The organism is Mycolicibacillus koreensis (genome assembly GCF_002104795.1).
GTDB lineage: Bacteria > Actinomycetota > Actinomycetes > Mycobacteriales > Mycobacteriaceae > Mycobacterium > Mycobacterium koreense.
In genome coordinates, this window is the sequence record NZ_NCXO01000006.1 from 1 (window position 1) to 57,433 (window position 57,433).

The 57,433-nt window shown below is 71.1% G+C and carries 53 protein-coding genes, 1 tRNA gene and 1 riboswitch (1 of these 55 cut by a window edge); of the genes, 37 read left to right on the forward strand and 17 right to left on the reverse strand.

The window, feature by feature from the left end:
• The 9 genes from B8W67_RS04040 to B8W67_RS04080 all read left to right on the forward strand — a co-directional run.
• On the forward strand, positions 1-572 hold a 572-nt coding region (locus B8W67_RS04040; RefSeq protein WP_207567695.1), incomplete at its 5' end, for a P1 family peptidase.
• Between the two features lie 14 nt (positions 573-586).
• Positions 587-1,000, forward strand: a complete 414-nt coding sequence (locus B8W67_RS04045; protein WP_069390978.1) for a M67 family metallopeptidase — start codon at positions 587-589, stop codon at positions 998-1,000.
• Between the two features lie 27 nt (positions 1,001-1,027).
• Positions 1,028-1,318, forward strand: a complete 291-nt coding sequence (locus tag B8W67_RS04050; protein ID WP_069390977.1) for a MoaD/ThiS family protein — start codon at positions 1,028-1,030, stop codon at positions 1,316-1,318.
• A gap of 8 nt (positions 1,319-1,326) precedes the next feature.
• The gene (locus B8W67_RS04055) at positions 1,327-2,298 is read left to right on the forward strand and encodes a PLP-dependent cysteine synthase family protein (protein ID WP_085302364.1); all 972 of its coding nucleotides are present in this window, start codon (positions 1,327-1,329) and stop codon (positions 2,296-2,298) included.
• The gene (locus B8W67_RS04060; RefSeq protein WP_069391046.1) at positions 2,295-2,963 is read left to right on the forward strand and encodes a rhomboid family intramembrane serine protease; all 669 of its coding nucleotides are present in this window, start codon (positions 2,295-2,297) and stop codon (positions 2,961-2,963) included. Before B8W67_RS04055 ends, B8W67_RS04060 begins: the two co-directional genes overlap by 4 nt.
• Entirely contained in the window at positions 2,960-3,805 is an 846-nt protein-coding gene (gene murI, locus B8W67_RS04065) for a glutamate racemase (protein ID WP_085302366.1), read from the forward strand. The genes B8W67_RS04060 and murI overlap by 4 nt, the downstream gene beginning before the upstream one ends.
• 63 nt (positions 3,806-3,868) lie before the next feature.
• A complete protein-coding gene (locus B8W67_RS04070) occupies positions 3,869-4,657 on the forward strand; it encodes a cyclic nucleotide-degrading phosphodiesterase (RefSeq protein ID WP_197747599.1) in 789 nt (262 codons plus the stop codon).
• A gap of 22 nt (positions 4,658-4,679) precedes the next feature.
• Positions 4,680-5,459 (forward strand): ribonuclease PH, encoded by a 780-nt coding sequence (gene rph / locus B8W67_RS04075; protein ID WP_069390974.1) that lies wholly within the window; start codon positions 4,680-4,682, stop codon positions 5,457-5,459.
• The gene (locus tag B8W67_RS04080; protein ID WP_085302368.1) at positions 5,456-6,064 is read left to right on the forward strand and encodes a non-canonical purine NTP pyrophosphatase; all 609 of its coding nucleotides are present in this window, start codon (positions 5,456-5,458) and stop codon (positions 6,062-6,064) included. The genes rph and B8W67_RS04080 overlap by 4 nt, the downstream gene beginning before the upstream one ends.
• A gap of 107 nt (positions 6,065-6,171) precedes the next feature.
• On the opposite strand, the gene B8W67_RS04085 is transcribed toward B8W67_RS04080, so the two are convergent.
• Positions 6,172-6,519 (reverse strand): DUF3817 domain-containing protein, encoded by a 348-nt coding sequence (locus B8W67_RS04085; RefSeq protein ID WP_069390972.1) that lies wholly within the window; start codon positions 6,517-6,519, stop codon positions 6,172-6,174.
• The gene (locus tag B8W67_RS04090) at positions 6,516-6,947 is read right to left on the reverse strand and encodes a hypothetical protein (protein WP_085302370.1); all 432 of its coding nucleotides are present in this window, start codon (positions 6,945-6,947) and stop codon (positions 6,516-6,518) included. The genes B8W67_RS04085 and B8W67_RS04090 overlap by 4 nt, the downstream gene beginning before the upstream one ends.
• Positions 6,948-7,032: 85 nt before the next feature.
• Between B8W67_RS04090 and B8W67_RS04095 the strand changes: the two genes are divergently transcribed.
• From B8W67_RS04095 to B8W67_RS04105, 3 genes are all read left to right on the forward strand, one after another.
• Positions 7,033-7,116 (forward strand) — tRNA-Leu (locus B8W67_RS04095).
• A 132-nt stretch (positions 7,117-7,248) separates the two neighbouring features.
• Entirely contained in the window at positions 7,249-9,861 is a 2,613-nt protein-coding gene (locus B8W67_RS04100) for an ABC transporter ATP-binding protein/permease (RefSeq protein WP_085302384.1), read from the forward strand.
• Positions 9,858-11,633: an ABC transporter ATP-binding protein gene (locus B8W67_RS04105; RefSeq protein WP_085302386.1), complete on the forward strand. Its 1,776-nt coding sequence runs from the start codon at positions 9,858-9,860 to the stop codon at positions 11,631-11,633. The genes B8W67_RS04100 and B8W67_RS04105 overlap by 4 nt, the downstream gene beginning before the upstream one ends.
• A gap of 16 nt (positions 11,634-11,649) precedes the next feature.
• Here B8W67_RS04105 and B8W67_RS04110 read toward each other — a convergent pair whose 3' ends face one another.
• A complete protein-coding gene (locus tag B8W67_RS04110; protein ID WP_069390968.1) occupies positions 11,650-12,090 on the reverse strand; it encodes a nuclear transport factor 2 family protein in 441 nt (146 codons plus the stop codon).
• Positions 12,091-12,185: 95 nt separating this feature from the next.
• Between B8W67_RS04110 and B8W67_RS04115 the strand changes: the two genes are divergently transcribed.
• The 5 genes from B8W67_RS04115 (at position 12,186) to B8W67_RS04135 (ending at position 16,933) form a co-directional block, all read left to right on the forward strand.
• Positions 12,186-12,920: an MgtC/SapB family protein gene (locus tag B8W67_RS04115; protein ID WP_069391044.1), complete on the forward strand. Its 735-nt coding sequence runs from the start codon at positions 12,186-12,188 to the stop codon at positions 12,918-12,920.
• A gap of 97 nt (positions 12,921-13,017) precedes the next feature.
• The gene (locus B8W67_RS04120) at positions 13,018-13,908 is read left to right on the forward strand and encodes a sterol desaturase family protein (protein WP_069391043.1); all 891 of its coding nucleotides are present in this window, start codon (positions 13,018-13,020) and stop codon (positions 13,906-13,908) included.
• 49 nt (positions 13,909-13,957) lie between these two features.
• Positions 13,958-14,542 (forward strand): LysM peptidoglycan-binding domain-containing protein, encoded by a 585-nt coding sequence (locus tag B8W67_RS04125; RefSeq protein ID WP_069390967.1) that lies wholly within the window; start codon positions 13,958-13,960, stop codon positions 14,540-14,542.
• Between the two features lie 113 nt (positions 14,543-14,655).
• Entirely contained in the window at positions 14,656-15,309 is a 654-nt protein-coding gene (locus B8W67_RS04130) for an Rv1815 family serine proteinase (RefSeq protein ID WP_069390966.1), read from the forward strand.
• 160 nt (positions 15,310-15,469) lie between these two features.
• Positions 15,470-16,933 (forward strand): FAD-binding protein, encoded by a 1,464-nt coding sequence (locus B8W67_RS04135; RefSeq protein WP_069390965.1) that lies wholly within the window; start codon positions 15,470-15,472, stop codon positions 16,931-16,933.
• Between the two features lie 28 nt (positions 16,934-16,961).
• Here the strand turns inward: B8W67_RS04135 and B8W67_RS04140 are convergent, their stop codons facing one another.
• Positions 16,962-18,875, reverse strand: coding sequence for an ABC transporter ATP-binding protein/permease (locus B8W67_RS04140; protein ID WP_234793804.1), 1,914 nt, complete (start codon positions 18,873-18,875; stop codon positions 16,962-16,964).
• Positions 18,876-19,084: 209 nt separating this feature from the next.
• Here B8W67_RS04140 and secA2 point away from each other — a divergent pair, with 209 nt between their 5' ends.
• The 11 genes from secA2 to gcvP all read left to right on the forward strand — a co-directional run bounded on the left by secA2 (position 19,085) and on the right by gcvP (position 30,505).
• Positions 19,085-21,406, forward strand: a complete 2,322-nt coding sequence (gene secA2 / locus B8W67_RS04145; protein ID WP_069390964.1) for an accessory Sec system translocase SecA2 — start codon at positions 19,085-19,087, stop codon at positions 21,404-21,406.
• Between the two features lie 11 nt (positions 21,407-21,417).
• The gene (locus B8W67_RS04150) at positions 21,418-22,017 is read left to right on the forward strand and encodes a CDP-alcohol phosphatidyltransferase family protein (protein WP_069390963.1); all 600 of its coding nucleotides are present in this window, start codon (positions 21,418-21,420) and stop codon (positions 22,015-22,017) included.
• Complete coding sequence (locus B8W67_RS04155) at positions 22,010-22,894, forward strand: DUF881 domain-containing protein (RefSeq protein ID WP_234793803.1); 885 nt, start codon at positions 22,010-22,012, stop codon at positions 22,892-22,894. The genes B8W67_RS04150 and B8W67_RS04155 overlap by 8 nt, the downstream gene beginning before the upstream one ends.
• A gap of 52 nt (positions 22,895-22,946) precedes the next feature.
• On the forward strand, positions 22,947-23,279 hold the full coding sequence (locus B8W67_RS04160; protein WP_069390961.1) for a small basic family protein: 333 nt from the start codon (positions 22,947-22,949) through the stop codon (positions 23,277-23,279).
• A 5-nt stretch (positions 23,280-23,284) separates the two neighbouring features.
• Positions 23,285-24,094 (forward strand): DUF881 domain-containing protein, encoded by an 810-nt coding sequence (locus tag B8W67_RS04165; protein WP_069390960.1) that lies wholly within the window; start codon positions 23,285-23,287, stop codon positions 24,092-24,094.
• 30 nt (positions 24,095-24,124) lie between these two features.
• Positions 24,125-24,541 carry a glycine cleavage system protein GcvH gene (gene gcvH, locus B8W67_RS04170; RefSeq protein ID WP_069390959.1) on the forward strand — a complete coding sequence of 139 codons (417 nt, stop codon included), beginning with the start codon at positions 24,125-24,127 and terminating at the stop codon, positions 24,539-24,541.
• A 160-nt stretch (positions 24,542-24,701) separates the two neighbouring features.
• A complete protein-coding gene (garA, locus tag B8W67_RS04175; RefSeq protein WP_069390958.1) occupies positions 24,702-25,172 on the forward strand; it encodes a glycogen accumulation regulator GarA in 471 nt (156 codons plus the stop codon).
• Positions 25,169-25,891, forward strand: a complete 723-nt coding sequence (gene ftsR / locus B8W67_RS04180) for a transcriptional regulator FtsR (protein WP_069390957.1) — start codon at positions 25,169-25,171, stop codon at positions 25,889-25,891. The genes garA and ftsR overlap by 4 nt, the downstream gene beginning before the upstream one ends.
• A 61-nt stretch (positions 25,892-25,952) precedes the next feature.
• Entirely contained in the window at positions 25,953-26,447 is a 495-nt protein-coding gene (locus B8W67_RS04185) for a bifunctional nuclease family protein (RefSeq protein WP_069390956.1), read from the forward strand.
• Between the two features lie 257 nt (positions 26,448-26,704).
• The gene (locus B8W67_RS04190; protein WP_069390955.1) at positions 26,705-27,319 is read left to right on the forward strand and encodes a MerR family transcriptional regulator; all 615 of its coding nucleotides are present in this window, start codon (positions 26,705-26,707) and stop codon (positions 27,317-27,319) included.
• 49 nt (positions 27,320-27,368) lie between these two features.
• Positions 27,369-27,466, forward strand: a riboswitch (glycine riboswitch).
• A 213-nt stretch (positions 27,467-27,679) separates the two neighbouring features.
• The gene (gene gcvP, locus B8W67_RS04195) at positions 27,680-30,505 is read left to right on the forward strand and encodes an aminomethyl-transferring glycine dehydrogenase (protein ID WP_218959025.1); all 2,826 of its coding nucleotides are present in this window, start codon (positions 27,680-27,682) and stop codon (positions 30,503-30,505) included.
• 19 nt (positions 30,506-30,524) lie between these two features.
• Here the strand turns inward: gcvP and B8W67_RS04200 are convergent, their stop codons facing one another.
• From B8W67_RS04200 to B8W67_RS04240, 9 genes are all read right to left on the reverse strand, one after another.
• A complete protein-coding gene (locus tag B8W67_RS04200) occupies positions 30,525-32,444 on the reverse strand; it encodes a vWA domain-containing protein (protein ID WP_085302390.1) in 1,920 nt (639 codons plus the stop codon).
• Between the two features lie 35 nt (positions 32,445-32,479).
• Entirely contained in the window at positions 32,480-34,666 is a 2,187-nt protein-coding gene (locus tag B8W67_RS04205) for a malate synthase G (RefSeq protein WP_069390953.1), read from the reverse strand.
• Positions 34,667-34,765: 99 nt separating this feature from the next.
• Positions 34,766-35,656, reverse strand: coding sequence for a 3-methyladenine DNA glycosylase (locus B8W67_RS04210; RefSeq protein ID WP_085302392.1), 891 nt, complete (start codon positions 35,654-35,656; stop codon positions 34,766-34,768).
• 19 nt (positions 35,657-35,675) lie between these two features.
• Positions 35,676-36,725, reverse strand: a complete 1,050-nt coding sequence (locus B8W67_RS04215; protein ID WP_069390951.1) for a hemolysin family protein — start codon at positions 36,723-36,725, stop codon at positions 35,676-35,678.
• The gene (locus B8W67_RS04220; protein ID WP_069390950.1) at positions 36,726-38,069 is read right to left on the reverse strand and encodes a hemolysin family protein; all 1,344 of its coding nucleotides are present in this window, start codon (positions 38,067-38,069) and stop codon (positions 36,726-36,728) included.
• A gap of 10 nt (positions 38,070-38,079) precedes the next feature.
• Complete coding sequence (locus B8W67_RS04225; protein WP_085302394.1) at positions 38,080-39,516, reverse strand: GuaB1 family IMP dehydrogenase-related protein; 1,437 nt, start codon at positions 39,514-39,516, stop codon at positions 38,080-38,082.
• A gap of 20 nt (positions 39,517-39,536) precedes the next feature.
• Positions 39,537-40,985 (reverse strand): NADP-dependent phosphogluconate dehydrogenase, encoded by a 1,449-nt coding sequence (gndA, locus tag B8W67_RS04230; RefSeq protein ID WP_085302396.1) that lies wholly within the window; start codon positions 40,983-40,985, stop codon positions 39,537-39,539.
• A gap of 55 nt (positions 40,986-41,040) precedes the next feature.
• Positions 41,041-41,976, reverse strand: coding sequence for a M56 family metallopeptidase (locus B8W67_RS04235; RefSeq protein ID WP_085302397.1), 936 nt, complete (start codon positions 41,974-41,976; stop codon positions 41,041-41,043).
• Between the two features lie 14 nt (positions 41,977-41,990).
• The gene (locus B8W67_RS04240; protein ID WP_069390946.1) at positions 41,991-42,407 is read right to left on the reverse strand and encodes a BlaI/MecI/CopY family transcriptional regulator; all 417 of its coding nucleotides are present in this window, start codon (positions 42,405-42,407) and stop codon (positions 41,991-41,993) included.
• 263 nt (positions 42,408-42,670) lie between these two features.
• Here B8W67_RS04240 and B8W67_RS04245 point away from each other — a divergent pair, with 263 nt between their 5' ends.
• Positions 42,671-43,114: a PaaI family thioesterase gene (locus B8W67_RS04245; protein WP_234806654.1), complete on the forward strand. Its 444-nt coding sequence runs from the start codon at positions 42,671-42,673 to the stop codon at positions 43,112-43,114.
• Between the two features lie 11 nt (positions 43,115-43,125).
• On the opposite strand, the gene B8W67_RS04250 is transcribed toward B8W67_RS04245, so the two are convergent.
• A complete protein-coding gene (locus B8W67_RS04250; protein WP_085302400.1) occupies positions 43,126-44,511 on the reverse strand; it encodes a type II NADH:quinone oxidoreductase Ndh in 1,386 nt (461 codons plus the stop codon).
• Positions 44,512-44,625: 114 nt separating this feature from the next.
• Positions 44,626-45,297, reverse strand: a complete 672-nt coding sequence (locus B8W67_RS04255) for an SDR family oxidoreductase (RefSeq protein ID WP_069391040.1) — start codon at positions 45,295-45,297, stop codon at positions 44,626-44,628.
• Positions 45,298-45,495: 198 nt separating this feature from the next.
• On the opposite strand from B8W67_RS04255, the gene modA reads away from it, so the two are divergent.
• The 6 genes from modA (at position 45,496) to B8W67_RS04285 (ending at position 50,562) form a co-directional block, all read left to right on the forward strand.
• Positions 45,496-46,245, forward strand: coding sequence for a molybdate ABC transporter substrate-binding protein (gene modA / locus B8W67_RS04260; RefSeq protein WP_197747598.1), 750 nt, complete (start codon positions 45,496-45,498; stop codon positions 46,243-46,245).
• Between the two features lie 22 nt (positions 46,246-46,267).
• Positions 46,268-47,056 carry an ABC transporter permease gene (locus B8W67_RS04265; protein ID WP_197747581.1) on the forward strand — a complete coding sequence of 263 codons (789 nt, stop codon included), beginning with the start codon at positions 46,268-46,270 and terminating at the stop codon, positions 47,054-47,056.
• A 19-nt stretch (positions 47,057-47,075) separates the two neighbouring features.
• Complete coding sequence (locus B8W67_RS04270; RefSeq protein WP_085302455.1) at positions 47,076-48,167, forward strand: sulfate/molybdate ABC transporter ATP-binding protein; 1,092 nt, start codon at positions 47,076-47,078, stop codon at positions 48,165-48,167.
• A 66-nt stretch (positions 48,168-48,233) separates the two neighbouring features.
• Complete coding sequence (locus B8W67_RS04275) at positions 48,234-49,145, forward strand: APA family fibronectin-binding glycoprotein (protein WP_085302404.1); 912 nt, start codon at positions 48,234-48,236, stop codon at positions 49,143-49,145.
• Positions 49,146-49,186: 41 nt separating this feature from the next.
• Positions 49,187-49,492, forward strand: a complete 306-nt coding sequence (locus B8W67_RS04280; protein WP_069390941.1) for a GlsB/YeaQ/YmgE family stress response membrane protein — start codon at positions 49,187-49,189, stop codon at positions 49,490-49,492.
• 68 nt (positions 49,493-49,560) lie between these two features.
• Positions 49,561-50,562, forward strand: a complete 1,002-nt coding sequence (locus tag B8W67_RS04285; RefSeq protein WP_085302406.1) for a zinc-binding alcohol dehydrogenase family protein — start codon at positions 49,561-49,563, stop codon at positions 50,560-50,562.
• Positions 50,563-50,572: 10 nt separating this feature from the next.
• Here B8W67_RS04285 and B8W67_RS04290 read toward each other — a convergent pair whose 3' ends face one another.
• On the reverse strand, positions 50,573-51,340 hold the full coding sequence (locus B8W67_RS04290) for a CPBP family intramembrane glutamic endopeptidase (protein ID WP_069390939.1): 768 nt from the start codon (positions 51,338-51,340) through the stop codon (positions 50,573-50,575).
• Between the two features lie 59 nt (positions 51,341-51,399).
• The gene (locus B8W67_RS04295; RefSeq protein ID WP_085302408.1) at positions 51,400-53,802 is read right to left on the reverse strand and encodes a phosphoketolase family protein; all 2,403 of its coding nucleotides are present in this window, start codon (positions 53,800-53,802) and stop codon (positions 51,400-51,402) included.
• A gap of 62 nt (positions 53,803-53,864) precedes the next feature.
• On the opposite strand from B8W67_RS04295, the gene B8W67_RS04300 reads away from it, so the two are divergent.
• Positions 53,865-56,288 (forward strand): CaiB/BaiF CoA-transferase family protein, encoded by a 2,424-nt coding sequence (locus tag B8W67_RS04300; RefSeq protein ID WP_085302457.1) that lies wholly within the window; start codon positions 53,865-53,867, stop codon positions 56,286-56,288.
• Positions 56,288-57,433, forward strand: the 5' portion of a protein-coding gene (locus B8W67_RS04305; RefSeq protein WP_069390937.1) for an acetyl-CoA acetyltransferase. The gene runs 327 nt beyond the window's last position; the window shows 1,146 of its 1,473 coding nt (coding positions 1-1,146); it begins with the start codon at positions 56,288-56,290; its stop codon lies off the right edge, out of view. The genes B8W67_RS04300 and B8W67_RS04305 overlap by 1 nt, the downstream gene beginning before the upstream one ends.

The following is a 57,433-nucleotide window of genomic DNA, read 5'->3' on the forward strand; positions in this document are numbered from 1 at the left end:
GTGGTGCCGCACGCCCAGCCGTGCCCGGCGGCGGCATCGGGGTCGAGGCGCTGGTGGTGGCCGACCCGCACGCCGGCAACGTCGTCGACCCGGCCACCGGGCTGCCGTGGCAGGCCGATCAGATCCGCGAGTTCGGGCTGCGGCCCCCACCGGCGGAGCAGATCGGCGCGCTGGCCGCCGCCGGCGCCGAGACGTCGGCGCTCAACACCACGATCGCAGCGGTGGCTACCGACGCGGCTCTGAGCCCGGCGGGCTGTCGGCGGGTGGCGATCGCCGCGCAGGACGGGCTGGCCCGGACCATCCGGCCGGCCCACACCCCGATGGATGGCGATACGGTGTTCGCACTGGCCACCGGCGCGGTCGAGGTGGCCCCGGTCGCCGACGTCCCCGCCGGGCTCGCCCCGGACACCGCGGTGGTCACCGCGGTGGGGGCCGCGGCCGCCGAAACCCTGGCCCGTGCGGTGCTGGTCGCGGTGCTCGCCGCGGCACCGGTGGCCGGAATACCCACCTATCGGGGCCTGTTGCCCGGGGCGTTCGCGGCGGACGCCGCCGCGGACCGTGCCGAGAACTGACGAGGAGGATTGGCGTGCTGGTGATTCGTGCCGACCTGGTCGACGCGATGGTGGCCCACGCCCGCGCCGACCATCCCGACGAGGCGTGCGGGGTCCTCGCCGGCCCGGAGGGTTCCGACCGGCCGCAGCGGCACATCGCGATGATCAACGCCGAACGGTCCCCGACGTTCTACCGGTTCGACTCCGGCGAACAGTTGCGGGTGTGGCGCGAGATGGACGCCGCCGCGGAGGAGCCGGTGGTGATCTACCACTCCCACACCGCCACCGAGGCCTATCCGAGCCGCACCGATGTGGATCTGGCCGGGGAACCGGAGGCGCACTACGTGCTGGTGTCCACCCGCGACCCCGACACCGTCGAGGTGCGCAGCTTCCGCATCCGCGACGGCGCGGTCACCGAGGAACCCGTCACGATCGTCGAGCAGTACTAGTCCCGCCCCGACCAGCAAGGAGCCACCATGAGTGTGACCGTGTCCATCCCGACCATCCTGCGCCCGCACACCGGCGGGCAGAAGCGTGTCACGGCGACCGGGGCCACCCTGGCCGCGGTCATCGCCGATTTGGACGCCAACTACGCCGGTATCGGTGAGCGGCTGGTCGACAACGGCAAGCTGCACCGGTTCGTCAACATCTACGTCAACGACGAGGACGTGCGGTTCTCCGGGGGACTGGACACCGTGCTCGGCGACGGCGACGAGGTGACGATCCTTCCGGCCGTGGCCGGTGGCTGCGCCGCGGCCGGGGACTGAGCCCGGCGATGGCACGGCACGATTCGCTGCTCAGCGCCGTGGGCGACACCCCCCTGGTCGGGCTGCCCCGGCTCTCGCCGCGCTGGGACGCCACCGCCGACGGCCCCCACGTGCGGCTGTGGGCGAAGCTGGAGGACCGCAACCCGACCGGGTCGATCAAGGACCGCCCGGCGCTGGCGATGATCGAGCGCGCCGAGGCCGAGGGGCTGCTCACCGCCGGAGCCACCATTGTGGAACCGACCAGCGGCAACACCGGCATCTCGATGGCGATGGCCGCCAGGATCAAGGGCTACCGGATGATCTGCGTGATGCCGGAGAACACCTCCATCGAGCGTCGCCAGATCCTCGAGCTCTACGGCGCACAGATCATCTCCTCGCCGGCCGAGGGCGGCTCCAACACCGCGGTCGCCACCGCCAAACGGCTGGCCGCGCAGAATCCCGACTGGGTGATGCTCTACCAGTACGGCAACCCGGCCAACAGCGAGGCGCACTACCGCGGCACCGGCCCGGAACTGCTGGCCGACCTGCCCGAGATCACCCATTTCGTGGCCGGGCTGGGCACGACCGGCACCCTGATGGGCACCGGGGCGTTCCTGCGCGAGCACGTCCCCGGCGTGGCGATCGTCGCCGCCGAACCCCGCTACGGCGAAGGGGTGTACGCCCTGCGCAACATCGATGAGGGTTTCGTGCCCGAACTCTACGACTCGACGGTGCTGACCACCCGCTTCTCGGTGGGCTCGGCCGATGCGGTGCGCCGCACCCGCGAACTCATCGACGCCGAGGGCATCTTTGCCGGGATCTCCACCGGCGCGGTGCTGCACGCGGCGCTGGGCATGGCCGCCAAGGCGATCAAGGCCGGTGAGCGCGCCGACATCGCGTTCGTCGTCGCCGACGCCGGCTGGAAATACCTGTCGACCGGCGCCTACAGCGGCACCCTCGACGACGCCGAGGAGGCGTTGGAAGGTCAGCTGTGGGCGTGAGCGACGTCTCCCGGACACCGACGCCGGGGTCGGCCCCGGCGTCGCGCCGATCCGGCTGGCAGACCGGGGCGCTGCTGGTGCTGGGGTTCGTCGCGGTGCTCTACGCGGTGGAGTTGGCCGACGAGCTCAGCGGACACCGGTTCGACGACCACGGGATCCGGCCGCTGCGCGCTGACGGGCTGTGGGGCGTCCTGTTCGCCCCGCTGCTGCACGCCAACTGGGCGCATCTGCTGGCCAACACCGGACCGCTGGTGGTGCTGGGATTGTTGCTGGCCCTCAACGGGGTGGGCCGGCTGATCGCAGCGACGGCAATCGTGTGGCTGGTCGGCGGCCTGGGCACCTGGCTCATCGGCGACCTGGGCGCCTGCCGGCTGCCGTCGGATCACATCGGTGCATCCACCATCATCTTCGGCTGGTTGACCTTCCTCATCGTCTTCGGCTTCCTGGCCCGCCGCGGCTGGCAGATCGCGGTGGGGGTGCTGACTCTCATCGGCTACGGCGGGACGCTGTGGGGCGCGGTGCCGGTGCTCGACCGCTGCGACGGGGTGTCCTGGCAGGGGCATCTGTGTGGGGCGCTGGCCGGGGTGCTGGCCGCCTATCTGCTCAGCCGCCCCGAGCGGCGGGCCCGCCGGCACGGTCCCGTGACGAGCGGAGCGCCACGGTGAGCGCGGCCCCGCCGCGTGACGCGCCGATCGGGATCTTCGACTCCGGGGTCGGCGGCTTGACGGTGGCGCGCGCCATCATCGACCAGCTACCCGATGAGGACGTCATCTACGTCGGCGACACCGGCAACGGACCGTACGGCCCGTTGCCGATCCCGCAGGTGCGCGGCCACGCCCTGGCGATCGGCGACGACCTCGTCGACCGCGGCATCAAGGCCCTGGTGATCGCCTGCAACACCGCCTCGGCGGCCTGCCTGCGCGATGCGCGGGAACGCTACCCGGTGCCGGTGGTGGAGGTGATCCTGCCGGCGGTGCGCCGCGCGGCGGCGACCACCCGCACCGGGCGCATCGGGGTGATCGGCACCCACGCCACCATCGCCAGCCGCGCCTACCAGGACGCGTTCGCCGCGGCCCGCGACACCGAGATCACCGCCGTGGCCTGCCCACGGTTCGTCGACTTCGTCGAACGGGGCATCACCAGCGGCCGGCAGGTCCTCGGCCTGGCCGAGGGGTACCTGGAGCCGCTGCAACGCGCCGACGTCGACACCCTGGTCCTCGGGTGCACCCACTACCCGCTGCTGTCGGGGCTGATCCAGCTGGTCATGGGCGAGCAGGTCACGCTGGTGTCCAGTGCGGAGGAGACCGCCAAGGAGCTGCTGCGGGTGCTCACCGAGGCCGACCTGCTGCGCCCGCACCCCGCCGACGACGACGGCGGCGCGACCGCGCCGCTGCGGCGTTTCGAGGCGACCGGGGACCCGGCGGCGTTCACCGCGCTGGCAGCCCGGTTTCTCGGACCGATCGTCTCCGAGGTTCGCCCCACCCATCCGGGAGCCCCGCGGCGATAACAATCGGGACGCAACCGGTCATGTCGTGGTCATGACGGCGACGAACGTGGCACAGTGGTCACCGTGCAACTCACCGTGCTCGGCTGGTCCGGCAGCGTCGTCGGTCCCACGTCGCCGGCCTCGGGCTATCTTCTGCGCGCCCCGGACACCACACCGATGGTGATCGACTTCGGCGGGGGCGTGCTCGGGGCGCTGCAACGCTACGTCGACCCCGGTGAAGTTGATGTGTTGCTGTCGCACCTGCACGCCGACCACTGCCTGGATCTGCCCGGGCTGTTCGTCTGGCGGCGCTTCCACCCGTCGGCGCCGGTGGGGCGCGCCCGGATGTACGGGCCCAGCGACACCGTGTCGCGCCTCGGCGCGGCGTCCTCCCCGTACGGCGGGGAGATCGACGACTTCTCCGACATCTTCCAGGTGCATCCGTGGCAGGACGGCGAGCCGGTGACGCTGGGGTCGCTGACGGTGACCCCGCGGGCGGTGTGCCATCCGACCGAGTCCTTCGGGCTGCGTTTCACCGACGGCACCGGATCGTCGCTGGTCTACAGCGGCGACACCGGATATTGCGAGGCGGTGGTGGACCTGGCGCGCGGCGCCGATGTGTTCCTCTGCGAGGCGTCCTGGACGCACAGCCCCGACCGGCCCCGCAACCTGCATCTGTCGGGCACCGAGGCCGGACGCATCGCGGCGGAAGCTCAGGTGGGGGAGTTGCTGCTCACCCACATCCCGCCGTGGACGTCGCGCGAAGAGGTGCTGGCCGAGGCCGCCGCGGAGTTCGACGGGCCGGCGCACGTCGTGTCCTGCGACGAGACCTTCGAGATCGGGCACTCCGAGCGGGTCCGTCGCACCGGCTGACCCGCCGACTAGGGTGGGTCGGGTGTCCACACGCGAAGACGGTCGTCTCGACGACGAGTTGCGCCCGGTAACGATCACCCGCGGTTTCACCGCCCACCCGGCCGGGTCGGTGCTCGTCGAATTCGGCCAGACCCGGGTGATGTGCACCGCCAGCGTCACCGAAGGAGTGCCTCGCTGGCGCAAGGGCTCCGGGCTGGGCTGGCTGACCGCCGAGTACGCGATGCTGCCGGCCGCCACCCACACCCGGTCGGACCGCGAATCGGTGAAGGGCCGCGTCGGCGGACGCACCCAGGAGATCAGCCGGCTGGTGGGCCGTTCACTGCGGGCCTGCATCGACCTGGCGGCGTTGGGGGAGAACACCATCGCCGTCGACTGTGATGTGCTGCAGGCCGACGGCGGCACCCGCACCGCGGCGATCACCGGCGCCTACGTGGCGCTGGCCGACGCCGTCACCTACCTGTCGGCGGCGGGCAAACTGTCGGACCCGCGGCCGCTGTCGTGCGCGATCGCGGCGGTCAGCGTCGGGGTGGTCGACGGCCGGGTCCGGGTGGACCTGCCCTATGAGGAGGACTCCCGCGCCGAGGTCGACATGAACGTGGTGGCCACCGACACCGGCACCCTGGTGGAGATCCAGGGCACCGGGGAGGGCGCGACGTTCCCGCGCTCCACCCTGGACAAGATGCTCGACGCCGCGATGGGGGCCTGCGAGCGCCTGTTCGCCGTGCAGCGTGCGGCGTTGGATCTGCCCTATCCGGGGGAGTTGCCGGAGGGCCCGGAGCCGAAGAAAGCGTTCGGCAGCTGACCGCGCTGCTGGTGGCCAGCCGCAACCGCAAGAAGCTGGCCGAGCTACGCCGGGTCCTCGACGCCGCCGGGCTGACCGGCATCGACGTCATCGGCCTCGATGAGGTCGCCCCGTTCCAGGAATCCCCGGAGACCGGCGCCACGTTCGAGCAGAATGCGCTGGCCAAGGCGCGCGACGGGTTCACCGCGACCGGGCTGGCCACCGTCGCCGACGACTCGGGGCTGACGGTGGCCGCACTGGGCGGGATGCCCGGGGTGCTCTCGGCGCGCTGGTGCGGGCGCCACGGCGACGACGCGGCCAACACCGCGCTGCTGCTCGCCCAACTCCACGACGTGCCCGACACGCGCCGGGACGCGGCGTTCGTGTCGGCGTGCGCGCTGGTGTGGGGCCCGGGAGCCGACCAGCAGACGGTGGTGCGCGGCGAATGGCCGGGCCGTATCGCCCGCGCTGCGCGCGGCGACGGCGGGTTCGGCTACGACCCGGTGTTCGTCGCGGCCGGCGACACCCGCACCGCCGCTGAACTCACCCCGGAGGACAAAGACGCCGTCTCCCACCGCGGGCGGGCGTTGGCGCTGTTGGTGCCCGCGTTGCGGGCGCTGCGCTGAGGCGAAAGCCGGGCCGCGCGATCGAGTGTGCACTCCGGGCGCCAGCGTGTGCGGTGTCGTCCGCGACACGCCGATCGGGGCGGACCGATCGGCACACGGTCGCGGGTCTACAGGCCGAATTGTTCCTTGACGGCGCGGGTTTGGAAATGCTCGATGATGATCCCCAGCAGCGGGACGGTGCCCGACAGCAGGACCCCCAGCGTCTTGCCGTACGACCAGCGCACCTTGGTGGCCAAGTTCAGCGTCGCCAGCAGATAGGTGAAATACACCCAGCCGTGAACCACCCCGATCCACACCGGCGGGTTGTCGACCTTGACGATGTATTTGAGAACCACCTCGTAGCAGAGCGCGATCAGCCAGATCCCGGTCGCCCAGGCCAGCACCCGGTAGCCGGTCAGCGCGGTGCGGATCTTGTCGACCGGGGCCGCACCGGCCGGGGCGTCGGAGGAGGTCATGCGGTGGTCCTGTTCTGCTCGTCGTGGTCGGGGGGCGTCGGATCGCGCTCGGCGCGGGCCAACTCGGTCAGATAGGCGTTGTACCGGCGCAACTCGAGGTCTTCGAGGTCTTCGGGATCCTCGGGATCCGAGGGGTCCGGTGCGCCCGCCACCCTCGGCCGCTCGGGCAGCAACCCCGCCGGGATCTCGGTCGGCCCGCGGTCCGACGGCAACTCCGGCGGCACCTCTTCGTAGCGCACGAACTTGCGGTAGGCGTAGACGCAGAACCCGGCGAACAGCGGCCACTGCAAGGCGTAGCCGAGGTTCTGGAAGGTGCCCGACGCCGATTCGTAGCGGGTCCACTGCCACCAGCCCAGCGCCAGGCACCCGCAGGTCGCCGCGGTCACCAGCAGCACCAGCGCCGGTCTGCGACGCCGTGTAGTGGACATACCCCGACCGTACCGTGCTGAGCATCGGTGACCGCCCTCACGCTGCCGGGACGCCGCCGCCGGCCGGTAGGATTCCGGGGTCCTCGCGGGCGTGATGGAATTGGCAGACATGCCGGCTTTAGGTGCCGGTGCTCGAAAGAGCGTGAGGGTTCGAGTCCCTCCGCCCGCACCGCGTGACACCACCGGCTTTCGCCCCGCCCCCGATCGCCAGCTAAGGTAAGCCTTAGTTGATTTCGGTCTGCGTGGTGAGGTGGTGTCTAGTGCCCGGTGTCCAGACGGCGCGCGCGGGGGGTCCGCGCTGATGGCCCGCGGTCTGCAGGGGATGGTGCTGCGCGGCTTCGGTGCCCGCGACCACCTCGCCACCGTTGTCGAGACCGTGCCGATCGCCCCGCATTTCGTGCGGATCCGGATGGTCTCGCCGACGGTGTTCGACGACGCCGTGGTGGAGCCGGCGGCGTGGCTGCGGTTCTGGTTCCCCGACCCCGACGGGTCCTCGACCGAGCACCAGCGCGCCTACACCCTCACCGAGGCCGACCCGGAGACCGGGGCTTTCGCCGTCGACGTGCTGCTGCACGAGCCGGCCGGTCCGGCGTCGCGCTGGGCGCGCACCGTGCAGCCGGGCGCCACGATCACCGCCACCCCGCTGATGGGGTCGCTGCGGTTCAGCGTCCCCGACGAGCCGCCGGCGGGCTATCTGCTCATCGGTGACGCGGCGTCGATCCCGGGCATCAACGGCATCATCGCCACCGTCGCCGCCGATGTGCCGATCGAGCTGTACCTCGAGGAGCACGATCCGCGCGACCGGGAGATCCCGCTGACCGACCATCCGCGACTGCGGGTGCACTGGGTGGCGCGGCGCGGGGTGGACTCGCTGGCCGCGGCGATCGAGAACCGGGACTGGTCGAACTGGTACGCCTGGGCCACCCCGGAATCCGGCAGCCTCAAACAGGTGCGGGCCCGGCTGCGCGACGGGTTCGGCTTCCCCAAATCCGAGGTGCATGCGCAGGCCTATTGGAAGGCCGGCCGCGCGATGGGCACGATCCGCGACACCGACATCCCCGGGGACACCGGGGGGGACACCAGCACCCCGGTGGCACCGCCGCCCGCCGAGCCGGTCACCGCCGACGCGGCGGGGCCGGTCACCGCCGAGGCGGCGGGGCAGGCCACCGCGGGCCGCTGGCAGGCCCAGGCCGCCGGCCGGCTGTTGGGTCCGCTGCGCACCCCGCTGGTGGTTTCCGGGCTGTTGCAGGCGGTGATCACCCTGGTGCAGTTGGCGCCGTTCGTGCTGCTGGTGGAGTTGTCGCGGCGCTTGCTGGCCGGCGATCCCGCCCAGCGGCTGTGGCCGGTCGGCATCGCCGCGGTGGTGCTGCTAGGGCTGGGCACCCTGTTCGGGGCCGCACTGGCGTTGTGGCTGCACGTCGTCGACGCCCGGTTCGCCGGGTCGCTGCGCGCCCGGCTGCTGGACAAGATGGCGCGACTACCGCTGGGCTGGTTCACCGCCCGCGGCGCCGGCAGCATCAAACAACTGGTCCACGACGACACGATGGCGCTGCATTACCTGATCACCCACGCCATCCCCGATGCGGTCGCCGCGGTGGTGGCCCCGGTGGCGGTGCTGGTCTACCTGTTCGCGGTGGACTGGCGCGTGGCGCTGGTGCTGTTCGTGCCGGTGCTGGCGTACCTGGTGATGATGTCGATGATGGCGATCCAGTCCGGTGCCCGCACCGGCCAGGCGCAACGCTGGTCGCAGACGATGAACGACGAGGCCACCACCTATCTGGCGGCCCAACCGGTGATCCGGGTCTTCGGCGGCTCGACCGCATCGAGTTTCCGCCGCAACCTCGGGCGCTACCTGCAGTTCCTGGTCAGCTGGCAACAGCCGCTGACCGGCAAGAAGACCGTGATGGATCTGATCACCCGGCCGGCGACGTTTTTGTGGCTGATCGCGGTGACCGGAACGCTGCTGATCGTCGCCGACCGGATGACCCCGGTGGATCTGCTGCCATTTCTGTTGCTGGGCACCACATTCGGCACCCGTCTACTCGGCATCGCCTACGGGCTCGGCGGGATCCGCGCGGGAATGATCGCGGCCCGCCAAGTCCAGACCGCACTCGACGAACCGGAACTGGCCACCGCGGGACACGCGGCGGCGCCGACCGCGGCCCCCGCGGGCGACGTCGTCGTCGACGGGGTCACCTTCGGCTACCGCGCGGATGTGCCGGTGCTGCACGACATCACCCTCACACTCGCGCCGGGCACAGTGACCGCGCTGGTCGGGCCGTCCGGGTCGGGCAAGTCCACGTTGGCGGCGCTGCTGGCCCGTTTCCACGACCCCGACACCGGCACGATCACGATCGGCGGCGATGACGTGCGCACGCTCACCGCCGACCAGTTGTACCGCCGGATCGGGTTCGTCTTGCAGGACACCCAACTGGTGCACGGCAGCGTCTACGACAACATCGCCCTCGCGGTGCCCGACGCGCCCGCCGAGGCGGTGCACGCCGCGGCGCGGGCCGCCCAGATCCACGATCGCATCCTGGCGCTGCCCGACGGCTACGACACCGTGTTGGGTCCGGATGCCGCGCTCTCCGGCGGGGAACGCCAGCGGCTCACGATCGCGCGCGCACTGCTCGCCGACACCCCGGTGCTCATCCTCGACGAGGCGACCGCGTTCGCCGACCCGGAATCGGAGTATCTCGTGCAACAGGCGTTGAGCCGGCTGACCCGGGGGCGCACCGTGCTGGTGATCGCCCACCGGTTGCACACCATCACCGACGCCGACCAGATCGTGGTGCTCGACGCCGGCCGGATCGTCGAACGCGGCACCCACAGTGCGCTGCTGGCCGCCGACGGCCGCTACCGGCGGCTGTGGGAGAGCGGCCGGGCCGGCGCCCGCGAGCAGGTGGCGCTGTGATCGCCACCCTGCGCCGGCTGCTCCCGGCCGATCAGCGCCGCCGCGCCGGTGTCTACGTGGCCCTGACCCTGCTGTCGGTGGTGATCCGGGCCGCGGGGATCGTGCTGCTGGTGCCGCTGGTCGGTGCGCTGTTCAGCGACACCCCCGCCGATGCGCTGGGCTGGCTGGGTGCACTCACCGCGGCCACCGCCGCCGGGTGGGTCATCGACGCCGCCGCCGCCCGCCGCGGATTCCAACTCGGATTCGCCGCGCTGAACCGCACCCAGCACGTCGTCGCCGACCGGCTCGCCGAGGTCCGGCTGGACTGGTTCACCGCCGAGACCACCGCCACCGCGCGCCAGGCGATCGCGACCACCGGCCCCGAACTGCTCGGCCTGCTGGTCTACCTGGGGGCGCCGCTGACCACCGCGCTGCTGCTGCCCGCGGCGATCGGGGTGGCGTTGCTGCCGATCTCGTGGCCGCTGGGTCTGGCCGCTCTCGCCGGGGTGCCGCTGCTGCTCGGGGCGATGGCGGCCTCGGTGCGCCTGTCGCGCAACGCCGACGCCGCCGCCGACGCCGCCAACAGTGTGCTCACCGAACGGATCATCGAGTTCGCCCGCACCCAACCGGCGTTGCGCGCCGCGCGCCGCGCCGACCAGTCACGCAGCCTGGTGGGCGAGGCACTCGCCGCCCAACACGGCGCGATGCTGCGGCTGTTGGGCATGCAGATCCCCGGCCAGCTGTTGTTCAGCCTCGCCAGCCAGGCCGCCCTGATCGGGCTCGCCGGCGCTGTCACCGCGTTGACCGTGAACGGATCGCTGTCGGTTCCCGAGGCGATCGCGCTGATCGTGGTGATCGTGCGCTACCTGGAGCCGTTCACCACCGTCAGCGAGCTTGCCCCGGCCTGGGACTCCACCCGCGCCACACTGACGCGCATCCACACCGTGCTCACCGCCCCGCAGCTGTCGTCGGGACAAGCGCACCTGCCCGACCCGGCCGGCGCACCGCGCATCGAATTCGTCGACGTCGCCTTCGGCTACGGCGATCGGGAAGCCGACGCCGCCGAGACCGCGGGCGCCGACGCGGTGCTGCACGGCATCAACCTGGTGCTGCAACCGGGCACCACCACCGCGGTGGTCGGGCCGTCGGGCTCGGGGAAGAGCAGCCTGCTGGCGCTCATCGCCGGGCTGCACCGGCCCACCGGCGGCCGGGTGCTCATCGACGGGGTGGATGTGGCCACCCTCGACCCCGAGCAGCGCCGCGCCGCCACCAGCGTGGTGTTCCAGCATCCCTACCTGTTCGACGGCTCGGTGCGCGACAACGCACTGGCCGGCGACCCCGACGCCGACGAGCAGCGGTGGCGCACCGTGGCCGCGTTGGCCCGCGTCGATGAACTCATCGACCGGCTGCCCGACGGGGAGGCCACCCGGGCCGGTGAGGCCGGCGGGGCGCTCTCCGGCGGGGAACGTCAACGAGTCAGCATCGCGCGCGCCCTGCTCAAACCGGCACCGGTGTTGCTGGTCGACGAGGCGACCAGCGCCTTGGACACCGAGAACGAGGCGGCCGTCGTCGCCGCGCTCACCGCTTCGCTGCGGCCCCGCACTCAGGTGGTCGTCGCCCACCGGCTGGCCAGCATCCGCCACGCCGACCGGGTGGTGTTCCTCGACGCCGGTCGCATCATCGAAGACGGCACCGTCGAGGAGCTTCTGGCCGCCGGGGGACCGTTCGCGCAGTTCTGGCGTCATCAACAGCAGGCGGCGCACTGGCAGATCACCGCCGAGCCCACCGGCTGACCCGGCTAACCCACCGCTAACCCGGTGTGCGCAGCGCGTCGGGCAGGGCGGCGCGCCAGCGGGTTTCCTCAACCAGACCCGCACTGCGCCAGCCGGATTCGGTACGCACCAGGTCATGGTGGTAGTTGCCACCGAAGTAGCTGGGCTCGTCGCTGCCGGGCAACTGCATCGGGTTGTAGAACATCGCGCGCACCCGGGCGCGATCATCGCCGAGTTCGAGGATCTCGATGTTGGTGATGTAGTGCATGCTCACCGGGATCGCGGTGAACGCGGCGGCAAGCCAATCGGCCACCTCGTCGCGGGATCCGGCGATCCCCCCGGCGGAGGTGTAGTCGATAACCGCGTCGTCGGTGAACACCGAGCGGTACAGCGCCCAGTCCTTGGTGTCGACCGCCCGGGCGTAGCGGTACAACAGTGCCGAGATCGCCTGTTCGTCGGCGAGCCGTTGCCAGTCCACGGGCCGTGCCTAACACGTCCGGGATGCCCGGTCAACACGCGTCGGCGGTCGATCTCGGCGCGCGCCGCGGCGCCGGCCCTGGTATCACAGACAGCGTGCAGAGTTTGAGCGTCGCCGAATTCACGGTGCGACTGGTCGTCGGGTTGGGCTGCGGTGCCCTCATCGGACTGGAACGCCAATGGCGCGCCCGGATGGCGGGTCTGCGCACCAACGCCCTCGTCGCCGCCGGGGCCACACTGTTCGTGCTGTACTCGGTGGCTGCCGAGGACGCCGGCAGCCCCACCCGGGTGGCCTCCTACGTGGTCTCCGGGGTCGGGTTCCTCGGCGGTGGGGTGATCCTGCGGGAGGGATTCAACGTGCGCGGGCTCAACACCGCGGCCACCCTGTGGTGTTCGGCGGCCGTCGGGGTGCTCGCGGCGGCCGGGCATCTGCTGTTCGCCGGGATCGCGACCGCGGTGGTGGTGGGCACCCACCTGTTGGGCCGGCCGCTGGGCCGGTTGATCGACCGTGACCACCACATCGAGGAGGACGTCGATCCGCGGCCGTATCGGCTGCAGTTGATCTGCGCCCCTGAGGTCGAACAGATCGCCCGCGCCCAGATCGTGCGCCACACGAGCGGGGGAGACCCGGTGCTGCACGGCATCCGCACCGGCCGCGACGACGACGACAACGCCGTGCTCACCGCCTACCTGCTGGTCAACGGCCGCGCCCCGGACCGGCTGGAGCGGTTGGTCGCCGAGTTGTCGCTGCAACCCGGGGTGGAAGGCGTGCACTGGAACGCCGACGAGCAGGACCCCGTCTCCGGGTTCGGTCCGCCCGAGCGGGACTGACCGGGCCTGCGGCGACCGTTAAGCTCGAGCGCGGGAGGTGGTGACGGTGTCGGATCCGACCGTGGTGACCGGCATCGTGGCCGCACTGCCCGAACCGATGCGCGACCCGGTGCTGCCGGCGATCCCGTTCTTTTTGCTACTGCTGATCCTGGAGTGGCTGGCCGCCCGCCGCCTCGACCAGCTCGAGCCGCGCGAGCCCGACCGGCCCGCCCGCGGCGGGTATGCCGCCCGCGACGCCTGGGCGAGCATCACGATGGGGCTGGTGTCGATCGCCACCACCGCCGGGTGGAAACTGCTGGCGCTGTTGGGCTACGCCGCGATCTTCACCTACCTGGCACCGTGGCACCTGTCCGCGGACCGCTGGTACACCTGGGTGATCGCCCTCGTCGGCGTCGACCTGCTCTACTACCTGTATCACCGGATGGCCCACCGGGTCCGGCTGGTGTGGGCGACCCATCAGGCCCACCACTCCAGCCGGTATTTCAACTTCGCCACCGCGCTGCGCCAGAAATGGAACAACAGCGGCGAGATCCTGATGTGGATTCCGTTGCCGCTGCTGGGGATTCCGCCCTGGGTGGTGTTCGCCAGTTTCTCGGTGAGCCTGGTCTACCAGTTCTGGGTGCACACCGAACGCATCGACAGGTTGCCGCGGCCCGTCGAGTTCGTGTTCAACACACCGTCGCATCACCGGGTGCATCACGGCATGGACGCGCAGTATCTGGACAAGAACTACGGGGGCATCCTGATCGTCTGGGACCGGCTGTTCGGCACCTTCACCCCCGAGGTGTTCCGACCCCATTACGGGCTGACCACCCAGGTCGACACCTATAACATCTGGACGTTGCAAACCCACGAATACGTCGCAATCGCCCGCGATGTGGCCGCCGCGACCCGGTGGCGCGACCGCCTCGGGCACATCTTCGGACCGCCCGGATGGCAACCCGCGCGCGAACGCCCGCCGGCGGCTATGCTCCGTTGCGAGAGCTGAAACCACGGTCCCCGCATCCGCCCGGACCGCCCCGAGCGAAGGACCCTCCATGGCAGACACCCTGCACGCCGGCGACAAGCTGACCTCCCGCGAATCGCTGGTGTCGAAGAACGGCGCCTACACGCTGACCCTGCAGGAAGACGGCAACCTGGTGTTGACCGAGAACGGGAAACCGGTGTGGGCCAGCGGCACCGACGGCCAAGACGTGGTGCGCGCCGAGGTGCAAAAGGACGGCAACTTCGTGCTGTACTCGCCGAACAAGCCGGTCTGGCACACCGACACCAAGGGCAAAAAGGACGTCAAGCTGGTGCTGCAGGACGACCGCAACCTGGTGCTCTACGCCGCCGACGGTCCGGCCTGGTCGACCAAGACCGACACCAGCGTCAAACCCCATGCGCCGCGGCCGACCGCGCAGGCCAAACCGGCCGCCGCCGAGAAGCCGGCTGCGGCCCCCACGCCGCCGCCGCCGCCCGCGCCGGCCGCGCGCACCCACACGGTGGTCTCCGGGGACACGCTGTGGGCGATCGCGGAGAAGTTCTACGGCGACGGCAACAAATACCAGCAGATCGCCGACGCCAACGGGATCGCCAACCCGGATCTGATCCACCCCGGCCAGGAACTGACCATCCCCTGACCCGCCGCACCGCCGGGGCGTAACACCGCCGCTGGCGGTGTCGATAGTCTCGACAACACTTTCTCCGGTCGGCACCGCGCCGGCCCGACGGATCGGAGTCGAGGGTGCACCGGATGCTCCTACGGATCGGTGTGGTGGCGGTACTGCTGGCCGGCGTCGGCCTCGGCGGCGCGGCCGGCCCCGCCGGCGCCGAGCCGGTGCTGGTCTACCCGGGTATGGAGATCCACCAGGACAACACGGTGTGCACGCTGGGTTTCGTCGACACCGCCGCACGGGTCGGGTTCACCGCCGGGCATTGCCGTGGCAGCGGGCCGGTGACCGACATCGGCAACCACGTCATCGGAACGCTGGCGGCGTTCCGCGACAACACCCCGGACGGCACCACGGTCAACACCGATCAGGTGATCGCCGACTACGAGGTGATCCTGCTGGCGCCCGACGTCGCGGTCAACGACATCCTGCCCGGCGGGCGGGTGTTGCGCTCCGACCCCGACCTGGCTGTGCAGCCCGGCGACGGCGTGTGCCACTTCGGGGTGATCACCGGCGAGAGCTGCGGGGAGGTCCAGGCGGTCAACAACGGCTGGTTCACGATGACCAACGGGGTGGTCAGCGCCAAGGGCGACTCCGGCGGTCCGGTGTATGTGCTGGCCCCGGACGGGTCTGGGCGCATCGTCGGGCTGTTCAACAGCACCTGGGGCTCATATCCGGCGGCGGTGTCGTGGTCGGCCGCCCACGCCCAGATCCGGGAGGACACCGGCGGCGGGTAACCGGGTGCGGTTGGGTTATCCTGCCCCACGAAGCATGCAGCTGCCCGGACACCTGTCCAGATCGGTGCAGAGCCAGATCTGCGCGAAGGCGGAAGGGTGGGCTGCGCCGTGATCGTCGGCCGCCCGCGCGGGGGCCGGTCCCCGCCCGACAGGAGCAGCAGTGAGCACCGAGATTCCCGCAACCGTGCCGGCCGGCGACGTGTCGACGTACTCCGACGACGTCGACGTGGTGGTGATCGGGTTCGGGATCGGCGGAGGCTGCGCCGCGGTGTCGGCCGCAGCGGCCGGGGCGCGGGTGGTGGTACTCGAACGCGCCGCCGCTGCCGGCGGCACCACCGCCATGGCCGGCGGGCACTTCTATCTCGGCGGCGGCACCGCGGTGCAGGAGGCCACCGGCCACCCCGACACCGCCGAGCAGATGGCCAAATATCTGACGGCGGTCTCCCGCAATCCCGACCCGGCCAAGATCCGCGCCTACTGCGACGGCAGCGTCGAGCACTTCACCTGGCTGGAGGACCTGGGCTTTCAGTTCGAGCGCAGCTACTACCCGGAGAAGGCGGTGATCCAGCCCGGCACCGAGGGGCTGATGTACACCGGCAACGAGAAGGTGTGGCCGTTTTTCACCGAGGCGACGCCCGCCCCGCGCGGCCACAAGGTGCCCGCCCCCGGCGACACCGAGGGCGCCAAGATGGTCATCGACTGCCTGCTCGCCCGCGCGGAGAGCCTCGGCGTGCAGGTGCGCTACGAAACCGGGGCGACCCAACTGGTCGTCGACGACACCGGCGCGGTCACCGGAGTGCGCTGGAAACACTTCACCGACACCGGGGTCATCAACGCCAAGGCGGTGGTGATCGCCGCCGGCGGCTTCGTGATGAACCCGGCGATGGTGGCCGCCCACACCCCCAAACTCGCCGAGAAACCGTTCGTGCTGGGCAACACCTACGACGACGGCCTGGGTATCCGGATGGGCATGTCGGCCGGCGGGGCCACCGAGCACATGGACCAGATCTTCATCACCGCGCCGGCCTACCCGCCGTCGGTCCTGCTCACCGGGGTGATCGTCAACAAGCTCGGGCAGCGGTTCGTCGCCGAGGACTCCTACCACTCGCGTACCTCCGGGTTCGTGATGGACCAGCCCGACAGCGCGGCGTTCCTCATCGTCGACGAGGCGCACCTGCGCAAACCCCAGGTACCGCTGGTCCCGCTGATCGACGGCTGGGAAACGGTGCCGGAAATGGAAGCGGCACTGGGCATCCCGACCGGCAACCTGGTGGCCACCCTGGACCGCTACAACTCCTTCGCCGCCCGCGGCGAGGACCCCGACTTCCACAAGCAGCCCGAGTTCCTGGCCGCCCAGGACACCGGGCCATGGGGTGCTTTCGACCTGTCGCTGGGCAAGGCGATGTACGCCGGGTTCACCCTCGGCGGGCTGGCCACCACCGTCGACGCCGAGGTGCGCCGCGCCGACGGCAGCGTCATCCCGGGGCTCTACGCGGTCGGGGCGTGCGCGTCCAACATCGCCCAGGACGGCAAGGGCTACGCGTCGGGCACCCAACTGGGGGAGGGCTCCTTCTTCGGCCGCCGCGCCGGGGCGCACGCCGCCGCGCGCGCCGCGCGCAGCTGACCCTCACCCGGTCGCGGTGCGGCCGGCGTCACGGCCGTGCGGCGATGCTGCCCAGCCGCCAGCCCCCGCCGCCGGTCAGCTCCAGGTGGCGTCGGTGATGCTGTTCGACGGTGCCGCGGTGGCTGACGCTGACCAGCGTGGTCGCCGGCAGCGCGGTGCGCAGCAGCCGGTAGAGGGTGAACTCCAGGCCCTCGTCGAGTGCGGAGCTGGCCTCGTCGAGGAACACCACCTGGGGCCGGGCCAGCAGCACCCGGGCGAACGCCACCCGCTGCTGCTCGCCGGGGGAGAGCACCTTGACCCAGTCGGTCACCTCGTCGAGACGGTCCACCAGATGCGGCAGCGCCACGGTGGTCAGCACCTCGGCGAGCTGTGCGTCGGGGATCTCCCCGGCGGCGGCGGGATAGGACACCACCGCGCGCAGATCCCCCAACGGCACGTAGGGCAGCTGCGACAGGAACATCGTGGCGCCGGGTTCGGTCGGGCAGCGCAATGTCCCCGAGGCGTACGGCCACAGCTGCGCCAGGCTGCGCAACAGGGTGGTCTTCCCGCTGCCCGACGGGCCGGTGATCACCAGCGAGTCCCCGGCGGCCAGCTCCACATCGAGGGTGTCGATCAGCTGCTCGCCGGCCGGGTTGCGGACCTCGACGGCGTCGATCACCACCGCACCGTCGGCGCTGGGCACGGTGAGCAGCTCCGGCAGCGCCCGCGATTTCGCGTCGGCGTCGACCAGGCCGTCCAGACGGATGATCGCCGCGCGGAAGCCGGCGAACTCGTCGTAGGAGTTACGGAAGAACGACAGCGAGTCGTGGATGTTGCCGAACGCCGAGGCGGTCTGCACCACATCCCCGAAGGTGATCTGGTTGGTGAACAGCCGCGGCGCCTGAATCACCCACGGCAGCGGCACGATCGACTGGCTCACCGACAGGTTCCAGCCGGTGAACCCGATGCTGCGATTCACAAACCGCAGATAGTTGTCGATGATCGCGTCGAACCGGGCCCGCAGTTGGCGGCGCTCGGCGCGTTCCCCGCGGTAGAACCCGACCGCCTCGGCGGCGTCACGGACCCGCACCAGCGCGTAACGGAACGCGGCGTTGGTCAACTCGTTGCGGAAACTCAGCCGGATCAGCGGCTTACCGATCCAGAACGCGATCACCGAGGCGACCAGCACATAGGCGAACACGATCCAGAACATCGCCCGCGGCAGGCTCACCCCGAGCACCGTCAGCGTGCCCGACAGGTTCCACAGGATCGCCGCGAACGAGATCACCGACACGATCGAGTAGACCGCGCCGAGCAGCAGGGTGCTGGTGGTGTTGTTGACCGGCTGGTTGGGGCTGGCACCCACCCCGGCGGTGAACACGTCGACGTCCTGCTGGATGCGCTGGTCGGGGTTGTCCATCTCGGTGTCGATGAACCGGGTGCGGTAGTAGGCGCGGCCCTCCAGCCAGTCGCCGGTCAGCCGGTCGGTGAGCCAGGTGCGCCAGGCCACCATGAACCGCTGGGTCAGGTAGATGTCGAGCATCACCCGGGCCACGTGCAGCGCCGCCATCGCCGCAAAGATCCCGATGGCCACCCAGAAGCCGTGCACACCGGAGGTTTTCACCGGCTCGTTGTCGGCAGCCGCGCCCTCGAAGGCCACCTGCAGCGACGTGTACATGTCGTTGCCCTGGAAGCTGAACAGCACGTTGAGGCGCACCGCGACGATCACCGACGCCAGCAGCACCCCCAGCATCGCCCAGACCCGCACACTGGCCCGGCCGGTGAAGTAGTCCCCGGTGATGCGCCAGAACTGCCGACCCCACGGCGTGAGGTACCGCAGCGCCACCAGCACCGCCAGCAGGCAGGCCGCCGTGATCGCCCAGGCCATCGCCACCCAGACCAGCGAATCGGGCAGCGCGTGCGCCCAGTCGATGCGGGGGGTGAACGGTTTGAGCGTGTCCACCGGCTATCTCTCCTCGCCGGGGCGTCGCGGCGACACCCCGGAGCCGAAAACTACCGCACCGGCCCGAGGTCACCTCGACCCCGGCGGATCGGGGCCGGCCGCCGGTCCCGACCCGCGAGCCGCACGCCTCGGTGCGTTTTGCAGCCCTGAGCGCACCCAAACGTGCGGCTCAGCGTGGCCGACGGACCGGCTCCGCGTACGGTAATCGTGTGGCGAAAACCTCAACCAAGCCCGGCCGGCTCAGCACCAGGTTCTGGAAGCTGCTCGGGGCGAGCACCGAGAAGAACCAGTCCCACTCGCTGTCGCAGGTCCATGCCGCCGCCGACTACGACACCAAGGCGGCCAACCTCGACGACGAGAAGCTGCGCAAAGCCGCCAAACTGCTCAACCTCAAAGACCTCGCCGACTCCGACGACATCCCGCAGTTCCTGGCGATCGCGCGGGAGGCCGCCGAGCGCACCACCGGCCTGCGTCCGTTCGACGTGCAGCTGCTCGGGGCGCTGCGGATGCTGGCCGGCGACGTCATCGAGATGGCCACCGGGGAGGGCAAGACCCTGTCCGGGGCGATCGCGGCCGCCGGCTACGCCCTGGCCGGGCGTCACGTGCACCTGATCACGATCAACGACTACCTGGCCCGCCGCGACGCCGAGTGGATGGGCCCGCTGCTGGAGGCGATGGGCCTCAGCGTCGGCTGGGTGGCCGCCGAATCCACCGCCGAGCAGCGCCGCGAGGCCTACCGCTGCGACGTCACCTACGCCTCGGTCAACGAGGTCGGCTTCGACGTGCTGCGCGACCAGCTGGTCACCGACATGGCCGACCTGGTCTCGCCGAAACCGGACGTGGCCCTGATCGATGAAGCCGACTCGGTGCTCGTCGACGAGGCGCTGGTGCCGTTGGTGCTGGCCGGCACCAGCCACCGCGAAACCCCGCGGGTGGAGATCATCCGCTGGGTCGGCGAGCTGAAGCCGGGCCGGGATTTCGACACCGACTCCGACAGCCGCAACGTGCACCTCACCGAGGCCGGTGCGCGCAAGCTGGAGGCCAAACTCGGCGGGATCGACCTGTACTCCGAGGAGCACGTGGCCAGCACCCTCACCGAGATCAACGTCGCCCTGCACGCCCATGTGCTGCTGCAGCGCGACGTGCACTACATCGTGCGCGACGACAAGGTGCAGCTGATCAACTCCTCGCGCGGGCGGATCGCCCAGCTGCAGCGCTGGCCGGACGGGCTGCAGGCCGCGGTGGAGGCCAAGGAGGGCATCGAGACCACCGAGACCGGCGAGGTGCTCGACACGATCACGGTGCAGGCCCTGGTCAACCGCTACCCGACGGTGTGCGGGATGACCGGCACGGCGCTGGCGGCCGGCGAGCAGCTGCGCCAGTTCTACTCACTGGGCGTGTCCCCGATCGACCCGAACACGCCGAACATCCGCGAGGACGAGTCCGACCGGGTGTACATCACCGCCGCGGCCAAGCACACCGCGATCATCGAGCACATCGCCGCGGTGCACGAGACCGGCCAGCCGGTGCTGATCGGCACCCATGACGTCGCCGAGTCGGAGGACCTGCACGAACGCCTGGTCCGCGCCGGGGTGGCGGCGGTGGTGCTCAACGCCAAGAACGACGCCGAGGAGGCCGAGATCATCGCCGAGGCCGGCAAGCTGGGCCGGGTCACCGTCTCCACCCAGATGGCCGGGCGCGGCACCGACATCCGCCTCGGCGGCTCCGATGAGGCCGACCACGACGCGGTCGCCGACCTCGGCGGGCTGCACGTGGTCGGCACCGGCCGGCACCGCACCGCCCGACTGGACAACCAGCTGCGCGGCCGAGCCGGCCGCCAGGGCGATCCCGGCTCGTCGGTGTTCTTCGCCTCGTGGGAGGACGAGGTCGTCACCGACTACCTGGAGTCGGCCAAGCTGCCGCTGGACACCGACGAGGACGGCCGGATCCTCAGCAAGAAGGCGGCCTCGCTGCTCGACCACGCCCAGCGGGTCGCCGAGGGTCGGCTGCTCGACGTGCACGCCAACACCTGGCGCTACAACCAGCTCACCGCTCAGCAGCGGGCGATCATCGTGGAGCGCCGCAACACACTGCTGTCCACCGACACCGCCCGCGAGGAGCTCGCCGAGCTGGCCCCCGAGCGTTACGCGGAGCTCACCGAGCGGCTCTCCGAGGAGCAGCTCGGCCACATCTGCCGCCAGATCATGCTCTACCACCTCGACCGTGGGTGGGCCGATCACCTGGCGTATTTGGCCGACATCCGCGAGAGCATCCATCTGCGGGCGCTGGGCCGGCAGAACCCGCTCGACGAGTTCCACCGGATGGCCGTCGACGCGTTCGCCTCGCTGGCCGCCGACGCGATCGAGGCCGCCCAGCAGACGTTCGAGACCTCCGCGGCCATCGAGGACGAACCGGGGGTGGACCTGTCGAAGCTGGCCCGGCCCACCTCGACGTGGACCTACATGGTTCACGACAACCCGCTGGCCGACGACACCCTCGCCGCGCTCAGCCTGCCCGGGGTATTCCGCTAAGGTCGCGCCGTATGGACCCTGCGGTGCACGATCGGGTGCTGACGGTGCCCAATGCGCTGAGCGTGCTGCGCTTGGCGCTGATCGCGGTGTTCCTGTATCTGTTGTTGGGCGTCGGCGCCGAGGTTGCCGCCGCGGTGGTGCTGATGGTCGGCGGGGCGTCGGACTGGGCCGACGGCAAGATCGCGCGGCTGTTCAACCAGTCGTCGCGGCTGGGGGAGTTGCTGGACCCGGCCGTCGACCGGCTCTATATGGTGATCGTCCCGCTGGCGCTGGTGGCGCACTCGCTGGTGCCGTGGTGGTTCCTCGCCCTGCTGTTGGGGCGCGACGGGCTGCTGGCGGCCACCCTGCCGCTGCTGCGCCGTCGGGGGTGGACCGCGCTGCCGGTCACCTATCTGGGCAAAGCCGCCACGTTCGCCCTGATGTCGGGGTTCCCGCTGGTGCTCCTCGGTCAGCAGGAGGCGCTGTGGAGCCGGGTGCTCGGCGCCGGCGGCTGGGCGTTTCTGATCTGGGGGCTCTACCTGTACCTGTGGACCGGGGTGCTGTATCTGCTGCAGGTGGGCCTGGTGCTGCGCGCACCGCCGCGGGTGACTGCCGGGGGTGGGGGTGACTGAACCGTTCTTCGCGCTCAGCGGCTACGACAACCAGGGCCGGCGCGCGGTGCCGTCACTGCTGCGGTCGCTGCTGTCGGAGCACCTCGACCCGGGCTACGCCGCCGCCGCGGCGCGCCGTCACGAGGCGCCACAGCCGCGGCTGCTGCGCTGGGGCTGGCAGCTGCTGGGGGCGCTTCTGGTGACGGTGGTGTTCGCCGGCGCGGTCGCGCAGGCCCGCTCGGTGGCCCCGGGCATGAACGCCGCGCAGCGCACGTTGGCGACCAATGTGCGGGCGGCCAAACACTCCGCCGACGAACTCACCGCGCGCCGCAACACCCTGGCCACCGACGTCAGCGACTCCCAGCGCCGCCAACTGCGCGCCGACACCGAGGGCCGACGGTTGCTCACCGGCCTCGACGCGCTCGCCCTGGCCGCCGCCGACACCCCGGTGATCGGCCCGGGGCTGACCGTGACCGTCACCGACCCGGGGGTCAGCCGCAACCTCAGCGACGTCTCCAAGCAGCGGGTGGCGGGCAGCCGCCAGATCATCTTGGACCGCGACCTGCAGTCGGCGGTGAACTCGCTGTGGTCGGCCGGGGCCGAGGCGATCGCCGTCGACGGGGTCCGGATCGGCCCGAACGTGACGCTGCGCCAGGCCGGTGGGGCGATCCTGGTCGACAACACCCCGATCAGCAGCCCCTACACCATCTTGGCGATCGGCCCGCCGACGATGGGCAAGGCCTTCGACCGCACCGCCGGTCTGCGCTGGTTGCGTCAACTCGAAGTCACCTACGGTGTGGGGGTCACCGTGCGCGCCGGCGACGGCCTGGCACTGCCGGCCGGAACGATGCGCGAGGTCACCTACGCCCACAGCACCGCCGAACCGGGCGGACCGTGATCCGCACCGCCGCCCACCGCCCCGCCCACCCAGTCAGGAGTTCCCAGCACCCATGATCGGCATCGCAGCACTGGCCATCGGCATCGTGGTGGGCTTGGTGTTTCACCCCAGCGTTCCCGAGGCCGTCCAGCCGTACCTGCCGATCGCGGTGGTCGCCGCGCTCGACGCGGTGTTCGGCGGCCTGCGCGCCTACCTGGAGAAGATCTTCGACCCGAAGGTGTTCGTGATCTCGTTCGTGTTCAACGTCCTGGTGGCCGCCCTCATCGTCTATGTCGGCGACCAACTCGGGGTCGGCACCCAGCTGTCCACGGCGATCATCGTCGTGCTCGGTATCCGCATCTTCGGCAATGCCGCGGCGCTGCGTCGCCGGCTGTTCGGGGCGTGAGGCCGATGAGCCAGGATCCGACCGCGCACCCCTCGGCCGACGAGTCCGGTCACGGACGCCACGAGCTGCCCGACGACCATCCCGACCGGGAACCCGGCCCCGCGGGCAGCCTGCTGCGCCGCGGCCGACGCCAGCCGGTCTTCGCGGTGCTGGCGGTCCTGCTCTGTCTGGGGCTGGGGGTCGCCATCGCCACCCAGGTCCACCAGACCGAGACCGGCGACTCCCTGGACACCGCGCGGCCGGCCGACCTGTTGGTGCTGCTCGACTCGCTGCGCCAGCGGGAGGCCACGCTCAACACCGAGGTCGCCGATCTGCAACGCACCCTGACCGCATTGCAGGCCGCCGGCAGCGGCGACCAGGCCGCCATCGAATCCGCGCAGGCGCGCCTGGCTGCGCTGTCGATCCTGATCGGCACCGTCGGGGCCACCGGCCCGGGGGTCACCATCACCATCGACGACCCCCGCCCCGGGGTCAGCCCCGACAACCTGCTCGACGTGATCAACGAGCTGAGGGCCGCCGGTGCCGAGGCGATGCAGGTCAGCGACGACCGGCAGGCCGTGCGCGTCGGTGTCGACACCTGGGTCGCCGGGGTGCCCGGCGCGCTGGTCGTCGACGACCAAACCCTGACGCCGGCCTATTCGATTGTCGCGATTGGTGATCCGCCGACCCTGGCGGCGGCGATGAAGATCCCCGGCGGCGCGGTCGACAGTGTCGAGAGCTCCGGCGGGCAGATGAGCGTGGCGCAGGCCGACGGGGTGGAGATCACCGCCTTGCGGCAACCGAAACCCCGCCAATACGCTCAGCCCGTCAAGTAAACCGCTGCCCACCCGAGGAACAGGATCGCTGTGAGCCCTGCCAGTCACGTCCCCGACGACCTGCACTACACCGCCGACCACGAATGGGTGCGGCCGACCGACGCCGCGGTGCTGCGGGTCGGCATCACCGACTACGCGCAGGCCGCGCTCGGCGACGTCGTGTTCGTCCAGCTGCCCGAGGTCGGGGCGACGGTCACCGCGGGGGAGTCGTTCGGCGAGGTGGAGTCCACCAAGTCGGTGTCGGACCTGTTCGCCCCGGTGACGGCGAAAGTGGTTGCCGTCAACGAGGATTTGGCGAGCAGCCCGGAACTGGTCAACTCCGACCCCTACGGGGCGGGCTGGCTGGTCGATCTGCGGGTCGACACCGACTCCGGCGCCGGCGACGCCGCCGCACAGGCAGCGGCCCTGCTCGACGCGCAGGGCTACCGCGCGACCCTCGCCGAATGAGCATTGTTAGGGTTTGACCGCCGAGACGGCCGCCGAATCGTGGCGTGGCGGGTACATTCCCGGCCGCGGCGCGGTACGGTCGACACAGCGACGGAAACGCCGGCAATGACGCCGTGTGCGGGTCCGGTCCGCGCGAATTGCAGCCAGTAAGGAGGAGCGGGTGACGGAGAACGACAACGATCAAGACTCCGACGACGTCACCGCGGAGACAACCTCGGTATTCCGTGCTGATTTCCTCAGCGAACTCGACGCACCCGCGCAGGTGGGTGCCGACAGCGCGGTCTCCGGTGTCGAGGGCCTTCCGGCCGGCTCGGCGCTGCTGGTGGTCAAACGCGGACCCAACGCCGGTTCCCGGTTCCTGTTGGACCGGCCGATCACCGCGTCGGGCCGCCACCCCGACAGCGACATCTTCCTCGACGACGTCACCGTCAGCCGCCGCCACGCGGAGTTCCGGCTGGAGGGTGAGGAGTTCCAGGTCGTCGACGTGGGCAGCCTCAACGGCACCTACGTCAACCGGGAGCCGGTGGATTCGGCGGTGCTGTCCAACGGCGACGAGGTCCAGATCGGCAAGTTCCGTCTGGTGTTTCTGACCGGCCCGAAAAGCGACGACGGGGGTTCCGGGGGCCAGTGACCGCGCCCGAAACGCCCGCGCTGCCCGGGATGTCGATCGGGGCGGTGCTGGCGGCGCTGCGCCCGGACTTCCCGGACGTCACGATCTCCAAGATCCGTTTCCTGGAGTCCGAGGGGCTGGTCACCCCGCAGCGCACCGCGTCGGGGTATCGCCGTTTCACCGCCTACGACTGCGCGCGGCTGCGGTTCGTCCTCGCTGCGCAGCGCGACCAGTATCTGCCGCTGAAGGTCATCAAAGCGCATCTTGACGCCCAGCCCGACGGGGAGTTGCCGACCACCGGCTACCCGGCGCCACGGCTGGTCCCGGCGGCGGGGGAGGGTCCCGACACCGCCGCGGTCGCACCCACCCAGGTCCGGCTGAGCCGCGAGGATCTGCTGGCGCGCTCCGGGGTCGACGAGGCGCTTTTGACCGCGCTGCTCAAAGCCGGGGTGATCACCACCGGGCCGGGCGGATTCTTCGACGAGCACGCGGTGGCGATCCTGCAGTGCGCCCGCGCCCTCGGCGACTACGGTGTGGAACCCCGGCACCTGCGGGCGTTCCGTTCGGCGGCCGACCGACAGTCGGACCTGATCGCCCAGATCGCCGGGCCGGTGGTCAAGGCCGGCAAGGCCGGGGCCCGCGACCGCGCCGACGATCTGGCCCGCGAGGTGGCGGCGTTGGCGATCACGTTGCACACGTCGCTGATCAAGTCCGCCGTGCGCGACGTTCTGCATCCCTGAGGACTAGACTTCCCGTGACGGCCTCGGAGTTGGGCACCGCACGGGCGGAGGGCAGACACAGATGGGTGAAGTGCACGTCGTCGGCATTCGCGTCGAACAGCCGCAGAACCAGCCGGTATTGCTGTTGCGCGAGGCCGGCGGGGACCGGTACCTGCCGATCTGGATCGGGCAGGCCGAGGCCGCGGCGATCGCCCTCGAGCAGCAGGGCGTCGAGCCGGCCCGGCCGCTGACCCACGACCTGATCCGCGATCTCATTGCCGCGCTGGGCCATTCCCTCAAAGAGGTGCGCATCGTCGACCTGCAGGAAGGCACCTTCTACGCCGATCTGGTCTTCGACGCCGATGTGACGGTCTCGGCACGTCCGTCGGACTCGGTGGCGATCGCGTTGCGCACCGGGGTGCCGATTTACGTCGAGGAGACGGTGCTCGCCGAGGCCGGACTGCTCATCCCCGACGAGGGCGACGAAGAGGAGTCCGGCGCCGCCCGCGAAGACGAGGTGGAGAAGTTCAAAGAGTTCCTCGACAGTGTCTCGCCCGACGATTTCAAGGCCACCTGAGCAGGCCCGTACACTTCCCTGCAAGACCCCCCCTTGGAGTCGGCCCGGAGTCGGCCGAGTCACGGATGGGTCTCACGATGCCCGACACGCCCGACACAACAGCGCGATCGGGTGGGGCGACACCCATAATTTCAGAGCGACCACAGGCCAACAGCCCGCCGAAAAGCGTATGCTCACAACCACTTGAGCAGCCCCACGCGATGCCGGTGACGCCGACGGCCAGGGATTTACAGCGTGATCAGCGAGAGGATGCGCCCGTGGGTGAACGACCCCGCCAAGAACAGCTGGACCTTGCTGACCCCCTCGGCACGGCTTCGGCCGCGTCGGATCAGCCGGTGCAGGGCGGGCTGTTCCCCGACGACTCCATCCCCGATGAGCTGGTCGGCTACCGCGGTCCCAGCGCCTGCCAGATCGCCGGCATCACCTACCGTCAGCTCGACTACTGGGCGCGCACCTCGCTGGTGGTGCCGTCGATCCGCAGCGCGGCCGGCTCCGGCAGCCAACGGCTGTACTCGTTCAAAGACATCCTGGTGCTCAAGATCGTCAAGCGACTGCTCGACACCGGCATCTCCTTGCACAACATCCGCGTGGCGGTCGACCACCTGCGCCAACGCGGCGTGTCCGACCTGGCCAACATCACCTTGTTCTCCGACGGCACCACCGTGTACGAGTGCACCTCCGCCGAGGAGGTCGTCGACCTGCTGCAGGGCGGCCAGGGGGTGTTCGGGATCGCGGTCTCCGGCACGATGCGGGAGCTGACCGGGGCTATCGCCGATTTCCCCGGCGAACGCGCCGACGGCGGGGAGACGCTCGCCGCTCCCGAGGACGAGCTGGCCAGCCGGCGACGCAACCGGGACCGCAAAACCGGGTAGCGGCCGCGGCCGAGCGCACCGACGCCACTGGGTAAGGTGGGGGACGCATCGCCCACGCGCGGGAGAGTTCCGTGGCCGCCAGTCACGGACGCCGAAGGAGCAACACCTCTCCGTCAACCTCTCAGGCACCCGGACCGCGCCTGGCCCCGATGCCTCTGGAAAGCGGCGGCCCGCCGGGTTCGCCCGCCGATGGGGAAAGGTGACCGTCCCAGCCGGACGGGACACCGAATCTTTCAGGCGCCCGGTGCCCGGGTGAAGACAGAGGGAGAGGGCCCGCCGTCAGGCTGTCCACCCATGTCAGGAGCGTCACCCGTGCCCGCCGATTCCCCCCTGTCCCGCACCTCCCTGTCCCGCACCTCCCTGCCCCGCACAGCTACCTTCGCCGACCGTCACATCGGCCCGGACCCGGCCGCGCTGCAGACCATGCTCGCCGCGATCGGGGTCTCCTCACTGGAGGACCTCGCCGCGCGCGCGGTGCCGGCGACGATCCTCGACCCGGGCGACGGCACCGCACCGGCCCCCGGACTGGAGAATCTGCCCCCCGCGGTCGGTGAGCAGGAGGCGCTCGCCGAGTTGCGGGCGCTGGCCGAAACCAACACCGTGGCCGCCTCGATGATCGGCCAGGGCTATTACGACACGGTCACCCCGGCGGTGCTGCGGCGCAACATCCTGGAGAACCCGGCCTGGTACACCTCCTACACCCCGTATCAGCCGGAGATCAGCCAGGGCCGGCTGGAGGCGCTGCTCAACTTCCAGACGATGGTCGCCGATCTGACCGGCCTGCCGGTCGCCAACGCCTCGATGCTCGACGAGGGCACCGCCGCCGCCGAGGCGATGACGCTGATGCACCGGGCGGCGCGCGGCAAGTCGGCCCGGCTGGCCGTCGACGTCGACCTGTTCGCCCAGAGCGCGGCGGTGTTGGCCACCCGCGCCGAACCGTTGGGCATTGAGATCGTCACCGCCGACCTGCGCTGCGGTCTGCCCGACGGCGAGTTCTTCGGGGTGATCACTCAGCTGCCCGGCGCCAGCGGGCGGGTCACCGACTGGGCGCCGCTGGTCGCCGAGGCGCACGAGCGGGGCGCGCTGGTCGCCATCGGCGCCGACCTGCTGGGGCTGACGCTGATCACCCCGCCCGGTGAGATCGGCGCCGACGTCGCCTTCGGCAGCGCGCAGCGTTTCGGGGTGCCGATGGGTTTCGGCGGCCCGCACGCCGGCTACCTGGCGGTCGGGGAGCGGCACGCCCGCCAACTGCCCGGGCGTCTGGTCGGGGTCTCCGTCGACGCCGACGGCGCCCCCGCCTACCGGCTGGCGTTGCAGACCCGTGAGCAGCACATCCGCCGCGACAAGGCGACCTCCAACATCTGCACCGCGCAGGCGCTGCTGGCGGTGATGGCGGCGATGTACGCCAGCTACCACGGCGCTGAGGGGCTCACCGCGATCGCCCGCCGGGTGCACGGGCATGCCGAGGCGATCGCCGCCGGGCTCGGTGATGCGCTGGTCCACGACCGGTATTTCGACACCGTGCTGGCCCGCGTCCCGGGGCGCGCCGACGAGATCGTCGCCGCCGCGAAGGCCTCCGGCATCAACCTGTGGCGGGTCGACGCCGACCACGTCTCGGTGGCCTGCGATGAGGCCACCACCGACGCGCACGTCGCCGCGGTGCTCGACGCGTTCGGGGTGGCGCCGGCCGAACCGGTGTGCGCCGGCGTGATCACCCGCACCTCGGAGTTCCTGACCCACCCGGCGTTCACCGCCTACCGCACCGAGACCGCGATGATGCGCTACCTGCGCAGCCTCGCCGACAAGGACATCGCGCTGGATCGCAGCATGATCCCGCTGGGGTCGTGCACGATGAAACTCAACGCCGCCGCGGAGATGGAGCCGATCACCTGGCCGGAGTTCGCCGGGCTGCACCCGTTCGCCCCGGCCGCCGACAGCCCGGGCCTGCGGGCCCTGATCGAGCAGTTGGCGACGTGGCTGGCGGAGATGACCGGCTACGACGCGGTGTCGCTGCAGCCCAACGCCGGCTCGCAGGGGGAGTACGCGGGGCTGCTGGCGATCCACGACTACCACGCCAGCCGCGGGCAGGCCCACCGCGACGTGTGCCTGATCCCGTCCAGCGCGCACGGCACCAACGCCGCCTCCGCCGCGCTGGCCGGGATGCGGGTGGTGGTGGTGTCCTGCCGCGACAACGGTGACGTCGACCTCGACGACCTGCGCGCCAAGATCGCCGAGCACGCCGAGCATCTGGGCGCGCTGATGATCACCTACCCGTCGACCCACGGGGTCTACGAGGCCGACATCGCCGAGATCTGCGCGGCGGTCCACGACGCCGGCGGGCAGGTCTACGTCGACGGCGCGAACCTCAATGCGCTGGTCGGGTTGGCCCGGCCCGGGCGATTCGGCGGCGACGTCAGCCACCTCAACCTGCACAAGACGTTCTGCATCCCGCACGGCGGCGGCGGTCCGGGGGTGGGCCCGGTGGCGGTGCGCGACCACCTCGCGGCGTTTCTGCCCGGCCATCCCCTCGTCGACGGGCTGCCCGGCGGGCGCCCGGTCTCCTCGGCCCCGTACGGTTCGGCGTCGATCCTGCCGATCACCTGGGCCTACATCCGGATGATGGGCGCCGCGGGGCTGCGGGCGGCGTCGCTGACGGCGATCGCCTCGGCGAACTATGTGGCGCGCCGCCTCGGCGGGCACTACCCGGTGCTCTACACCGGAACCGACGGCATGGTCGCCCACGAGTGCATCCTGGATCTGCGGCCGCTGACCAAGGCGACCGGTGTCACCGTCGACGACGTCGCCAAACGGCTCGCCGACTACGGGTTCCACGCCCCGACGATGAGTTTCCCGGTGGCCGGCACCCTGATGGTCGAACCCACCGAGAGCGAGAGCCTCGAGGAACTCGAGGCGTTCTGCGCGGCGATGATCGCGATCCGCGAGGAGATCGAGCAGGTCGCCGGCGGGCACTGGACCGCCGAGGACAATCCGCTGCGCGGCGCCCCGCACACCGCAGCGTGCCTGCTCACCGAGGACTGGACCCACCCGTACAGCCGTGAGCAGGCCGGGTATCCGCTGGGCACCGCCTACCGGCCGAAGGTGTGGCCGCCGGTGCGCCGCATCGACGGGGCCTACGGGGACCGCAACCTGGTGTGCTCGTGCCCGCCGTTGGACAGCTACCGCTGACCCGGCCGGGTCGGGGCGGTCAGCCCAGCAGGGTGCTCAACGCGGTGGCCAACTCGGGGGTGTCCGAGCTGGCCAGCTGCCGGTAGCTGCCGCCGCTGATCTGGGCGACCGCCTCCCAGGTGGCCCGGTCGGTGTCGTCACCGAAGTCGAGCACGTTCACCGCGACCGGGCGGGCCGGGTCGACCGCGCCGCGCAGATAGTCCTGCAGGCCGGGGCCGTCGAGGGTCCGGTCGGTGTGCGGCCCGGTGGTGATCACCAGCACCGAGTTCGGCCGGCCCTCCTGGTAGTCGGCCAGCGCCTCGCCGTAGACCAGCCGCAGGGTGGTGAACGACACCGCCCCGTCGGCGGTCGGCCCGAGCCCGTCGAGGCGTCCGCTGACCGCGTCGCGCACCGTGTCGAGCGGGCCGGCGGCGACCGCGGAGCGGCCTTCGGTGCCGTCGAAGGTCCACAGCCCGATCGTCGAGTCGGCCGGCAGCCCGGATACCGCCGCGTCGAGGGCGGCGGTGACGTTGGCCAGCCGGCTGCGCGCACCGTCGGATTCGCCCATCGACTGGTCGAGCATGATCGTGGTGGCCGGGCCGGCGCTCGGTGCGGTCACCGTGTTGGCCAAGGTGGCGCGCAGCGAGTCGTCGCCGACCGGCACGGTTGCGTCGATGGCCGGGAAATCGGTGACGTCGCTGTCCGGCAGGGCGCCGTCGGGGCCGGCATCGTCGCCGCCGGCCGGGCCACGGAAGCCGGCCTCGGCGAACGTCGCCAACTGGTCGGGTTTGCCCAGATACCGCGCGAATTCGCTGGCGCCGCTGACCTGCTCGTCGGAGAGCCAGTTACCCGCCAGCAGCACGGTGGGGTAGTCGGCCACCGCGACCGGTCCCGACGGCAGCCACCCGGCCAGGGTGTCGGCGCGATCGGCCGACGACGCGGCGCGGGCGACGAGCTGCTGTTCGGTGGTGACCACCGCGTGCACCGGCGCGCTCGCCGGGTCCTCGGCGCCGAGCAGGGCGTTCATCGCCTCCGCCAGCGAGGTGTCGGCCAGTTTCGGTTGACCACCGATCAGGCTGCGCACCGCGCCGACCCCGTCGGTGGCGGGCCGATCGCCGGCGGCGGCGGTGGCGACCGCTTCGGCGGCCAGCGCCGCCGCATCGCCGTTGTCGCTGGTCGGCAACGCCAGCCGCAGCGAACCCCAGTGCGCCAGCTGCAGCCGGTCCAGGGCATCGGGGGTGGTTTGCAACTGCGGCAGCGCTGCCCAATCGCGTTCAGCAAGAGCCGATTTGAGCTCCGGGCGCACCGCCAGCATCACCGGTGAGCGCACCAGCGAACGGGCGTCACTGACAGTGTCGGCGCCGACCGCGGCCTGCAGCCGCGCGGCGGAGATCGAGCTGGCGGGGATCCACAGTGCGGGACGCTCACCCAGATCGGCCGACCAGTCGCCGATGAAGCCGTTGATGACGGCGTTGGACCCGGCCGACTTCACCGACACCGACACACACCGGTCGCCGACCTGGCGTCCGTTGCCGGTGAACTCCTCGGCGAGCTGTCGCACCTGATCGGCGATCGAGGGGTCGGCCACCACCGCCACCGTCTCGTCGCCGGCCACGCAGCGGGCCGCGGCGGTGTCGGAGCGGTGGGAGAGCACCGCGCCGAAGAAACGCCACAGGATCACCCCGCTGACCAGCACCACCACCGTGATCAGCGCGGCGACGACACCCACCGAGACCCCGCGCCGGCCCCCTTCGCTGCGGTGACCGCCGCGCCACTCGCCGATGCTGCGGCGGCTCCGCCGGGCGGCACCGGTGGGTACCGGTCCGGTCGGCTCGGGTGCGATCGGGTGCGCCTGCTCCGCAGCGGCGGGCTCCTCAGACTCACCGGGCTCGCCGGGACCGACCGGCTCGACGGACTCGTCGGGCTGATCGTCGGGGTCGGGGATGCTATGTCTACCCATGGCGCTGCTGTCGTGGTGGTCGGGTCAGTGGTCGATCACAGGCCCGCTTGAGCCTTGAACTCGCGGCGGCGCCGGTGCAGGATCGGCTCGGTGTAGCCGTTGGGCTGGCCGGTGCCGGAGAGGATCAGCTCCTCGGCGGCCAGGAACGGGATGCTGGCGTCGAAGTCGGGTCCCATCGGTGGGTAGTCCGGGTCCCCGGCGTTCTGCTCGTCGACCACCAGCGCCATCCGTTCCAGACTGGCGCGCACCGTCTCGGCGGTTATCACGCCGTGGCGCAGCCAGTTGGCCAGCAGCTGGCTGGAGATCCGCAGCGTGGCCCGGTCCTCCATCAGCGCGACGTCGTGGATGTCGGGCACCTTGGAGCAGCCGACACCCTGACCGACCCAGCGCACCACATACCCCAGGATCGACTGGCAGTTGTTGTCGACTTCCTCGTGGATCTCTTCCGGTGCCCAGGCCAGTTCCTTGGCCAGCGGGATCGTGAGCAGCTGCTCGAGGCCGGCACGGCGCTTTCCGGCCAGGTCCTGCTGCACGGCGCGCACGTCGACCTGGTGGTAGTGGATGGCGTGCAGGGTGGCCGCGGTCGGCGACGGCACCCAGGCGGTGGACGCCCCGGCGCGCGGCTGGGCGATCTTCTGCTCCATCATGTCGGCCATCAGGTCGGTCATCGTCCACATGCCCTTGCCGATCTGGGCACGGCCGGCCAGCTGGCAGCTCAACCCGACGTCGACGTTGTTGTCCTCGTAGGCGGCGATCCACGGTTGGGATTTCATCGCGCCCTTGCGGACCATCGGGCCCGCCTCCATCGAGGTGTGGATCTCGTCGCCGGTGCGGTCCAAAAAGCCGGTGTTGATGAACACCACCCGGTCGCGGGCGGCGCCGATGCAGGCCATCAGGTTGACCGTGGTGCGGCGCTCCTCGTCCATGATCCCGACCTTGAGGGTGGCCTCCGGCAGGCCGAGCACCCGTTCGACGCGGCCGAACAGCTCCGCGGTGAACGCCGCCTCCTCCGGGCCATGCATCTTGGGTTTGACGATGTAGACCGAGCCGGTGCGGCTGTTGACCAGCGGGCCGTGGTCATCGTCGGCGCTGAGCCCGTGCATGGCGATCAGCGCGGTGAACAGCGCGTCCTGGATGCCCTCGAACACCTCGGTGCCGTCGGCGAAGACGATTGCGTCGTTGGTCATCAGGTGCCCGACGTTGCGCACGAACAGCAAGCTGCGCCCGGGCAGGGTGATCTCCGCGCCGTCGGGGGTGGTGTAGGTGCGGTCGGGGTTGAGCACCCGGGTGAAGCTGGACCCGTCCTTGCTCACCTCTTCGGCCAGGTCGCCGCGGTTGAGGCCCAGCCAGTTGCGGTAGCCGAGCACCTTGTCGGCGGCATCCACCGCGGTGATCGAGTCCTCGAAGTCGATGATCGTGGTGACCGCGGACTCCAGCACCACGTCTTTGATGCCGGCGGCGTCGGTGCGCCCGATCGGCGAGTCGGGGTCGATGAGGATCTCGATGTGCAGCCCGTGGTGGGACAGCAGCAGCGCGGTCGGCGCGTCCGGCTCGCCGAGGTAGCCGACGAACTGGTCCCGCTCGGCCAGCAGGGTCGAGCGGTCGGCGCCGAGGCTCACCATCAGCTGGCCGTCGACGACCTCGAACGCGGTGGCGTCGGTGTAGGAACTGGTGGCCAGGGGCACCGACTGGTCGAGGAAGTCCCGCGCGTAGGCGATGACCTTGTCGCCGCGGACCTTGTTGTAGCTGGTGCCCTTCTCCGCGCCGCCCTCCTCGCTGATGACGTCGGTGCCGTACAGCGCGTCATACAGCGAACCCCACCGGGCGTTGGCGGCGTTGAGCGCGAACCGCGCGTTGGTCACCGGCACCACCAGCTGCGGGCCGGCGGTGGTGGTGATCTCGTCGTCGACGTCGGCGGTGGTGATCGCCACCCCGGTCGGCTCGTCGTGCAGGTAGCCGATCTCGGTGAGGAACTCCTGATAGGCCGCCGGGTCGTGCGGCCCGATGACCCGGGCCCGGTGCCACTTGTCGATCTGGGCCTGCAGGTCGTCGCGGCGGGCCAGCAGCTCGCGGTTGCGGGGAGTCAGATCGGTGATGACCTGCTCGGCGCCGGCCCAGAACCGGTCGGGGTCCACGCCGGTTCCCGGCAGCGCCTCGTCGGTGATGAAGTCGTAGAGCTCGCGGGCGACCTGCAGCTCACCCACCGACACGCGGTCCGTCATGCTTCCTCCCTTGCTGGCTTCGTTGGCGAAGCAACGTGCCCACCTTACCGTTCAGTACGCGGCCGTCCGGCAACCGGCAACCGGCGGGCCGTGATCGGATCAGCGGATCGTTTCCAGCAGCTCGCGGCAGTGCCCCAGCACCCGGGCGCGCAGCGGGGCGGCCTGCTCGGCGATCGCGGTCTGGGCCCGCACGTACTGCGCACGCCCCGCCGGGGTCTCGATCGGCACCGCCGAGTAGCCGTAGGCGCTCAGGTCATAGGGACTGGCCCGCATGTCCAGGACACGGGCGGTGCGGGCCAGCAGGAAGCACTCGGCGGTCAGCTCCCCGGGGATCAGCGGCTCCAGCTGATAGCAGTACCGGTACAGATCCATAGCGGCATGCAGGCAACCGGGCTGCTCATGGGCAATCTGGCTGTCGCGGCGCAACGGCGCGGCGTTGCGGGGGCGTGCCGCGGGAGTGAAGAACCGGAACGCGTCGTAGTGGGTGCAGCGCAGCTCCGACGCCTCGACGACGGCGTCGGTGCCGGCGCGGCCCAGCCGCAGCGGCACCTGCGGATGCTGGCGGGCGGTGGCGCGGTAGACCATCGCCCACTCGTGCAGCCCGAAACACGACAGCCGCGGGGGACGCCCGGCGGTGGCCGCCAGCAGCCGGGCAAGGTGGGCGATGGTGTCGCGGCGACGCCGCGCGAAGGCGGGGTCGACGCCGGCTCCGGCGGGCGTGCGCCGGTAGCCGCGCAAACGCGCGTAGCCGTCCAGCGCACGGCGGGCCGGTGCGTTGGCGTCGGCCGCGCCGAGCTGCACCCCGTGACCGGGGTGCCAGCGCAGCAACCGGCCCGGCCGCAGCCGGTAGTAGGTGAACAAAAAGTCGATCACCGGATCGTGCCGCCCGCCGGCGCGGCCGGTCAGATAGTCGCCGAGCACTGCCAGCAGCCGGGCCCGGTGGGCGTGTTGGCGTTCGCGCCAGTCCGCGACGGCGAGCACCGTGTCCATGGCGTAATCCCGTCCCCGGTCAGATCCGGTGGGTACCGTCGCGGACCGTGCCGACCAGGTCCTCCACCAGGTCCTCCAAAGTCACCATCGCGACCACCGCGCCGTCGGCGGCGGTCGCCAGCGCCAAATGGCTGTTGGTGCGGCGCAGCCGGGAGAGCGCCTCGGCCAGCGGCAGCGACGCCGGCACCCGGGGCAGCGGACGCACCGCGACGCGGTCGAGCACCGCGGCGGGGTCATCGCCGAGCCCGAGCACGTCTTTGATGTGCACGTACCCGATGAACGTCCCGGCCGGATCGACCACCGGGAACCGGGAGAACCCGGTGGCGGCGAGCGCCTCCTCCACCGCCCCGACCGTCGGGCCGGCGCCGGGGGAGGCGTTCACCGTGCGGATCGCCCGCCGTGGCACCGCGATGTCGGCCACCACCCGCGAACGGATCGCCAACGCGCGGGTCAGCCGGGTGTGTTCTTCGGGGTCGAGCAGGCCCTCGGAGACCGATTCGGCGATCATCTCGGAGAGTTCGACGGTGGACACCGCGATATCGAGTTCGTCGCGCGGTTCGATCCGCAGCGCCCGCAGCGTGATGTTGGCGCACCAGTTGTAGAACGCGATGAGCGGGCGCACCGCACGCACGTACACCAGGTAGCTGGGGATCAGCAGCATCGCGGCGGTCTCCGGTCCGGCGATCGCGATGTTCTTGGGCACCATCTCGCCGAGCAGCACGTGCAGGGTGACCACGATCGCCAGGGCCACCACGAACGCCACCGTGTGCAGCAGCGGATCGGGCACCCCGACCAGGGCGAACGGGTCGTCGAGCAGGTCGGCGACGGCCGGTTCGGCGACCCGGCCCAACAGGATCGAGCAGACGGTGACGCCCAACTGGGCGCCGGCGAGCATCAGCGAGAGTTGTTCGCCGGCGCCGATGACGGTGCGCGCGCTTTTCTTGCCCTGCTCGGCGAGGGCCTCCAGCCGGTCGCGGCGGGCGGAGATCAGCGAGAACTCCGCGCCGACGAAGAACGCATTGGCGCCCAGCAGCGCCACGGTGAGCACCACCGCCGCCACGCTGACCATCTAGCGCGCCCCCCGGTCGACGGTGAGCTCGAGGACGTCGATGCGCCGGCCGTCCATGCGCACCACCCGCGCCCGCCAACGCGGCGGCGGCTCGAGGCCGGCCTCCGGCTCGACCAGCGGCAACTCGACGACCTCGCCGCCGTCGGGGATGCGGCCCAGTTGGCGCAGCACCAGCCCGCCGATGGTGTCGTAGTCGCCGTCGGGGCCGCAGTAGCCGGTGGTGGCGGCGACCTCGTCGATGCGCAGCAGCCCGGAGACCTGCCACCCGGCGCCGACGGCCACCACGTCGGGGGCGGCGTCGTCGTGCTCGTCGCGCACGTCGCCGACGATCTCTTCGATCAGGTCCTCGACGGTGACCATCCCGGCGGTGCCGCCGTACTCGTCGACGACCAGCGCGGTCTGCAACCCGTTGGCCCGGATCTGGCTCATCACCGCGTCCCCGTCGAGAGTGGAGGGCACCACCGCCACCGACTGGGCGATGGTCTCCAGCCGGGTGCCGGCCCGCTGCGCCGGCGGAACCTCGAAAATCTGTTTGACATGCACGATGCCGATGGTTTCGTCGAGGTCGCCGCGGATGATCGGGAACCGTGAGATCCCGGTCTCGGTGGCGGTGGCGGCCAGGTCGGCGACGGTGTCGTCGGCCTGCAGCGCCACCACCTTCGAGCGCGGTGTCATCAGCTCCTCGGCGGTGAGCGTGCCGAACGTCAGCGACCGGCCCACCAGCGCGGCGGTGGGGGCATCCAGCGAACCGCTGCGCGCCGACGTGCGCACCAGCGCGACCAGCTCCCGCGGGGAGCGCGCCGAGCGCAGTTCCTCGGCCGGTTCGATGCCCAGCCAGCGCAGGATCGCGTTGGCGGCCCCGTTGGTCAACCGGATCGCCACCGCGAACACCGCGGAGAACAGCAGCTGCGGCCCGGCGGTAGCCCGTGCGCATGGCAGCGGCCGCGCCACGGCGAGGTTCTTGGGCACCAGTTCACCGAAGACCATCGACAGCGACGTCGCGATCAGCAGCGCCGCCCCCAGCGCGATACCGCCGATGGCGCCGTCGGGCACGCCGAGGGCGCCCAGCACCGGCCGGATCCAGCGGGCCAGCAGTGGTTCGGCCAGATACCCGGTGGCCAAGGTGGTGATCGAGATACCCAATTGGGCCCCGGAGAGCTGGAACGACAGGGTGTGGTGGGCACGCTGGACGTACAGGTCGCGCCGGTCGCCGCTGCGCGCGTTGGCCTCCACCGCGCTGCGCTCCAGGGTGGTCAACGCGAACTCGGCGGCGACGAACAGCGCCGTGCCGGCGGTGAGCACCAGGAAACCGAGCAGCGAGGCCGTGGTCACCACGACGTTCATCTTCGCCCCATCACCACCCCTGGGGCAGCGGATGCCCCTCGAGGAACCCGGCGGCGGACTGCACCCCGAGCAGCACCCGCTCATGCAGCTGCGCGAGGGTCGCCGCCCCCACATAGGTGCAGGTGCTGCGCACCCCGGCGGTGATGTGGTCGAGCAGGTCCTCCACACCGCCGCGGTCGGGGTCCAGGCTCATCCGCGACGTCGAGATGCCTTCCTCGAACAGCGTTTTGCGGGCCCGGTCGAAGGCATGGTCCCCGGCGGTGCGGGCCACCACCGCCCGCTTGGAGGCCATCCCGTAGCTCTCCTTGTAGGGCTGTGCGTCGCGGTCGTACATCAGGTCGCCGGGGGATTCGTAGGTGCCGGCGAACCAAGATCCGATCATCACGTTGGAGGCGCCGGCGGCCAGCGCCAACGCGACGTCGCGGGGCCGGCGCACCCCGCCGTCGGCCCAGACGTGCCGGCCGAGGTCGCGGGCCGCGGCCGCGCACTCGACGATCGCGGAGAACTGCGGCCGGCCCACCCCGGTCATCATCCGGGTGGTGCACATCGCGCCGGGTCCGACCCCGACCTTGACGATGTCGGCGCCGGCGGCGATCAGATCGCGGGTGCCCTCGGCGGACACCACGTTGCCGGCGGCCAACGGCACCCCCAAATCGAGGGCGGCCACCCGCGCGATCGCCTCCAGTGCCTTCTCCTGGTGGCCGTGGGCGGTGTCGATGACCAGCAGGTCGACCCCGCTGTCCACCAGCGCCTGTGCGCGGGCGTCGACGTCGGCGTTGATCCCGATCGCCGCGGCGACCCGCAGTCGGCCGGCCGCGTCGGTGGCCGGGGTGTAGATGCCGGCGCGCAGCGCGCCGAGCCGGGTCAGCACCCCGGCGAGCCGCCCGTCGGGGCCGGTCAGCACGGCGAGGTCGAGCGGGGCGTGCTCGAGCAGGTCGAACACCGCGCGCGGCGCGGTGCCCGCCGGTGCGGTGACCATGTCGGTGCGCAGCACGTCGCGAACCCGGGCGAACCGGTCGACCCCCGCACAGCATGCCTCGGTGACCACCCCGACGGGACGCTCACCGTCGATGACGACCGCCGCCCCGTGGGCGCGTTTGTGCAAAAGCCCGAACGCGGCGGTCACCGAGTCGTCGGGGTCGAGCACCACCGGGGTGTCGGCCACCAGGTCACGGTCTTTGACGAATCCGACGGTGTGTTGCACCGCCGGCAGCGGCAGATCCTGCGGCAGCACCACCAGCCCGCCACGGCGCGCCACCGTCTCGGCCATACGCCGACCCGCGACCGCGGTCATGTTGGCGACCACCACCGGGATCGTGGTGCCCGACCCGTCGACGGTGGCCAGGTCGACGTCGAACCGGGAGGCCACCTGCGAGCGTCCGGGGACGATGAACACGTCGTCGTAGGTCAGGTCGTATCCGGGCCGGTGCCCGTCGAGGAACCTCATCGCTCGCCGATCACCTACCGCTACACCGGTTCTTCGCTGCGGTCACCACTCCACCGCGTGTGGAATTTGCCCGGTTTGTCGATGCGCCCGTAGGTGTGTGCACCGAAGTAGTCACGTTGGGCCTGGGTCAGCGCGGCGGGCAGTCGTTCGGTGCGCAATCCGTCGTAATAGGCCAGCGCCGAAGCGAATCCGGGCACCGGGATACCCAGGCTGGTGGCGGTGACCACCACCCGGCGCCAGCTGTCGATCGCCGCGGTGACCGCCGCACGGAAGTACGGCGCGGCCAGCAGGCTCACCAGGTCCGGGTCGGCGTCGAAGGCGTCCTTGATGCGGTTGAGGAAGGTGGCGCGGATGATGCAACCGCCGCGCCAGATGGTGGCCAGGTCACCGGGGGTGAGATTCCAGCCGTATTCGGCGCTGCCGGCCTGGATCTGGTTGAAACCCTGCGCGTAGGCGACGATCTTCGATGCGTACAGCGCTTGGCGCACGTCCTCGGTGAACGCGGCGGCATCGGTGGGGGCCGCCCCCAGCGTCCCGGTGCTCAGCGCGGCGCCCGCCCGTCGCTGCGGCGTGGCACCGGAGAGCGCCCGGGCGAACACCGCCTCGGCGATCCCGGTCACCGGAACCCCGAGATCGAGGGCGGATTTGACCGTCCAGCGTCCGGTGCCTTTCTGCTCGGCGGCATCGACGATGATGTCCACCAACGGTTTCTGAGTTTCGGTGTCGACCTGGCGTAGCACCTCGGCGGTGATCTCCACCAGGTAGGAGTCCAATTCCCCGGTGTTCCACTCGGCGAACACGTCGGCGATCGCACCGGCCTGCAGGCCCAGGGCGTCGCGCAGCAGTTGATAGGCCTCACCGATGAGCTGCATGTCGGCGTATTCGATCCCGTTGTGCACCATCTTGACGAAATGCCCGGAGCCGTCCGGGCCGATGTGCGTGCAGCACGGCACCCCGTCGACATGGGCGGAGATCTCCTCCAACAGCGGCCCCAGCGAGGCATACGATTCGGCCGGCCCGCCCGGCATGATCGACGGCCCGTTCAGTGCGCCCTCCTCACCGCCGGAGATGCCGGCGCCGACGAAGTGCAGGCCGCGGGCGGCCAGAGCCTTCTCCCGGCGGATGGTGTCGGTGTAGAGGGCGTTGCCGCCGTCGATGATGATGTCGCCGGGCTCCATCGCGTCGGCGAGCTCATCGATGACCGCGTCGGTGGGCGCTCCGGCCTTGACCATGATCAGCACGCGACGCGGCCGCTGCAGCGCGGCCAGGAACCCGGTGATCGTCTCGGTGCGCACGAACGTGCCCTCGTCACCGTGATCGGCCAGCAGCGCATCGGTTTTGGCCACGGTCCGGTTGTGCAGCGCCACCGTGTAGCCGTGTCGGGCGAAGTTGCGGGCGATGTTGGAGCCCATCACCGCCAGACCGGTCACCCCGATGTGGGCTTGTCCGTCGGACTCCGCTGCGGTCATGGGTTCGCCTCCCGGTCGTGAACTCGGCTGTGCTGGTGCGGTGACTCGGCGGCTGTCACGGCAACAGCAGCCGTTGCAGCTCGACCAGCCACGGTACCGCCAGCGCGACAGTGGGAATGCCCACGATCCCCACGGCGGCGATGTAGGCGGCCGCGGCGAAAGCGCGGCTGTTGGGTCGCCCGGCCAGCCGACGCACGCGCAGCACCGTGTCGGTGTCTCCGGCACCGAGGGCACCGGCGGGCACCGGCCCGGCCGCACAGGCGACCAGCGCACGACCCAGCGGCGCCGGGCCGGTGCGCCGCAACGCGGCGTCGTCGGCGAGCACCTCGATGAGGAGCCGCACCGCGCCCAGCGCGTTGGCGCTGCGCACGACCCGCGGGAACGCGGTGTGCACGGCGGTGAACGCCTCGAGCACCAGGTCGTGGCGGGCGCGCAGGTGGGCGCGCTCATGGCTGAGGATGGCCGCCAACTCGGGGGTGGCGAGGTCGGTCAACGCGCCCTCGCTGAGCACGACGCGGCTGTGCCGGCCGGGCAGGCAGTAGGCCAGCGGGGCGTGAACGTCGAGCACCCGCAGCGGCGGATGGCCCGGCGGGGCGGGGGAGTTGGTGCCCAGCAGGTCCACCAGCATCCGGTGGCGGGCGCGGCGACGGCGGGTGCTGATCATCACCTGCAGCACCGCCAGCAGGAAGCGCACCCCGATGAGCACGGTCACCGTCAGCACACCGACGTAGAGCAGCCACAGCGGCCAGCCGAGCCGGCCGATATCACCGGCGATTGTCGAGGTGGGCCGCCCGTCGGGCCCGGGCATCAGCAGCCTGCTGGCCGTCGCGATGCCGGCGCTGAAGGCCGACAACACCGCGGCCAGGGCGACCGCCTGCCACAGCACCAAGGCGGCCCGGGGGGCGCGCAGCGGCCATCGGGCCCGGGCCAACAGCGCCGGCACCGGTGCGACGAGCAGCAACGCGAGGAGGGTGAAAGCCAGCGCGGACACGCTGTCAGTCTCTCTCAGGCGACCGGCGGCACGCCACCTGGGCCACCGGCCCGGCCGGCGGCCTCCAGCTCCGCGAGCGCGCGCCGCAGCGCGTCGGCGTCGTCGGCGCCGACACGTTCGACGAAGTGCACCAGCGCGGCGCGCCGGGCGCCGCCATCGGCCACCTGGTCCAGCGCGTCGACCATCAGCCCGGCGACCAGTTCGTCACGGCTGCGCACCGGGGTGTAGCGGTGGGCGCGGTCATCGCGCAACTGCGCCACCAGACCCTTTTTGGCCAGCCGCTGCAGCACGGTCATCACCGTGGTGTAGGCCAGGTCACGCTCGGTGACCAGCACCTCGTGGACCTGGCGGACGGTCTGCGGCTCGGAGGCAGCCCACAGCTGGTTCATCACCGCGCGTTCCAGGTCGCCCAGTCGCGTCAGGTTGGCCATAGGTGTTTCATCTCCTCGCACTGACTTTGCAGCTTACCCCCGTCCACTACACGGCGTCGTACCCGCCGGGGCGAGATACCCCTTGCGCGGTTAGGGCAGCCTTGCCTATGCTATCGGAGTCGAGTGTTGCACGGCCGTGCCGGTGTCCTGAGGGCTGCAGCGACCCCCGGCCCGCTCGACGGGCGAGCCCCGTGCGCAGTGCGCCGGGGCTCGCCCGCACTCGACACCCGCGCGCGCCACGGCGATGGTGTAGACACAACACTGTGCACGACGACGCGTCCACACCCGGGCACTCGGTCATCCCGCCGGGCTTTTCCGCAGCGTTCGACGCCGAAATCGGTTTGGTCTACACCGAATTAGGCCCTGACGGCGCCCGCGCCCAGTTGACCGTCCACGACAAGCTGCTCCAGCCGATGGGGCTGGTCCACGGCGGCGTCTACTGCTCCATGATCGAGAGCATGGCCAGCACGGCGGCGTTCTCCTGGCTGGCCGACCACGGCGGCGGCTCGGTCGTCGGGGTCAACAACAACACCGATTTCTTGCGCTCGGCACGCTCCGGCACCCTCTACGGCCACGCCACTCCGCTGCACCGGGGCCGCCGTCAGCAACTCTGGGTGGTCGCCATCATCGATGATCCCGCCCGGCCCGACCGGCTGATCGCCCGCGGGCAGGTGCGCCTGCAGAATCTGCCCGGGGATCCGGCCTAAAGCGGGCCGGATCAGTTGGCGATGCGGTGCACTTCGGCGCGCTGCGCCTCGGTGGCGTAGACCTCCAGCTGTTCCAGCCGCGTCCGACCGAACGCCTGCTGGTCGGTGATGGTCAGCTGGCTGCGGGCGTCGGACAGGAACGTCATCGCCCACGACAGCAGCGTGCTCATCTTGCTCTTGAACCCGACCAGGTAGATCAGGTGCAGCATCAGCCAGGCCAGCCAGGCCAAGAATCCGCTCATCTCCAACGGGCCGATCTTGGCGACCGCGGAGAACTTCGACACCGTCGCCATCGACCCCTTGTCGAGGTATTGGAACGGCTCCCGCAGCGCCGGATCGGCGCCGCGCAGCTCACTTTTGATCAGGTTCGCGGCGTATTTGCCACCCTGGATCGCACCCTGGGCGACCCCGGGGACACCGTCGACGGCGGCCATGTCGCCGACGACGAACACGTTCGGGTCTCCGGGGATCGACAGGTCGGGCAGCACCTTGACCCGTCCGGCCCGGTCGAGTTCGGTCGCGGACTGGTCGGCGAGGTCATGGCCGAGCGGACTGGCCGACACCCCGGCCGACCACACCTTGCAGGTGGATTCGATGCGCCGGATGCTGCCGTCGGCGTCCTTGACGGTCAGCCCGTTGCGGTCGACGTCGGTGACCATGGCGCCGAGTTGGATCTCCACGCCCATCTTCTCCAGCCGGGCGGCGGCCTTGCGGCCCAGCTTCTCGCCCATCGGCGGCAGCACCGCCGGCGCCGCGTCGAGCAGGATCACCCGCGCCTTGGTGGGGTCGATGTGGCGGAACGTGCCGCGCAGCGTGCGGTCGGCCATTTCGGCGATCTGCCCGGCCATCTCCACTCCGGTCGGCCCGGCGCCGATCACGGTGAACGTCAACAGCTTCTCCCGGCGCGCCGGGTCCCGGGACCGCTCGGCACGCTCGAAGGCGCTCAGGATGCGCCCACGAAGCTCCAGCGCGTCGTCGATCGATTTCATCCCGGGCGCCCATTCGGCGAACTGGTCGTTGCCGAAGTAGGACTGGCCGGCGCCGGCGGCGATGATCAGGCTGTCATACGGCGTCTCGTAGGTGTGTCCGAGCAGTTCGGAGACCACCAGCTTGTTGGCGAGGTCGATGTGGGTGACGTCGCCGAGCAGCACCTGCACGTTGCGCTGTTTGCGCAGGATCACCCGGGTCGCCGGGGCGATCTCACCTTCGGAGATGATCCCGGTGGCCACCTGGTAGAGCAGCGGCTGGAACAGGTGATGGGTGGTGCGGGCGATGAGTTTGATGTCGACGTCGGCCCGTTTGAGTTTCTTGACCGCGTTGAGCCCACCGAATCCGGAGCCGATGACCACGACTTGGTGGCGACGACGGGGGGCGGCAGTGTCAGGTTGCGCGCTCACGGTCAGATTGCTCCTTGTGGGGCGGCTGCGTTTCCCCTTTTACCGTAGTCGGCACGCCCCGGCGACGCTCGCCCGGGCGTTGTGGCATCGGCCACCGCGGCCCAGGCCGAACGCTCAGCCGAACTGGGCCAGCGCGCCGTGGCTGACGTGCAGAGTCTGCCCGGTGATGTGCCGGGCGGCCGGGGTCGTCAAAAACACCGTCAACCGGGCGATCTCCTCGGCGACCGACGGGGGAGTGCGGGTCAGCCCGTCGTAACCGGGCTTGAAGCTTTCCCCGCAGGCGACGACGTTGACGGTGATCCCGCGGGTGCCGAACACGGTGGCCTGCCCGGCCGTCCAATTGCCCAGCGCCGCCTTCATCGCCGCCTCGACACCGCCGTCGGAGGCCGCATCGCCGATCACGTTGATGATCGACCCGCCGGAGCGCAGATGGTCACCGATGGTCTGCACGGTCAGCACCGCCGACAGCACCGTGGCGTCCAGCGTGCTGCGCCAGGCATCGGCGACCTCGGCGACGGTGAAGGTGCGCGGGTCGCCCTGGTCGGCGCGTGGCGCCGGCACGTTGACGATCGTGTCCAGGTGGTGCGGGAATAGGGTGCGCGCCTCGGCCAAGCTGGCCGCATCGGTGTTGTCGCAGGCGATGGCGTCGACGTCGAGCCGCTGAGCGATCTCCTGCAGCTGCTCACGGCGGGCACCGGTGAGCGTGACGTGATGGCCGGCGGTACAGAACGCCTCGGCCACCGCGTGACCCAGTTCCGTATCACCGCCGGTGACCAGGACCTCCATCGCCATGACCTCCTTGTGTTGGCGTCGACCCGCAGCTCAGGTTACTGGACGGTAGCTAACGTGTGCACCATGGCCGCCGCGACACCAGCCACGATCGGGCCACGATCCGGCCTACCGACGGTTATCGGACCCGGGTTGCGCCGACCCGCCGCAACCGGGATCGCATGGCCTGGCTAGGATTTCCCCATGAATCTCCCCGTGCGTCGACTCGTTGTGCTGGCTGCCGGTGCCTCACTTGCCGCGGCGACCCTGACCGGTTGCGGCGGCTTCGAGCACCAGGTCTCCTCGATCACCGTGTTCGCGGCCGCGTCGCTGAAACCGGCGTTCACCGAGATCGCCGAACAGTTCCAGACCGACAACCCCGGGGTCAGCGTCGAGTTCAACTTCGCCGGGTCCTCGGAGTTGGCCACTCAGTTGATCGAGGGCGCCGACGCCGACGTGTTCGCCTCGGCCGACACCGCCCAGATGGACAAGGTCGACCAGGTGGGCCTGCTCGACGGGCCCCGCACCGACTTCGCCTCCAACACCCTGGTCATCGTCACCGCACCGGACAACGCCAAGAAGATCGGCTCGTTCGCCGATTTGGCCCGGCCCGAACTGAACGTGGTGACCTGCCAGACCCCGGTGCCGTGCGGGGCGGCCACCCAGAAGGTCGAGGATGCCACGAACGTGCACCTCGACCCGGTCAGCGAGGAGCCGAACGTCACCGACGTGCTCAACAAGGTCACCAGCGGGCAAGCCGATGCCGGGGTGGTCTACGTCACCGACGCGCTCAACGCCGGCGACGCGGTGGCCACGGTGAAGTTCCCGGAGGCGGCCGATGCGGTCAACGTCTATCCGATCGGCCTGCTGCGCCAGGCCCCGGAGGCCGCGGAGAACTTCGTGTTCATGGTGACCGGCGAGTTCGGCGAGAAGGTCCTCGACAAGTACGGCTTCGCCAAGCCTTGATCGCCGCGGCGGTGCGAGGCCGGTGAGCCACCCCGCCGGGCTGCCCCGCTGGGTGTATCTGCCGGCGGCGGTCGGTGCCGCGTTCGTGGTGCTGCCGCTGCTGGCGATCGCGGTGCGGGTCGACTGGCCACACTTCACGGCGTTGCTCACCAGCGACTCGTCGCGGGCGGCGCTGGCGCTGAGCCTGAAGACCGCCACCGCCAGCACTGCGCTGTGTGTGCTGCTGGGCGTGCCGATGGCGCTGGTGTTGGCGCGCAGTCACGCCCGCATGGTGCGGTTGCTGCGCCCGCTCATCCTGCTGCCGCTGGTGCTGCCCCCGGTGGTGGGCGGGATCGCGCTGCTCTACGCGTTCGGCCGGCTCGGCCTGGTGGGCCGTTACGCCAGCGCCGCCGGGATCGACATCGCGTTCTCCACCACCGCGGTGGTGCTGGCCCAGACGTTCGTGTCGCTGCCGTTTCTGGTCATCGCGCTCGAAGGCGCGGCCCGCACCGCCGGGGGTGACTACGAGCTGGTGGCCGCGACGCTGGGGGCCCGACCGACCACGGTGTGGTGGCGGGTGACGCTGCCGCTGCTGGTGCCGGGTTTGACCTCGGGGGCGGTGCTGGCGTTCGCCCGGTCGCTGGGGGAGTTCGGGGCGACACTGACGTTCGCCGGCTCCCGCCAGGGGGTCACCCGCACGCTGCCGCTGGAGATCTATCTGCAACGGGTCACCGACGCCGACGCGGCGGTGGCCCTGTCGGTGCTGCTGGTGGCGGTCGCGGCGGTGGTGGTCGTCGGGGTGGGCTCACGCCGCCTGACCGGAGTGGGCTGAATCGGCTATGGGATCGGAGATGGGCGGTCTGGAATTGCGCGCGGCGGTCGCCGAGCGGGGCCTCGATGTTCACCTGTCGGTGCCGCCGGGTGAGGTGCTCGCGGTCATCGGGCCCAACGGGGCCGGCAAGTCCACCACGTTGCACGTCATCGCCGGTCTGGTGCGCCCGGACAGCGGGCTGGTGCGCCTCGGCGACCGGGTGCTGACCGACACCGCCGCCGGGATCGAGGTGGCCACCCACGATCGTCGGGTGGGGTTGTTGCTGCAGGACCCGTTGTTGTTCCCGCATCTGAGCGTGGCCGCCAACGTGGCGTTCGGGCCGCGCTGCCGCCACGGCGCCGCCGGTGCCGGCGCCACGGCACGACGCTGGTTACGTGAGGTCGACGCCGAGGCGCTGGCCGACCGCCGGCCCCACCAGCTCTCCGGCGGGCAGGCCCAGCGGGTGGCGATCGCGCGCGCGTTGGCCGCCGAACCGGAGGTGCTGTTGCTCGACGAACCGCTGGCCGGGTTGGATATCGCCGCGGCTGCGGCGATCCGCACCGTGTTGCGTTCCGCGGTGACGCGCAGCCGTCACGCCACCGTGTTGATCACGCACGATCTGCTCGACGTGGTGACGATGGCCGATCGGGTGCTGGTGATCGAGGACGGCCGGATCACCGAATCGGGGCCGGTGGCCACGGTGCTGGCCGCCCCGCGCAGCCGGTTCGCCGCCCGGCTGGCCGGGGTGAACCTGGTGGCGGGGGTGCTCGAGTCCGCGGGGGTGCTGCGCGACGCCGGCGGGACGCGCTGGCAGGGCCATGCGGTCGGCGAGCTGACCGCGGGGGCACCGGCGGTAGCGGTGTTCGCCCCGTCGGCGGTGTCGGTGTGGCGCGACGCCCCGCACGGCAGCCCCCGCAACACGGTGGCGGTGACGGTCGCGGAGTTGGATTCCCGCGACTCGCGGGTGCGGGTGCGCGCCGAGGAGCAGCCCGGCGGGGCGGCGGGGCTGACCGCCGAGGTCACTGCCGAGGCGGCGGCGCAGTTGCGGCTGACCGCCGGAGACCGGATCTGGCTGTCGGTAAAAGCCCAGGAGGTGACGCTGCATCCGGCGGCCGGGCGCCACACCGGGTAAATCGGAAACCCCGTTGTCCGCATTTCGCACTTGCGTCACGGCGGTAACACGGTAGATTTCTGCGCCATGGAGCAGGTGGATCCGAATACGCATCGCAAGTCACTGTGGGCGACCCTGGCCGTAGCCGCGGTCACCGGTGTCAGTGCCGTCACGATCGTGCTGCCGACCGGATCGGCGTACGCCGATCCGCCCCCGCCGCCACCACCGGCTCCGGCCCCGGTCGACCCGAACGCGCCCGCGCCGCCACCGGCCGACCCCAACGCCCCGCAGCCGGCCCGCATCGACAATGCCCCGGGTGGGTTCAGTTTCGTGCTGCCCGGCGGCTGGGTGGAGTCCGATCCCGGCCAGTTGAACTACGGTTCGGCGCTGCTGAGCAAGGAGATCAGCCCCGGACCGCCCGGGCAGCCCCCCGTGGTGGCCAACGACACCCGGATTCTGCTGGGCCGGCTCGACCAGAAGCTCTACGCGGCGTCGGAGGCCGACAACGGCAAGGCGGCCACCAAGTTGGCATCCGACATGGGTGAGTTCTTCATGCCGTATCCGGGGACCCGGGTCAACTCCGAAACCGGTGAGCTCACCGCCGGCGACTTGAGCGGCAACTCGTCGTTTTACGAGGTGAAGTTCACCGACGAATCCAAACCGAATGGCCAGATCTGGTCCGGTGTGGTCGGTTCGGCCACCGACGACCCGAACACCGGCCGTTGGTTCGTGGTGTGGCTCGGCACCGCCAACGACCCGATCGACAAAGCCGCGGCAACCGCATTGGCGGAGTCGATCCAGCCCTACACCGCGCCGCCGGCGCCCGAAGCCCCGGCTCCGGGCGTTCCGGGCGCACCGCCGGCTCCGGGTGCGCCACCGGCACCGCCTGCTCCGGGTGCCCCGCCGGCACCACCGGCCCCTCCGGCTCCCCAAGCTCCGGCACCGGCCCCTCCGGCTGAGCCGGCCCCCGCGGCCCCGGCACCGGCTCAGCCCGCCTAGCGGCTGGCGCCCGGTGCGGGCCCCGACGAAAGGAATCGCCGATGAACGTTCTCGCGGCAACTGAGTTCCTCGCCGAACGCTCCACCACGCTGACCAGCGTCGGATGGATCGGCTACATCATCATCGGGGCGCTGGCGGGCTGGATCGCCGGCAAGATCGTCAAGGGCGGCGGCTCCGGGATCCTCGTCAACATCGTCATCGGGATCTGCGGGGCGCTGCTCGGCGGGTTCCTGCTCAGCTTCTTCCTCGACACCGCTGGCGGCGGGTGGTGGTTCACCCTGTTCACCGCCATCCTCGGATCGGTGGTGCTGCTGTGGCTGCTCGGGTTGGTGCAGAAGAGGCGCTGATCCCGGCGGCTGCATCGGCCCGCTGACGGCAGAATAGGCCTGTGGGCAGCGGAGACGCGGCGCCGACGATGAGCGCGTGGCAGGTGGGCCGGCCGGGACCGGTCGCCACCACCGCGCCGCTGCATCGGCGGCGCGTCCCGGTGCCCCGGCCCGCGGCCGACGAGCTGCTGGTGGCGGTCCACGCCTGTGGGGTCTGCCGTACCGATCTGCATGTGGTGGAGGGCGACCTTCCGGTCCACCGGGACGCGGTGATCCCCGGCCACGAGGTGGTCGGCGAGGTCGTCGAGGTCGGTGCCGATGCCGGCGGGTTCGCCGCCGGCGACCGGGTGGGGGTGGCGTGGCTACGCCACACCTGCGGAGGATGCCGGTACTGCCGACGCGGCGCGGAGAACCTCTGCCCGGCATCGCGCTACACCGGCTGGGACGCCGACGGCGGGTATGCCGAATTCACCACCGTGCCCGCCGCCTTCGCCCATCATCTGCCCACCGGCTACGCCGACGCGGAGCTGGCGCCGCTGCTGTGCGCCGGGATCATCGGCTACCGCGCCCTGCTGCGGGCCGACCTGCCCGCCGGCGGACGGCTCGGCCTCTACGGGTTCGGCGGCAGCGCCCACATCACCGCCCAGGTGGCCCTGGCCCAGGGCGCCGAGGTGCACGTCATGACCCGCGGCGCGGCGGCACGGGAGCTGGCGCTGCACCTCGGGGCCGCCTCCGCGCAGGGCGCCGACGAACCGCCCCCGGTGGCGCTGGATGCGGCGATCCTGTTCGCCCCGGTCGGTCATCTGGTGCCACCGGCGTTGGCGGCGCTGGATCGGGGCGGCAGGTTGGCGATCGCCGGGATCCACCTCAGCGACATCCCGCCGCTGAACTATCAGCGCCACCTGTTCTACGAACGCGAGATCCGGTCGGTGACGTCCAACACCCGCGCCGACGCCCGCGACTTTCTGGATTTCGCCGCCCACCACCGCATCGCGGTGACCACGCCGGAGTATCCGTTGGCGCACGCCGACCGGGCGTTGCGCGACCTGGCCGCCGGCCGGATCGCCGGGGCGGCGGTGCTGCAGCTGTGACGGGGCCGGCTCAGGTCGACAGGTGCCACACCAGGGCGGCGGCCAACGCCCCCATCCCGTTGAGCGACCAGTGCAGCGCGATCGGGGCGATCAGGCTGCCGCTGCGGCGCCGCAGCCAGGTGAACACGAAGCCGGCCGCCCCGGTGGCCAGCACCGCGAGCACCACCCCGGCGAGCATGCCGAGCACCCCACCACCGAACAGCCGGGTGAACCCGACGTTGCTGCTGGTCAAGCCCAACGAGGTGGCGATGTGCCACAGCCCGAACAACAGCGAGCCGGCGGCGGCGACACCCCGGAAGCCCCAGGCGCGGTCCAACGCCCCGTGCAACACTCCCCGAAACGCCAGTTCCTCGGGGATCACGGTCTGCAGCGGGATGATGATCATCGAGGCGACCAGCGCCCCGGAGACGGTGGCGTAGTGGTTGTTCATGAACATCGTGCGGGTCCACGGCAGCGCCGCGCCGATCACGATCACCGATAGCACGATCAGCACCGCCGCCAGCGCGTAGCCGGCGCCGGAGCGCCAGTGTTCGCGGCCCAGCCCGAGTTCGGTCCAGCCCAGCCCCCGCGCCCGGATCAACAGCACCAGCCCGACCGCAGCGAGCGGAACGGTGGCGACCCCGGCCCAGGTGGTGGTGAAATGCGCGATCAGGTTGGTCAACGCCAACACCACCACCACGACGGCGATATCGACGTACACCCAGATCTGGTTCAGCGCGCTGAGCTGCGCGAACAACGGATTGGGGGCGGCCGCCACCCCGGCGTCGTGTTCGGGCATCGGGTCAGTCTACCGGCGCTGCGCACCGCCCGGCGAGACGAAATCGGTCACAGCGCCGCTCACCGTGGTGGCGCCGGCCAGCGCCAATCGGCGATTCGGGGGTCGTCCTCGCCGTGCTCGCGGGTGTAGCGCCGCGCCGCCAGGCGCGCGTCGGCCATCCGTTGGCGCAGCACCGCCGCGCGCGTCCCCAGGGTGGCCACCCGGTCGATGACGTCGCTGACCAGGCGGAAACGGTCCAGGTCGTTGAGCATCACCATGTCGAACGGGGTGGTGGTGGTGCCGCGGTCTTTGAATCCGCGCACATGGAACTCGTCGTGGTTGGTGCGCCGGTAGGTCAGGCGGTGGATCAGCCACGGGTAGCCGTGGTAGGCGAAGATCACCGGCTTGTCGGTGGTGAACAGGGTGTCGAATTCGGCGTCGGTCAGGCCGTGGGGGTGCTCGGAGTCGGGCAGCAGACGCATCAGGTCGACCACGTTGACCACCCGCACCGCCAGCTGCGGCAGTTCCCGGCGCAGGATGTCGGCGGCGGCGAGGGTCTCCAGGGTGGGCACGTCACCGGCGCAGGCCAACACCACGTCGGGCTCCCCGGTGGTGGTGCTCGCCCACTCCCAGACACCGAGCCCGCGGGTGCAGTGCGCGATCGCGCTGTCGATGTCGAGGTAGGACAGCGCCGGTTGCTTGCCGGCGACGATGACGTTGACGTAGTCGCGGCTACGCAGGCAGTGGTCGGCGACCGAGAGCAGCGTGTTGGCGTCCGGTGGCAGGTACACCCGCACCACCTCGGGGCGTTTGTTGGCAACCAGGTCGATGAAGCCCGGATCCTGATGGGAGGCGCCGTTGTGGTCCTGGCGCCACACATGGGAGGTCAGCAGATAGTTCAGCGACGCGATCGGGGCGCGCCACGGCAGTTCCCGGCTCACCGTCAGCCACTTGGCGTGCTGGCTGAACATCGAGTCGACGATGTGCACGAACGCCTCGTAGCAGCTGAACAGTCCATGGCGTCCGGTCAGCAGATAGCCTTCCAGCCAGCCCTGGCACAGATGTTCGGAGAGCACCTCCATCACCCGGCCGTCGGGGGAGAGGTGCTCGTCGGTGGGGCGGGTCGCCGACAGCCACACCTTGTCGCTGGCCGCATAGACCGCGTCGAGACGGTTCGACGCGGTCTCGTCGGGACCCATCAGCCGGAACCGGTCGGGGTTGGCGGCCATCACGTCGCGCAGGAAGGTGCCCAACACCCGGGTGGCCTCGTGGATGGCGGTGGCCGGGGCGTCGACCGCCACGGCGTGGTCACGGAAGTCGGGCAGGGCCAACGCCCGCAGCAGCAGGCCGCCGTTGGCGTGCGGGTTGGCGCTCATCCGCCGCGTCCCGGTCGGGGCGACCGCGCGTACCTGCGGGCGGGGTGCGCCCTGCTCGTCGAACAGTTCCTCGGGTCGGTAGCTGCGCAGCCACTGCTCGAGTTGGGCGCGGTGGTCGGGGTTGTCGCGGGTCGCCGCCAGCGGCACCTGGTGGGAGCGCCAGGTGTCTTCCACCGGCAGCCCGTCGACGGTGCGCGGACCGGTCCAGCCCTTGGGGGTGCGCAGCACGATCATCGGCCAGCGCGGGCGCTCGACGGTCCCGTCGCCGTCACGGGCCGCCGCCTGGATCGCGGCGATCCGGTCGAAGGCGCTGTCGAACGCGGCGGCCAACGCCTGGTGCACGGTCGCCGGGTCGGCGCCGGCGACAGTGATCGGGGCGTAGCCGTAGCCGGTGAGCAGCGCGTCGAGTTCCTCGGCGGGGATGCGCGCCAACACCGTCGGGTTGGCGATCTTGTAGCCGTTGAGATGCAGGATCGGCAGCACCGCGCCGTCGCGCGCCGGGTTGAGGAACTTGTTGGAGTGCCACCCGGCGGCCAACGGTCCGGTCTCGGCTTCACCGTCACCGATGACGCAGGCCACCACCAGATCCGGATTGTCGAAGGCCGCCCCGTGGGCGTGCACCAGCGAATACCCCAGTTCGCCGCCCTCGTGGATCGAGCCCGGCGTCTCCGCGGCGGTGTGACTGGGGATGCCGCCGGGAAAGGAGAACTGCCGGAACAGCCGGCGCATCCCGTCACAGTCCTGGCCGATCCCGGTGTAGATCTCGCTGTAGGTGCCCTCCAGGTAGGCGTTGGCCACCAGCGCCGGTCCACCGTGGCCGGGGCCGGTCACGTAGATGAGGTTGGCGTCGCGCTCACCGATGATGCGGTTCAGGTGCGCGTAGATCAGGTTGAGACCCGGGGTGGTGCCCCAGTGCCCGAGCAGCCGGGGTTTGATGTGGGCCGGCTCCAGCGGGGTGCGCAGCAGTGGATTGTCCAGCAGGTAGATCTGGCCGACCGCCAGGTAGTTGGCGGCACGCCAGTAGGCGTGCAGGTGGTCCAGTTCCTCGGCCGATAGCGGCCCGGGCGGTGACCCGGTCTCGGGGTTCACGGCGCTCACCTCTTTCATTGTCGGCGTCGGGGGTGCCCCTGTCACCTATGCCCACCGGAGCGGTTGCCTACGCTGACACGATGTTGCTCGATGCGATGCGGGTGCTCGAAGTGGCCGAGGGGCGGGAAAGCACCGCGGTGGCCCGCCTGTTCGCCGATCTCGGCGCCGACGTGCTCAAGGTGGAACCGCCCGGCGGCAGCGTCGACCGCGCCGAGTGTCCCCGCGTGGCCGGGGTGAGCATCCCGTTCGCGGTGCACAACGCCAACAAGCGCAGCCTCACCCTGGATCCGCGCGACCCCGCGGACCGACGCCGGTTCGCCGAGTACGCCGGCACCGCCGACATCCTCGTCGACAGCGGGGTGCCGGGCCGCGCCGCGGCCTACGGGGCGTCGGCCGCCGAACTCGCCCGGCGCCACCGGCATCTGGTGGCGGTGACGTTGAGCCCGTTCGGTGCGACCGGACCGCGCGCCGAGTGGCAGGCGACCGACGCGGTGTTCTACGCGCTGTCCGGGGCGTTGTCGCGTTCGGGGCCGACCACCGGCACCCCGGTGCTGCCGCCGGTGGGGATCGCCTCGGCGACCGCTGCCGTGCAGGCGTGTTGGGCGACCCTGGTCGCCTACTACCACCGCCTGCACACCGGGGTCGGCGATTTCGTCGACTTCTCCCGCTTCGACGCGGTGGCGACCGGCCTGGATCCGGTGTTCGGCACCCACGGCCAGACCGCGGCCGCCCAACGCGGCCCGCAGCGGTGGCGGGGGCGGCCGAAAAACCAAGACGCCTACCCGATCTTCGCGTGCGCCGACGGCCACGTGCGGATCTGTGTGATGTCGCCGCGGCAATGGCACGGCCTGCGCGCCTGGCTGGGCGAACCTGCTGAGTTCCAAAGCCCCGAGTTCGACCGGATCGGCGCCCGGTTCGCTGCCTGGCCGCAGATCGCGGTGCTTGTCGCCGATTTGTTCGCCGCGCACACCATGGCCGAACTGGTGGCCACCGGCCAGGATCACCGGGTGCCGATCGCCGCGGTGCTCTCACCCGCGCAGGTGCTCACCGCCGAGCATTTCACCACGATCGGCGCGATCGGCGACACCGAACTCACACCGGGCCTGCACGTCCCGGCGCCGGTCGGTTACTTTCGTGTCGACGGGGATCGCGCCGGTTGGCGCACCCCGGCGACGGAGCCGGCCGCGACCGGGATCGACTGGGCAGCAGCGGCTCTCGATGCAACACCGGCAAGCCCTGCCGACCCCACCGGCTATCCGTTCGCCGGGTTGCGCGTCATCGACCTGGGCATCATCGTGGCCGGCGGGGAGACCAGCCGGCTCTTCGCCGACCTGGGGGCGCACGTCATCAAGGTGGAGAGCCGCGATCACCCCGACGGCCTGCGCCAGACCCGCCCCGGCCAGCCCATGAGCGAATCGTTCGCATGGGCCCACCGCAACAGCCTCGGGCTGGGCCTGGATCTGCGCAGCGTCGACGGCGCGGCGCTGTTCGCCCGGCTGGTCGCCGACGCCGACGTGCTGCTGGCCAACTTCAAGCCTGGCACCCTGGCCGGGTTGGGCTTCGACGCGAACCGGCTGCGCTCGCTCAACCCGCGCCTGGTCGTCGCCGAGAGCAGCGCATTCGGCGACACCGGTCCGTGGAGCGCCCGGATGGGCTACGGCCCGCTGGTACGCGCCACCACCGGGGTCACCCAGTTGTGGACCGCGCCGGACCGCTCCGCCCCGGCCGACCGGCACCCGTTCTACGACGCGACGACGATCTTCCCCGACCATGTGGCCGGCCGGGTCACCGCGATCGGTGCGCTGGCCGCGTTGATCGACCGCCACCACGGCGGCGGCGGGCACCGCGTGCACGTCGCGCAGACCGAGGTCGCGATCAACCAGCTGGCCACCCACTATGTGGCTGCCGGTGCCGGCGCGGCCGTCGGGGCGGCCCTGGAGCCGGCCACCGGCATCGACGCGGTCTGCCCGGCCGCCGGTGACGACGAGTGGTGCGTGATCTCGGTGCGCTGCGACGCCGACTGGCGGCGTCTGGCCGCGCTGATCGGTCGGCCGGAACTGGCCGACGACCCGCGGTTCTGCGGTGTGGCCCGGTTGTCACACCGCGAGGAGCTCACCGCCGCCCTGGTGGAGTGGACGCGCAGCCGCGACCCGTTGACGGTGGCCACCACGCTGCAGGAGGCCGGGGTCCCCGCCGCCCCGATGAACCGGCCCCCCGACATCGCCGAGGATCCCCAGCTGCGCCACCGCCGGCTGTTCGCCGCGATGACCCATCCGCTCTTCGCGCAGCCGCTGCCGGCGGAGACCGGGCCGGCGCCGTTTCACCACATCCCGCCGGCGCCGCACCGGCCGGCGCCGCAGCCCGGCCAGGACACCCGCGAGATCTGCACCACGGTGCTCGGACTCACCGACGCCGAGATCGACCGGCTGGTGGCCGACGGGGTGCTGTTCACCGCCGATCCCGTTGAATCCGTTCCCGATTCCCGTTCCTCGGAGGTGAGCTGATGACCGTTGATCCCCGCACACCGGTGTTGGTCGGCTACGGCCAGATCAACCACCACGACACCGACCCGGTCGAGCCGGTGGATCTGATGGTCGCCGCCGCCCGCCGCGCCGGGTCGGCGGCGGTGCTCGAGGCCGTCGACACGATACGGATCGTCAACCTGCTCTCGGCGCAGTACCGCGATCCCGGGCTGCTGCTCGGTCAGCGGCTGGGGCTCGAGGCGGTACGCACCGGCTACACCGGGCTGGGCGGCAACACCCCACAGACGCTGCTCAACCGCACCTGCCACGACATCCAGCACGGCAACGCCGAGGTGGTGCTGCTCGCCGGCGGGGAGACCTGGCGTACCCGTACCCGCTTGCGGGCCGCCGGGGGGAGGCTGACCTGGACCCACCAGGACGACACCGTCGCCGTCGCCGAGTGTTCCGATGAGAACGTGCCGATGGCCGGCCCGGCCGAGGAACGGATCCGGCTCGATCGCCCCGCCTACGTCTACCCGTTGTTCGAGCAGGCGCTGCGCAGCGCCGCCGGCGTCGCGATCGACGAGCACCGCCGCAACCTCGGCGCGCTGTGGGCGCGGTTCTCCGCGGTCGCCGCCGACAACCCGCACGCCTGGATCCGCGAACCGGTTGCCGCAGAGCAGATCTGGCGTCCCGATACCGGCAACCGGATGATCAGCTGGCCCTACACCAAGTTGATGAACTCCAACAACATGGTCGATCAGGCGGCGGCGTTGATCCTCACGTCGGTACAGACCGCCACACGGCTGCGGATCCCCCGAGAGCAGTGGGTTTTCCCCTACACCGGTACCGACGCGCACGACACCTACGCGATCAGTGAACGCGCCGAGCTGCACCGCTCACCGGCGATCCGGATCGGTGCGGCCCGTGCGTTGCAGCTGGCCGGCGTCGGCGTCGATGACGTCGACTACGTCGACCTCTACTCGTGTTTCCCGTCGGCGGTGCAGGTGGCCGCCGCCGAGATCGGGTTGGCGGTCGATGATCCGGCCCGCCCGCTCACCGTCACCGGGGGACTGACGTTCGCCGGCGGGCCGTGGAACAACTACGTCATGCACGCCATCGCGACGATGGCCGAGCGTCTCGTCGCCCATCCGGGTAGCCGTGGGTTGGTCACGGCCAATGGTGGT

Bases quoted from the DNA above. Each gene is read 5' to 3' on its own strand.
- B8W67_RS04050 (WP_069390977.1), top strand. From the start codon at position 1,028: ATGAGTGTGACCGTGTCCATCCCGACCATCCTGCGCCCGCACACCGGC.
- B8W67_RS04055 (WP_085302364.1), top strand. From the start codon at position 1,327: ATGGCACGGCACGATTCGCTGCTCAGCGCCGTGGGCGACACCCCCCTG.
- B8W67_RS04085 (WP_069390972.1), bottom strand. From the start codon at position 6,519: ATGACCTCCTCCGACGCCCCGGCCGGTGCGGCCCCGGTCGACAAGATC.
- B8W67_RS04090 (WP_085302370.1), bottom strand. From the start codon at position 6,947: ATGTCCACTACACGGCGTCGCAGACCGGCGCTGGTGCTGCTGGTGACC.
- B8W67_RS04100 (WP_085302384.1), top strand. From the start codon at position 7,249: ATGGCCCGCGGTCTGCAGGGGATGGTGCTGCGCGGCTTCGGTGCCCGC.
- B8W67_RS04120 (WP_069391043.1), top strand. From the start codon at position 13,018: ATGCGCGACCCGGTGCTGCCGGCGATCCCGTTCTTTTTGCTACTGCTG.
- B8W67_RS04125 (WP_069390967.1), top strand. From the start codon at position 13,958: ATGGCAGACACCCTGCACGCCGGCGACAAGCTGACCTCCCGCGAATCG.
- B8W67_RS04130 (WP_069390966.1), top strand. From the start codon at position 14,656: ATGCTCCTACGGATCGGTGTGGTGGCGGTACTGCTGGCCGGCGTCGGC.
- B8W67_RS04150 (WP_069390963.1), top strand. From the start codon at position 21,418: ATGGACCCTGCGGTGCACGATCGGGTGCTGACGGTGCCCAATGCGCTG.
- B8W67_RS04160 (WP_069390961.1), top strand. From the start codon at position 22,947: ATGATCGGCATCGCAGCACTGGCCATCGGCATCGTGGTGGGCTTGGTG.
- B8W67_RS04165 (WP_069390960.1), top strand. From the start codon at position 23,285: ATGAGCCAGGATCCGACCGCGCACCCCTCGGCCGACGAGTCCGGTCAC.
- B8W67_RS04185 (WP_069390956.1), top strand. From the start codon at position 25,953: ATGGGTGAAGTGCACGTCGTCGGCATTCGCGTCGAACAGCCGCAGAAC.
- B8W67_RS04200 (WP_085302390.1), bottom strand. From the start codon at position 32,444: ATGGGTAGACATAGCATCCCCGACCCCGACGATCAGCCCGACGAGTCC.
- B8W67_RS04205 (WP_069390953.1), bottom strand. From the start codon at position 34,666: ATGACGGACCGCGTGTCGGTGGGTGAGCTGCAGGTCGCCCGCGAGCTC.
- B8W67_RS04210 (WP_085302392.1), bottom strand. From the start codon at position 35,656: ATGGACACGGTGCTCGCCGTCGCGGACTGGCGCGAACGCCAACACGCC.
- B8W67_RS04215 (WP_069390951.1), bottom strand. From the start codon at position 36,725: ATGGTCAGCGTGGCGGCGGTGGTGCTCACCGTGGCGCTGCTGGGCGCC.
- B8W67_RS04220 (WP_069390950.1), bottom strand. From the start codon at position 38,069: ATGAACGTCGTGGTGACCACGGCCTCGCTGCTCGGTTTCCTGGTGCTC.
- B8W67_RS04225 (WP_085302394.1), bottom strand. From the start codon at position 39,516: ATGAGGTTCCTCGACGGGCACCGGCCCGGATACGACCTGACCTACGAC.
- gndA (WP_085302396.1), bottom strand. From the start codon at position 40,985: ATGACCGCAGCGGAGTCCGACGGACAAGCCCACATCGGGGTGACCGGT.
- B8W67_RS04240 (WP_069390946.1), bottom strand. From the start codon at position 42,407: ATGGCCAACCTGACGCGACTGGGCGACCTGGAACGCGCGGTGATGAAC.
- B8W67_RS04255 (WP_069391040.1), bottom strand. From the start codon at position 45,297: ATGGAGGTCCTGGTCACCGGCGGTGATACGGAACTGGGTCACGCGGTG.
- B8W67_RS04270 (WP_085302455.1), top strand. From the start codon at position 47,076: ATGGGCGGTCTGGAATTGCGCGCGGCGGTCGCCGAGCGGGGCCTCGAT.
- B8W67_RS04275 (WP_085302404.1), top strand. From the start codon at position 48,234: ATGGAGCAGGTGGATCCGAATACGCATCGCAAGTCACTGTGGGCGACC.
- B8W67_RS04280 (WP_069390941.1), top strand. From the start codon at position 49,187: ATGAACGTTCTCGCGGCAACTGAGTTCCTCGCCGAACGCTCCACCACG.
- B8W67_RS04285 (WP_085302406.1), top strand. From the start codon at position 49,561: ATGAGCGCGTGGCAGGTGGGCCGGCCGGGACCGGTCGCCACCACCGCG.
- B8W67_RS04290 (WP_069390939.1), bottom strand. From the start codon at position 51,340: ATGCCCGAACACGACGCCGGGGTGGCGGCCGCCCCCAATCCGTTGTTC.
- B8W67_RS04295 (WP_085302408.1), bottom strand. From the start codon at position 53,802: ATGAAAGAGGTGAGCGCCGTGAACCCCGAGACCGGGTCACCGCCCGGG.
- B8W67_RS04300 (WP_085302457.1), top strand. From the start codon at position 53,865: ATGTTGCTCGATGCGATGCGGGTGCTCGAAGTGGCCGAGGGGCGGGAA.